Here is a 57,671-nt window from a genome sequence, read left to right as displayed (position 1 = left end):
GTCATCTGAACATTCATGACTGGCATAAGCCCGGCCGCCTCCCTGGTGGCTCCCTGCCCGCCGCCTGCGGCGTGAGCACTGTGTTCATTAGTTCGCTCATTGTTCTCGTGCCCGTGGTCAGGCTGGCCGCGGCGGGAGTTTGGCGCTGTCATACACAGGGGCTACAGGTCGGGTAGGGCGAGGTCCGCCTGGCTTTAGTGGAGCAATCCCGGCAGTAGTTGGCCGAGAATGTCCGTAAACGGGACAAGGGAGGACGGCAGGTCCTTCCCGTTGTCAGGGGCGACCTGCTGGCCTGCCGGCGCCGAACTTCCGAAGTGGATGAAGTTGTCGGGCCAGGCCGCCGTTCCAGTCTGGATGCGGACGCGGCCAGTCCAGTTGTCCTGGTACACGTCCTCGGTTACCTCGATGTATGACGCGGTGACGACTTCGACGTACGCGACGTGCCCGTTCAGCCCACCGTTCCACTGTGCCACGGATCCAACGCTCGGTGTCTGGTTGACTGAGGTCCCGGCCGAGGCTGCTTGAACTGCCCATAGGTTGGCGTTAGTGTGCCACCCAGGGTCGGGAAAACCGTTCTGGGCGAGCCGGTATGCGACATACAGGGTGCAATTGTGATAACCGTAGGCGTTACTGCTCGCTGCGCCGGCGCCGTATCTCTCTCCCGGCCATCCCGTACTTTTGCCAGCGTATCCGCCGGCTGTGCAGGAATAGTCGGCGGCCGGCCCGCAGAGCTGGGTTACCCCGGGTACACCCTTGACCGGCAGGGTCTTCGCTGTCATCGCTGGCGCGGCCGATGCCGGTAGGGCACCCAGGCCGAATGTCGCGGCGATCGCAGTGGCAACGAACAGCGCGGTCAATACTAGTAGTTGACTCCGACAAAATCGGGACACGGTCATCCCCTGAATTCTGACCTGATGTAATGATCGGCCTGCAACGATGCGGTGCCGAACCCCCGGCGGGAGTGCCTGAAGCCTGCCTCAGGAGATGCAAGAATGCATCCCCGGGCTGGACCAAACGCGGAGGGCTGGTATCCAGCCGGACTCTTGTGGTCAGATGGCGCCAGGGCCCAGGACATCCGGAGTGTTCAGGATCTGTCCATTTTGAGTTCCTAAAGGAAGCCAGTCGACCAGCTGCTTGACGGTGGCGGGACTGTGGCAGCGCGGCGGTCGGCTTCGGTGGTGCGGTGGGCGTAGACGCGCAGCGTGGCGCCGCCGCTGCCATGGCCGAGGAGGCCCGCCGTGGTGCGGAGGTCGACGCCGGCGTACATGTGGCGCGTGGTCGGCTCAATGTCGGCCGTCGCCAAGTACTCGGCGACAAGGTGCTTGACCGTCGCTGCGTTCTCGGGCCGCTTTCCGGCCTCGGCGCTCGCCAGTAGCCGCTGCTTGGCCGGCTCAACGGTCTCCGCGCGCTTGACGGTCTCCTTCAGGTAGACCTCTTTGCCGGTCAGCGGGTCGACTCCGGCGTACGCCCGGATGCGGAACGAGCTACTAGGCAGGCGCTCTACGTAACCCTCTGGGCATGCACGAAGGGTAATGATCCAGAACCGGCCGGTCCGCGAAGCCAGTCCGTGCCGTGCCTGATCGCAGCCAGCGCGACGCTTGCTGCCTCGCCACAACACCTGCTAGCCAGGCTGTGTGCGGGAGGGGGGACTTGAACCCCCACGCCCTAGGGCGGCAGATCCTAAGTCTGCTGCGTCTGCCATTCCGCCACTCCCGCGTCCCTCTAGCGTATCGATCGGCGGGAGGCCGGCGGGTGGGTCCGGTAGGCGCGGTGGCGCGCGACGCTCCTGGCCACTCGATGGTGGACGAATCGGTTGCGTTGGGTGTTTCTATGTATGCGTAGAGCGAGATTGGTGGCTTCGCAGTAGTCCCAACGTGACGCGACACGCTGCAGGATGCAACGAGACTGGCAACGTGCGCGTCAGATGGCGTCAGAAGGGATGGGAGCGCCCGCCCGGCGGGACGTCGAAGGACCGCACGACTGGTAACACCGCGCCGGCGACCGCCGGCGCGGCGAACGGCGGCAGGCATCAACCGTGGTTCCTGCCGGACCGGTGGCAGGGGCCCTGCCGATCGGCGACAGGGTTCCTCCGGATCGGCGACAGGGTTCCGACCGGATCGGCGAAGCTGATCTGGTAGATCGCCGGTCTGGCGGGTCGGCGATCCGGCGATCCGGGATGCCCGCGGTCCGGCAGGTTCGCGGCGCCGGAGGCGTGACAGGCTCACCCCCGCTTCCGGCGTTTCCTGCCGCGGCGGACCCCAGAGGGGAGGCATCCGGTGAGGCGAGCTGGCGGGCTTGTCGACGGCGAGCTGATTGACATCCTTTTCCCGGGGCGCTGGGTGGTCGGGGCCGAACTCGACGGCCGGGCCGTGGACGCGGTGTTCCGCCTGGACGCCGCCGAGCACGAGCGGCGCGTCCGGTTCGGACTGGGCGCCATGAGTTACCCGCGACTACTGCGCCGGCTCGCCGGGATGCCCGCGGGGGTGCTCGTCGAGGACCCGGGCGTGCTGGCCGAGACCAGCCTGCTGCCGGACGGCGTGGTCGCGTGGTCGTCGGACGGGGTCAGCCGGCTCGTCGAGCCTCCGCTGACCCTGGATGCGGTCGTCGTGCCCGCCCCCGGGATGGCACAGACCCGGCACGTCCGGGTTGCCGAGCGCTTCGCGCCGTATGCCAGGCGCTGGGTGGTCGGCGGCGATTCGCGGTTCGATCCCGCGGTGTTCGTCGCCGCGTCGGTCCATGGTGTCGGCCTGGCTGGCCGCCGGCCCGACGTGGATGTCGTCGCTGTGGCGGCGCCGCCGGCCGGGCGGGCCAGGCCGGGGCACGCGTGGCTGCTCGCCGAGCAGGTCTACGGCGCCTGGCTGGCCGCCGGTGCGCGCGCCGGACGTGCGCGCACCCCGGACGTCGCCACGGACGTGGGCGAGACGCCCGCCGGGCTGATCTCGGCCGGCTGATCCGTCGATCGCCGAGGGCTGGTGCCACCTCAGGCAAGGTTGGCCCGGTGGCATCGCCGCGCCGTGAGCTTGATCAGCGGTTCTGTACTCGGATCCGAATGGGCCCGAGGGCGGAGTTCGGATCCGAGTACAGTCCTGGCGATCTTCCGCGCCGAGGCGGGCGAACGTTGCCGGGGGCGGCACCAGGCATGGGCCGGCCGGATGCGACCCCGTCGAAATCGCCGAATTGATAGCACGACGTGCCCATGTGGCCCATTCGGGCGGTGGAAGCGTTCCCGTCACGGGCGAGCGCCGGCCGATGGGCGTCGCGTCGCCTGAGCGCCAGCGTCACGCCATCGGGCGACAAGGCACCGAAGAGGGCCGGACTGGGATGAACCAGGATGGAGGGATGCGACTGGGGTGCCACGGTCCGGGGACGGATGGATCGGCCCGGACACCTCAGTCGCGTCCTCAACCTACCTGCTCGATAGCTGATAGTCACTGATCGATTACAGGTTGTTTCCAGGTTACACCCTGAGGTCGGTCGTTGCCGGACGACACACTGTTTGGTCGTCATATCGCCGCTGAAGCGCCCATCCGTGCTGTTCTTGCCCCATGGGCCGTGGGTGCGGGACGTCACCCGAGCGGGCCTGGAGCCCATGTGGTGTGCCGCACATGGCGACCTGTGCGCCGATGTCGCGGCGAACCGCGGCCGAGCCGGCTCGCGCCCCCCGCGAGCCGGCCTGAACGGTGGCCTTGGCGGAGCGACCCTGACAGGACGGCCCTGGCAGAGCGGCCCTGACAGAGTGGGTCTCGTATGCGGCGTGCGCACCATCACGGGCGGTGCATAGCGGGCAAGATCGGGACACTTCTGGACGTCCCACCCGGAGATCCACGGTCCGCCAATGCTCGGGTGATGACACCCACAGAGTGATCCCCAGTTTTCCGGCTTAGTCTTTGCCTTCATGAGCGACGCGCCGATAGGGGTGTTCGACAGCGGCGTAGGCGGTCTGACGGTGGCCCGGGCCATCCTCGACCAGTTGCCGCATGAGTCGCTCCTGTATCTCGGCGACACCGCGCACGCCCCGTATGAGCCGCGGCCGGTTACGGACATCCGGGACCTCGCGCTCGACGCGATGGACGCGCTCGTCGCCGAGGGCGTGAAACTCCTCGTGATCGCGTGTGCCACGGCCAGCGCGGCCTGCCTGCGCGACGCTCGCGAGCGCTACGACGTGCCGGTGGTGGAGGTTGTCCTACCGGCCGCCAGGCGCGCGGTCGCGGCGACTCGCACCGGGCGCGTCGGGGTGATCGGCACCGTCGCGAGCATCACCAGCCGCGCCTATGACGCCGCCGTCGCCGCGACCGCGACCGCGACCGCGACGGCGAGCGTGACGCTCACGAGCGTGGCGTGCCCGGTGTTCGTTGACTTCGCCGAACGCGGTACGACGACCGGCCGGCAGTTGTTCGGCTTCACCGAGGCATACCTGGCGCCGTTGCAGGATGTCGACGTCGACGCCCTAATCCTCGGATGTACCCATTATCCGTTGCTGACCGGGGTTATCGGCCTCGTGATGGGGGAAGGGGTGACGCTGGTGAGCAGTGCTGAGGAGACCGCGAAGGACACCTACCGGGTTCTGGCCCGGGGCGGGCTGTTCCGCGATCCTGATCTGCCCCCACCCGTCCATCGGTTCTTGGCCACTGGCGATCCGCGCTCCTTCACCCGGGTCGGCCGCCGATTCCTCGGCCCCGAACTCGCCGCCGTCCTGCCTGCGTATCCGGCTGGTAACCCTCAGGTCGTGCCCGCCGGTGGTATTCCGGCTCCGCGCGCCAGTAGTGCCAGCACCGCTGGCGCGCGGGCCCCCTTGCCCCTGAGCATGGCGGGGAGCGCGGAGGAACCGGACGGGAGCGGCGACATGACGACGGCGGTCCTCGCGACGGCGGAGGCGGTGCGCCGGTGAAACTGACCATCCTCGGCTGCTCTGGTACCTATCCGGGCCCGACCTCCGCATGCTCGTCCTACCTTGTCGAGTCCGACGGGTTCCGCCTGGTTCTCGACGCGGGCAACGGGTCACTCGGAGAGCTCCAGCGGCACTGTGACCTGCGCGACGTCGATGCCGTCCTGCTCAGCCACCTGCATGGCGACCACTGCCTCGACCTCGTCGTGCAGAGCTACGCGCGCCGCTACCACCCGCAGGGCATGCCGCCCAAGCTGCCGGTCTACGGGCCGATCAACACCCGGGAGCGGCTGTGCGGCGCCTTCGAGCGATGGCCAGAGGACTCCCTGGCCGATATCTACGACTTCCAGACGATCGGCCCGGGCCGGGTGCACATCGGACCGTTCCTCGTCGATCTGGCCCGCGTCGCCCACCCCGTGGAGGCCTACGGCGTGCGGATCAGCGCGGACGACAAGGTGCTGACCTACTCCGGCGACACCGGCCCGTGCGAGAAGCTGGTCCGTCTCGCCAGGGACAGCGACCTGTTCCTGTGTGAGGCCGCCTTCCTCGACCATGAGGACAACCCGCCCGACCTGCACCTGACCGGCCGCGAGGCCGGCCTGCACGCCGAAGCGGCCGGCGTCGGCCAGCTGGTCGTCACCCACCTGGTTCCCTGGGGCGACGCCGCCCGCAGCGAGGCGGAGGCCACCGCCGCCTACAGCGGCAAGACCACCGTGGCCGCCCCCGGCGCCTCGTACGAGATCTGACGGCGGCCCGACGGGCGCCGGGTCCCCGGCTGGCCAGTCCGTGGGGAAGGGCTGGATAAGGTCCGGGACGTGACCAGACATGACGGCAGAGCCGCCGACCAGCTCCGGGACGTGACGATTCTTCGCGGTTGGCAGGAGCACGCGGAGGGATCCGCGCTTATCTCGGCGGGCAGGACGCGGGTGCTGTGCGCCGCCTCGGTGACCGAGGGGGTGCCGCGCTGGCGCAAGGGCAGCGGCCTGGGCTGGGTGACGGCCGAGTACTCGATGCTGCCGCGGGCGACGAACACCCGCAACGACCGCGAGTCGGTCCGCGGCAGGATCGGCGGGCGCACCCACGAGATCTCGCGGCTCATCGGTCGCAGCCTGCGCGCCTGCATCGACCTCAAGCAGCTCGGCGAGAACACGATCGCGATCGACTGCGACGTGCTGCTCGCCGACGGCGGTACCCGCACCGCCGCGATCACCGGTGCGTACGTCGCGCTCGTCGACGCCTGCGGCTGGCTCGGCCGGTCGAAGGCGATCATCGACGGAGTGAGCGCGATCAGCGTCGGCGTCGTCGGCGGTGTCCCCATGCTTGACCTGGCCTACGTCGAGGACTCGGCCGCCGACACGGACATGAACGTCGTCTGCACCCACGGCGGCGCGTTCGTCGAGGTCCAGGGCACCGCCGAGGGCGCCGTCTTCGACCGTGCCGCCCTCGACGCACTGCTCGACCTCGCCGTCGCCGGCTGTACGCGGCTCGCGCAGCGGCAGAACGACGTGCTCGCCGGCCCGCTCCCCGCCGGCCCGCCGCCGCGCTCCGCGAGCCTCGGGGGTGGCCGGTGAGTCGAACCTCCCGGATCGGCTCCCGGACCTCCCAGATCGGCTCCGCAAGCTCCGCCGATCCGGCAGGAACCCCGAGCTCCGCCGATCCGGCAGGAACCCCGGATCCGGCAGGAACCCCGGCCCCGGGCATACCCGCGCGAGTCGTGCTCGCCAGCCGCAACGACGCGAAGCTCGCCGAGCTGGACCGGATCCTCGCCGCGAGCGAGGTGCCCGTCGAGCTGGTACCGCTGCCGCCGGGGCCGGAGGTCCCCGAGACCGGCCGGACGTTCGCCGAGAACGCGTTGATCAAGGCCAGGGACGCCGTGGCGACGACGGGGCTGCCGGCCGTCGCCGACGACTCGGGGCTCGCTGTCGACGAACTGAACGGCATGCCCGGCGTCCGCTCCGCCCGCTGGGCGGGCAGCCCGCCCGGCACCGGCCGGCTCGCGCGCGACGAGGCGAACAACGCGTTGCTGCTCGCCCAGCTCGACGACGTCCCGGGAGAGCGGCGCGGCGCCGCGTTCGTCTGCGCCGCCGCGTTCGTGAGCCCCGACGGCCGCGAGCACGTCGTCCACGGCGAGCTGCGCGGCCGGCTGCTCACCGCCGGGCGTGGTGAGAACGGCTTCGGCTACGACCCGCTGTTCATCCCCGATGGTGAGACCCGGACCAGCGCCGAGCTCACCGCCGCCGAGAAGGACGCGATCAGTCACCGCGGCCAGGCTTTCCGCGCCCTCGCCGCCGCTCTGCCGTCGCTTCTCGGAATTCAGGGTGCCCGCCCGGACTGAAGTCGTTCGATGGCGCTCCCGCGTCGCCAGGCAAAGGCGGCGGGATGCGGAGTGGTAGGCGGGTGGTAACATTGTGCGACGAAACAGGCGTCGACGTCGCTGGGCGGCGCTGTTTTCACCGGGTGGCTTCACGTCGCCGGGTTGGTGGGCCGGGTAGTGGAAAGGTGCGGCAGAACTGGTGACTGCCGAGAAGATCAAGGTAATTTTTGGCGCGGATGACACCAACGAGTGCGTGACGACCGTGACGGACTATCTCGAGGCGAACTTCGAGACGAGGATCGTCGACCTGACGAGCTGGCCGGAGCTTTCCGAGGCCGTCGCCAGGGGCGTCGCTGACGGTGAGTACCGCTTCGGCGTCCTCATGTGCTGGACGGGCACGGGCACCGCGATCTCGGCGAACAAGGTCCCCGGGGTCCGTGCCGCGCAGGCGTGGGAGCCCTGGATCGCCAGGAACGCCCGCCTCTGGAACGACGCCAACGTGCTCACGATGAGCCTGAAGAGAACCGCGCCGGACGTCGCCGTCGACTGCCTGAAGGCGTTCTTCGCCGTGGACGGCCCGGACCCCGAAGAGATCCCTCAGATAGACAAGATCCGCGACCGGTAACCCGCGCCCCGTGTGCGCTCGACGAGCCCCTGTGCGGCAGGCAAGGCCCGCCCGGGAAATCTCGCCGCGAGCCCGGCGAGGAGTGCCGCTTCAGACCTGCTTCCCCGCCCCTGTCCTACCGCATGACGCGGCGTCGGCGTCGGCGTGTGCGGGCATCGGCGTTCTGCGCCATGCGGTAGGACGCGGCTAGAAGATGTCGGTGGTCACCAGGCGCTGGCGCAGGAAGGCGAGCGACTCCTCCGGGACGCCGGCGTGGAGCGCCCATGCCTCGGCGCTGCCCCAGTGGGAGTCGACGCCGTCGAGGAAGCCGGCCATCACCTCGGCGCGGACGCGGAGCTGGTCGGCCTCCGACCTCGTCTGGATACCGCGTTTGTAGGACGGCAGCTGGGAGAGCCGGGTTTCGATCAGATGAATGCGCTCGTTGGTGGCGACATAGTCGGCGATGATCGCGTCGCGTTCGACGCCGGCGATGGTGAGCACGAGGGCGGCCAGCACACCGGTGCGGTCCTTGCCCGCGGCGCAGTGGAACAACGTCGGGCCGCTGGTCGCGTCGCAGATCAGGCGGACCGCGGCCGCGACCGCGTCGCCGGCCAGGCGAACATAGTCGAGGTAGTGCGCGACCCGGTCGTCGCTGGTGCGGGTGCGCACGAGCGCGTCGTAGGTGGGGTCGTCCGGCATTACCCAGCGCGTGGTGAGAAACGACAGGTTGTGATATCCGACCGGCTCGAACTCGAGCAGGCCGCGGCCCTCGCGCGCGGCCTCCTCGACGGCGCGCAGGTCGAGGATCGTGCCCAGGCCGAACTCGTCGCGCAGCCGGGCGACGCCCACGGCGGTCAGGTGCTGGAGGGTGTCGCTGCGCAGCAGGACACCGTAGCGGGTCTGGCCGCCATCCACGGTGGGCAGCCCACCCAGATCGCGGACATTGTCGCAACCATCGAGCTCGTACCAGCGATCCACTCGTTCGATGCTAGTCGGCCGCCCGTGCCCGGCGCCCGGATTGCTCCGCCCGCGCGATCCCGTGCGCCCGTGTGCACATCTGACCGTTCCTTGCCGGTTTAGGGCCGGTTTAGGCGATCTCGACCTGCTCGGTTAGGCCGGTGCGGTGCTCATCGGCCGGCAGACGTCGAGGCGGTGGCCAGGCCGGGGTGCGCAGGTCATCCGGCGGCAGGCCCGCGAGGGCGGCGGCGTCCGCGGCCTCGGTGCAGCCGGCGCCGAGCGCGGCCGGCCCGGTGGCGGCGATCGGCCGGGCGGGTACGCCCGCGACGACGAGGTCGGGCAGGACGTCGTCGACGACGACGGCCCCCGCGCCGACGACCGCGCCGGCACCGACGCGGCGCATCCGTACGACCGTCGCCTGGCTGCCGATCCACGCCTGGGCGCCGATCTCGACCTCACCGGAGACGCGGGCCCCGGGGGCTAGCGTCGCGTAGTCACGCAGCCGGCAGTCGTATGCGACGCTCGCGGCGACGTCGAGCAGCACGTGCCGGCCGGTCGCGACGTTCGTCGTGATGCTGACGAGCGCGCAGACCACCGTGCCGGGGCCGAGCTTCACATCGCCGCCGACCGCGGCCCGCGGGTGCACCAGCGTCGCGGGCCGGCGGCCCAGGGCGCTCGCGTAGCGGTCGATCCGGGCGCGCGCGCCCGGAGAGGCGACGCCGATGAGGTAGTCGGCGTCGAGATCCGCCAGCAGGTCCAGCCCGCCGAGCAGGCGCGTGCCGCGCCGGGCCAGCAGGTCCTCGTCCGTCCGTCGCCGCCGCTGGCCACCCCCGCGGTCCGCGGGCGGGAGCGGCTCGCCGGGTGCCAGCCGCTCGTCGAGCGAGACGGACGCCTCGAGGTTGGCGAACGGGCCGGTGGCGCCCGGGCCGGTGGTTGCCAGCGGGTCGGCGGGACGGTCGCCGGTCGGCACGGTGGCGTCGCCCGAACCGCGACCGCGCGGCTCCTCGGCCAGGAAACCCAGGAACTGGTAGGCGGGCTGGTCGGGCGAGGCGGCGTTGACGGCTTCGACCACGTCGAGGAGCTCGCGGCCGTAACCGCCGGTCCCCACGATGACTAGTTGCCGACGGTGGCGGCTTGTTGGCACAAGGTGACCGTAGAGCGCCTCGCTAGCGAGTTCAACGGGGCGCCGCGCTCCTGCCGGCTCCGTGGGCACGGAACTGGCCGCCCAGGTGGGCGGATCGCCCTGTCGACGTCTGGTGTCGGGGCGGCGCACGCCCCGGCCGGAGCGGTCGTCGCTAATTGTGTCGTGTCAACTCTCGATGGTGATCGTAGATTGGGAGGGTGGCAAGCATACTACCGATGGCATCTACCTGACTCCGAAGGGTGATGAACGATGAAGGTCGTGGTGACCGGCGGAGCCGGGTTTCTCGGATCGCATCTGACCAGGGCGTTGCTCTCGGCTGGCTGCGATGTGCTCGTCGTCGACGACCTGAGCACCGGAGCGGTGTCCAACCTCTCCGGGCTGCCGGTGAAGCTCGTCGTCGGCAGTGTCACCGATCGGGCCATGCTCGAGGAGGCGGCCGCCGGCGCGGACAGCATCGTCCACCTGGCCGCCAGGCCTTCCGTCGAGCGCTCGCTGCTCGACCCGCTGGCCAGCCACGACGTGAACGTCACCGGCACGCTCACCGTGCTCGACGTCGCCCAGCGGGCGGAGGCGCACGTCATCGTCACCTCGTCGGGCTCCGTCTACGGCGACGCCGGGCCGCTGCCCTGCCGGGAGGACGGAGCCGTCGCCCCGCGCAGCCCGTACGCGGCGAGCAAGCTCGCCGCCGAGGCCTACGCGCTCGGTTACCAGTCGAGTTTCGGGCTGCCGGTGCTGGTGGCACGCCTGTTCACAGTCTTCGGACCGTTTCAGTCGGTCGGGCACGCCTACTCCGCGGTCATCCCGTCGTTCATCGACGCGGCGCTGTCCGGCCGTCCGCTGACCGTGTTCGGCGACGGGCGCCAGACCCGCGACATCGGCTACGTCGAGCCGATCGCGGCGATGCTCGCCGACGCGACCACCCGCCGGCTCGCCCACCCGCGGCCGGTGAACCTCGCGTTCGGCAACCGGGTGGACCTGCTCACCATGGTCGCCCAGCTGGAGGAGATCGTCGGCTACACGCTGCCAGTCGCCTTCGGACCGGCGCGTGCCGGCGACGTCCGCGACCTTCAGGCCGACGTGGCGACCGCCAGGGCGCTGTTCCCGCACGCGGCCGGCGTCGACCTCGCGACCGCGCTGGACGCCACCGTGGCCTGGTACGCCGCCCGCGGCGGCCATCGCGTCGCCCCCCAGGCCCCCCCGCCCGTCCGAGGCAGGGCCTGAGGCGTGCGGGCGCTGGACGCGCCGCCCTGCCTGTCGGACGCTGAGCGGCGTGCGGGCGCTGGACGCGCCGCCCTGCCTGTCGGACGCTGAGCGTCCTCTCTGCGTGGTGCTGGGTACAGGTGTATGGCCGTGGCTGGTGTGGTGTCGGGCTGAGGACGTGGCTGGTTTGGCGCTGCGCTAGTGGCGCCGTCACGTTCGGTGGCTGATATGCGTGTGTTGCTCCCGTGTGACCGGGGCTTACGGCGCGGGGTGGCGGATCGGACGCTGAGCGTTCTCCCTGTGTGGTGCTGGGTACAGGCGGCTGGTTGGCGCTGCGCTAGTGGCGCCGTCACTTTCTGTGGCTGATATGCGTGTGTTGCACCCGCGTGACCGGGATTTACCGGGTTACCGGCGCGGGGTGGCGGAGTCGGGGCTGGTGGGCTGGTGGGGGATGCGGGTGAGGCCGGCGGTGACGGCCGCGAGGTCGCCATCGCGGCCGAGCTCCCGCAGGGCGTCGCGGACCTTCTCGTCGTCGGCCCACGGGTCCAGCTCGACGGCGAGGCCCGGATCCAGCGGCGGCACCGGGACCTCGGAGATCAGCGGATGGCGCGGACGGTCGTCGGTCTCGCTGATGCCGAACAGTGCCTCATGCAGCTTCTCGCCGACGCCGAGCCCGGTGTAGACGATATCGATCTTCTGGCTGCCTGGCCTGTCCTCGGCGCGGGCGGCGAGCCGGTGTGCCACGTCGTCGATCCGTACCGGCTCACCCATGTCGAGCACCAGCACGTCACCGCTGGAACCGAGCGCGCCCGCCTGCAGGACCAGCTCCACGGCCTCCTGCACGGTCATGAAGTATCTGGTGACATCGGGGTCGGTGACGGTGAGCGGTCCGCCGGCGGCCAGCTGGCTGGCGAAGATGGTCAGTACCGAGCCATTGCTGCCCAGGACGTTGCCGAACCGCACGCTCACGTAGGGAACGCCGCGCTCGGCGGCGACGTGCGCGGTGAGCCGCTCGGTGATCCGCTTCGAATAGCCGAGCACGCTGCTCGGGTCGGCCGCCTTGTCGGTGGAGATGTTGACGAGCCGCTCGACCCCGCTGGCGACCGCCGCCTCCAGGATCGACAGCGTGCCCCAGACGTTGGTCTTCACCGACTCGCCGGGGAAGCGCTCCAGCAGCGGCAGGTGCTTGAGCGCCGCCGCGTGGAAGACGACCTCTGGGCGCCGCTCGGTGAACAGCGTGGTGATCATGTCGACGTCGCGGATGTCGCCGAGCACGACGCAGTCGTCATCCAGGCCGGTGTGGCCATAGATCGAGAGCTGGACGGCGCGCAGCGCCGACTCGTCGCGGTCCAGCATGATTATCTCGGCCGGCCGGTAGGCGTGCAGCTGGCGGCACAGTTCCGAGCCGATCGACCCGCCGGCTCCGGTGACCAGCACCCGCCGGCCGGTCAGGTAGCCGGCGGCGACGGCGATGTCGGTGTGGATCTGGCGGCGGCCCAGCAGGTCGGCGATGTCGATCTCGCGGATGTCGCCGACGCCGACGTTGCCGCCGAGCAGGTCGGCGACCCGCGGGAGCACCTTGACCGCGAGCCCCGCCTCCTCCGCGAGCCCGGTGACCTCCCGCAGCAGCGCGGCATCGGCGCTGGGGATCGCCACGAGCAGCGTCGCGGCGCCGGTCGCCCTCGCGACGGCCTCGATCTGGTCCCGGCCGCCGCGGACGCGCACTCCGTGTAGCTGCAGGTTCCAGCAGCGTGGGTCGTCGTCGAGCAGTGCCACCGGGTAGTAGGGGCTGTCGGGAGTACGCAGCATCGCGGCCAGCACCTGCTCGGCGCCCTCACCCGCGCCGAAGACGATCAGCGCCTGCGCGCCCTCGGGAGCGGGGCGCAGCAGCCGCTCCTCGGTCAGCCGGCAGAGATAGCGCACGCCGAACATGATCGAGAGGGTGACCGTGCCGCCGAGCGGCGGCACCGACAGTGGCAGCGGCCTGGGCTGCCCGAACGCGAACACCGCGATCTCGATACCGATGACGGTCAGGGTCACCGAAGTGAGGATGCTCAGCACCTCCTCGAACCCGCCGAACCGGTAGCGGCCGAGATAGAGATGCAGCGCGGTGCCGAGGAAGTGCAGCAGGCAGACGGCCAGCAGCACGATCACCCAGAACCCGGGATCGCGCAGCGTGTCGACGTCGAAGTTGAACCGCCCGGTCTGCGCGGCGGCGAGTCCCGCGACCAGCGCGAGGCTGTCGAAGGTGATCTGGAGACCGACCCGCTGGCGTAGCTCGAGGCGCGACACGAGGCGCGACACGCGGCGCCCGACGGCCGCCGTCCACAACCGGCCACGCACGCCTTCTACTCTACGTCTCCACATGACGCCATAGAGTAAGCGCATCCGAAGGTCGATTCGGTGCTACGGATCGGCGGCATGCGTGGGCGTGGCGAGTCGTACAGAGGTCCCGCCTGGTAGCGCGACGAGGCGGGGCGCCGCGGCCGGCGTGTCCTGGGCGCCAGTCCTGGTCTGGCCCCGGCGGAACAACGAGACGGCGCGGGAAGGTGAGCGGACGCGTGGAACTACCGGATCTGGGACCGCGGAACTCCAAGCTCCGGGCCTCGCAACCACGGGACCTGGAACCACGGGACCTGGAAGCACGGGACCTGGAAGCACGGGCCGCGAAGCCGCGAGGCTTGGAAGCTGGGGTTCCGGAACCGCGGAGCCTGAATCGGCTGCCCGCGGACCCACGGCCCGCGGACCCGCGGAGTCTGGACCCGCGAATCCAGGGTCCGCGAATCCAGGGGCCGCGGATCCCGCGGCTGCTGGAATGGGCGTGCGCCGGGCAGCGCGGCTGGCTCCTCGCTCTCGGCTGTGCGGCGTTGGGTGGGCTGCTCTCCGCGGCGGCCGTCTGGCGGCCGGTGCGTGTCGTCGCGTTCGGCGTCCTGATCGGCCTCGTGGCCGGCGGCGCGGTGGCGCTGGGACGCCGGCTGCGCGACATCCCGCGCGATCGGGCACGCGCCGGTGAGCGAGACGTCGTCCGGATCACCGGCGCGCCGGTGCTGGGGTCCGTCGCTCATGAGCCCGACGCGGCCAGGCGCCCGCTGGTCGTGTACGGGAGCCCGCGGTCGCCGCGCGCCGAGGCGTTCCGCCGGCTGCGCGCCACCCTGCCCTTCCTGCACGTGGACGGCCCGCCGCGTGCGGTCGTCGTCACCAGCGCCGTCGCGGCCGAGGGCAGGTCCACCACCTGCTGCAACCTGGCGATCACGGCGGCGTATGGCGGAGCGCGGGTCTGCCTGGTCGAGGCCGACCTGTGTCAGCCCTCGTTCGCCGGCTACCTCGGCGTCGAGTCGTCGCCAGGGCTCACCTCCGTGCTCATCGGCGCCGCCGAGCTGGATGCCGCGGCCCGGCCATGGGGCGCGGGCCGGGTCGGCGACGGCTGGCTCGACGTGCTGCCGAGCGGGCCGATACCGCCGAACCCGAGCGGGCTGCTGGCCTCGCGCGGTATGGCGGACCTCCTGGAGAGGCTGACCAGCCGCTACGACCTCGTGGTCGTCGACGCGCCGCCGCTGCTGTCGGAGGCCGGCGCGGCGGTTCTCGCCAGCAGAGCCGGCGGCGCGCTGCTGGTCGCCCGGGCCGGGCACACTCGGGGTGCCCAGCTGCGAGGCGCCACGGCGGCGTTGGCGGCAGCTGGCGGCCAGGTGCTCGGGACGGTGCTGACCATGGTCCCGGCCGCCGGGCCGGCAGGCGTTGGCGCGTCCCGGCGCCTCGGTCTCTCTCGCGGTGACGCGGCTGGCCGCCGCCGGTGGCCCCATGTCGCGCTGCCCGCGCGTCCGGTGCGCCCAGCCGCCGATCCCTCCAGCCGGGGCGAACCCGCCACCGCGCTGGCCGGACGTCCGGCTGGCGCGGCGCGGGCGGGCGACGAGCCGGTCAGCCTCACCGCGATCGCCGAGCAGCGGGCAGCCGTGCCCGACCAGCTCGTGCCCGACCGGCTCGCGCCCGCAGTCGACGCATGACCGCCGACGAGGAGCGAGCCGCTCCAGGCACCTCGGCGCCGACGGCCGACGAGGGCGCGGTAGCGGGCGAGGGCGTGGTGGCTGGCGAGGTCACCGTACCGGCTCAGGTCTCGCGGGCCGACGTGACGTCGCGGCGCGGCTCGTCCCAGGCACGGAAGGTGTCCTCGGAGCCCACCGCGACGCGGGCCGGCGCACCCGGCGTACCCCAAGCCGTGCCCACCGAGTCGGCCGCGATCGAAGCCACCACGCCGGTCGGCACCGACGACGCGACCGCATCCGTACCGGAGAACGCGGCGGTCAACCCGGTCCCAGGGCCCGAGCCGGCCGCCGGGACCGAACCGGCCGGCGGGACCGAAGCGGCTCGGGCCGAGGGCGCCGGAGCGGAGGAGGGGGCGGGTGAGTCCGGCCGGCGTGGTGGCGTGCCACTGGCCGTGGTCGGCCGGGTGGCACGGTGGCCGCGGCGGTTCGTGCGCCGGCCGAGCCGGCGGGCGCTGCTGGTCGGTGCCTGTGTCCTCGGGCCGGTGCTCGCGCTGGTCGGCTGGATCGGTGTGCGCGGCCTGCTCGCCCACTCGGAGCTGAACGGCGCACGGGCCGACATCACCCGGCTGCAACAGCGGCTGCTCGCCGGCGACGTGCCCGCGCCCGCCGACCTCGCGGCCGAGATACGTCGGATCAGCGACCGGACCCACTCGGCGGCCGGCCTCACCGGGGACCCGGTGTGGTCCGCCGCCACGCACCTCCCCGGTGTCGGCTGTTCGCTGCGGTCGGCCCACTCCCTGACCGTCGCGGTCGACGGCGTGGCGGGCGGCGGGCTGCCCGCCATCGCCCAGGCCGCCGACACGCTCAACCCTGCGTCGCTGCGGTCGGGCCTGACGATCAATCTGGCGGCGCTCGCCCGTGGCAAGGAGCCGGTCGCCGCGGCCGCGGTGGCCGTCGAGAGGTTCCGCGGGGCGCTCGCCGCCGTCCCGGACTGCGGCTGGCTCGGCCGGCGGTTGGGGCTCGCGCCCGCCCGCGCCACCGCGGCCAGCCAGGCCACCCGGCTTGCAGGCTCGCTCGCCGGCCTGAAGCTTGCCACCGAGATCGGGCCGCCGATGCTGGGCGCGGGCGGTGAGACGCGCCACTACCTGCTGATCGTGCAGAACCCCGCCGAGTCCCGGGCCAATGGCGGCATCATCGGCGGGTTCGGTGTGCTGACCGCGCGCAACGGCGAACTCAGCCTCGATGACATATCGGGGAACGGGAAGCTGCCGCAGCTGCCCCCCGACTCGAAGCCGCGGGCCGATCCGCGGCTGCCGGCCGACCTTGCCGCCAGATATGGGCCTTACCAGCCGACCGATATCTGGGCGAACGCCAACCTCACGCCCGACTACCCGACGGCCGGCCGTTTCTACTCCGACCTCTACAAGAGGACCACGGGTATCGACGTCGACGGCACCGTCAGCATCGATCCCACGGCCCTGTCCTACCTGCTCGCGGCGACCACGCCGGCCGTCATGCCGGACGGACGGGTGATCAAGGCGAGCGACCTGGTCAGGCTGGTGGAGTCGGACGCCTACGCGCTCATCAGCGACACCAACGAGCGCGACCAGTTTTTCGCCGATGTTGGCAAGTCCGTCTACCGCGCGGTGACGTCGGGCGTCGGTAGCACGCCGAAGCTGCTCGACGCGCTCGGCCGAGCTGCCGGCGAAGGCCGGCTGCTGGTGTCAACCAACCACGCCGATGAACAGAGCATTCTTTCCACCACTCCGCTCGGCGGAGCGCTGCCGAGCGCGCCCGGGCCTTTCCTGGCGGTGGTCACCCAGAATGCGGCGGCCAGCAAGCTGGACTACTGGATGCGCCGCGCCGTCGGTTACCGGATGGACCCGGCGCCGGGCGGCGGCGGGGTCGCGACGATCGCCGTGCAGCTGCTGAACGATGCCCCGGACGGCCTGCCCGAGTACGTACGCTACCGCCTCGATCTCGGCGGGCCCGGCGGAAACCAGGACGCGCAGAACCAGGTCTGGCTGTCGGTCTACACGGGCGTCGGCAGCCGCCTGATCGGCGCCACGCTGGATGGCAAGCAGGCCGTACTCACCAACGAGACCGAGCGTGGCCACTCCATCGTGTCGGTGTTCCTGCCGCTGGACCGGGGCCGACCGCGGACGCTCCTGCTACAGGTCTGGGAGCCGGTTGCCGGCCCCGCGCTCACTGTGCGTACCCAGCCGCTGGTGACGCCGGCGGCTCTCGCCGTGGTCGGACTACCCGTTCACGCGCCATGGTCGCTCACTGTAGGGAAGTGACTCCTTAGGGTTCTGGACACTGACGGTCACGCTAAGTAGCCTCCGCGTAGTCAATCGTCTGGCTTCTTGCACTGATCACCCCTTGGGGAGTGCCTCGATGAAACTCCGCTCGCTAGGCGTCGCGCTGCTCGCAAGCTGCGGGCTCGCGTTCGTCGCACTACCGGCGACCGCCGTCCTGGCGGTCGACGACGCTCCACCGCTCAGCGGCCCGGCCACCAACGACCCTTCGGTCACCCCCTTGGCGGTCGATGACCGGCCGCTGTTCGACGACAAGCAAGGCCTGTTCGACGACAAGCAAGGCCTGTTCGACGACAAGCGGGACCTGTTCGACGACAAGCGGCACAACGACCCGTACCCCCCGTCCAAAAAGTGCGGCGGCATCTCCGGCTCGCTTCAGGTGAGCCAGACCGTGATCGAAAGGGGCGAGCAGCTCTTCTTCGCGGGCTGTGGCTTCGTGACCGGAGCGCAGATCAGCATCAGCATCAACGGGGTTTCCGCGGTCCCGCCGACGGTGGTCGCGGACGGCGGTGGCTACATCAGCGGCCAGCTGACCCTGAGCACTCCCGGCAGGAGCACGATCGCCGCGACCGGGCCTGGCTTCCCGGCGGCCGGCATCCTCGGTGACGAGGAGCTCGACCCGCTGCTCAAGGACCAGCTTGCCGCGGAGGACAAGACCCCGCTGTCCGCCGCGCCGATCAACCGGACCCTGACGGCCACGGTCCTCGTGATCGGTCCTGGCGGTCCTGGCGGTCCTCATGGTCCTGGCGGTCCTGGCGGTCCCGGCGGCCCCGGCGGCCCCGATGGCTCCTGGGATCCCTGGGGCCCTGGTGACTTCGACGGCGCGTCAGGCGTGAGCGATGACGGGATCGGCGGCACCTTCAGGGACGACAAGGGCAACGTCACCACGATCAACGGCATCCCCTTCCCGATTCCGATCCCGATCGGCGGTTTCGACGACAAGAGGGACTGCTTCAGGGACGGCAAGGACGGCAAGGACGGCATCAACAAGGACGGCAGGACCACGCTGGCGGACGGCGTCGACAACAAGGACCGCAGGGACAACGGCCTGTTCGACGATAAGAACAGGAACTGCGGTGTCGGCGGTGTCGGCGGCGTCGGCGGCGTCGGCGGTGTCGGCGGTGTCGGCGGTGTCGGCGGTGTCGGCGGCGTCGGCGGCGTCGGAGGTGGCGGCGCCGGCGGCGCGACCCCGGCCGGCGGTGCACTGCCGTTCACCGGTGTCGAGACCGGGGCCATGGCCTCCATCGCCTTCGCCCTCCTCGGCGGCGGTCTGCTGCTGCGGGTCGCGGCCCGGCGGCGGCGCAACACCCTCGGCGCGAACACCGAGAGCTGACAGCACCACCAGTAACACCAACTGGTAACAAGCCAACGGTGGAAGCGGTGCCGCCTCAGCCTCGCTGAGGCGGCATCTCACCGGCCCAAAGCGGCTGGTGGCGAGCTGGTCGAAGGACCAGTCGGCGATACCGGAGGCACACCAGGCACAGAACGGGCCGCTCCCAGCACCAGGGAGCGGCCCGTTCCTTGTTCCCATGAACTGGTCCCGTTCAGACGGGCCAACAGCTCTACCTACCAAGCAGCGCCGTCGGGCTCACCTCGCCCCGGCGACCCGTCGGCGCAACCCGGCCACCGAAGGCGACAGCGCATCGGCGCAGCGTCAACATAACCGGCACCCGAAGCCAGAACAGACCAGTCCCGGCCGAGTACACCAACCCCGAAACCAGCCCCGGGAGGGCCCCCTAGGGCTCGACCAGGCCGGGCCCGGCCGGGGTCCCTGCCGGATCGACGGACGGGGTCCCTGCCGGATCGGCGGACGGGGTCCCTGCCGGATCGGCGGACGGGGTCCCTGCCGGATCGGCGGACGGGGTCCCTGCCGGATCGGCGGAGCCGATCTGGGAGGTCGTGATCTGGGAGGTCGTGATCTGGGAGGTTCGGGGCGCGGAGCGTCCGGCGCGGGACGGCCGCAGGCGACGGCCGAGTGCGGCGATCGGGTCGAAGGAGGCGTCCGCCACCCGCTCCTTGAGTGGGATGATCCCGTTGTCGGTGATCTTGATGTGTTCCGGGCAGACGTCGGTGCAGCACTTGGTGATGTTGCAGTAGCCGATGCCGGCCTCCGCGCGCAGCAGGTCACGCCGGTCGTTCGTGTCCAGCGGGTGCATCTCCAGCTCCGCGTAGCGGATCATCAGTCGCGGCCCGGCGAACACCCTCTTCTTGTCCTCGTGGTCGCGGATCACGTGGCAGACGTTCTGGCACATGAAGCACTCGATGCATTTGCGGAACTCCTGGACGCGGTCCACGTCCACCTGCTGCATGCGGTGGTGCCCGTCCTCGCCGGTTGGCCGGCCCGGCGCGAAGGTGGGCACCTCCTCGGCCTTCTCGTAGTTGAAGGCCACGTCGGTGACGAGGTCGCGCACCACCGGGAACGTACGCAACGGGGTGATGGTGATCGTCTCGCTGGGGGCGAAGAGGTTCAGGCGGGTCATGCACATCAGCCGAGGCTTCCCGTTCACCTCCGCCGAGCAGGAGCCGCACTTGCCGGCCTTGCAGTTCCACCGGACGGCCAGGTCGTTCGCCTGGGTGGCCTGCAGCCGGTGCACGGCGTCGAGGACGACCATGCCCTCCTCGACCTCGACGGTGAAGTCCCGTAGTTCGCCGCCCTCGGCGTCGCCGCGCCACACCCGCATAGCCAGGTCGTAGCCCATCGTCAGGCGTTCCTCTCGTTGTTCGTCCCGGCGACCGGGGGCGTCTCGGGTGGGGTCTGGGTCTTCTCCGCGTCGGCCGGCTGCGGGGGCACATCGGATGGCGGCGGGTCGAACAGTGAGGTGAGCTCGGGCGGCATCTCGGGCAGCGGCTCGGCGGCGAGATCGACGGCGCCGTCGCGTAGCCGGACCACGTGGTTGATCCTGGCGAACACCGGGTCGGTGCCCGGGTAGTCGTCGCGGGTGTGGCCGCCGCGGCTCTCTCGGCGGGCGAGCGCCGCGGTGGCTACGCACTCGGCGACCAGCAGCATCGAGCGCAGGTCGAGCGCCAGGTGCCAGCCGGGGTTGTACTGCCGGTGCCCCTCGACGGCGACCCGCTCGGCGCGCTGGCGCAGCTCCCCGATCTCCTTGAGGGCCTGGGTCAGCTCGCGCTCGGTCCGGATGATCCCCACCAGCGACTGCATCACGGCCTGCAGGTCGGACTGCAGCTGGTAGGGGTTCTCGGTGTCGCCGCCGGTCGCGGCCCGCTCGAACGGGGCGAGCGCCCGCGCCGTGGTCTCGGCGATCTGGGTCTCGTCGGGCGCCGGGCGGTCGGTCGCGGCGAGCGCTGTCGCATAGGCGGCGGCGCCGGCACCCGCGCGCCGGCCGAAAACCACCAGGTCCGACAGCGAGTTGCCACCGAGCCGGTTCGACCCGTGCAGCCCGGCGGCGCACTCGCCGGCCGCGTACAGCCCCGGCAGCGTCGTCGCCTGGCTCTCCGGGTCGACCTTGATCCCGCCCATCACGTAGTGGCAGGTCGGGCCGACCTCCATCGGCTCCTTGGTGATGTCGACGTCGGCCAGCTCCTTGAACTGGTGGTACATCGACGGCAGCCGGCGCCGGATCGTCTCCGGGTCGCGGCGGCTGGCGATGTCGAGGTAGACGCCGCCATGCGGCGTGCCGCGGCCGGCCTTCACCTCGGAGTTGATGGCGCGGGCGACCTCGTCACGCGGAAGCAGCTCCGGTGGGCGCCGCGCCGTCTTCTTGTCGGTGTACCAGCGGTCGGCCTCCTCCTCGGTGTCGGCCGTGTCCGCGGCGAACACCTCGGGGATGTAGTCGAACATGAACCGGCGGCCCTCGGTGTTGCGCAGCACGCCGCCGTCACCGCGCACGCCCTCGGTGACGAGAATGCCGCGCACCGACGGCGGCCAGACCATTCCCGTCGGGTGGAACTGGACGAACTCCATGTCCATCAGCGCGGCGCCGGCGCGCAGCGCGAGCGCCTGGCCGTCGCCGGTGTACTCCCAGGAGTTCGACGTCACCTGCCAGGACTTCCCGATACCGCCGGTGGCGAGCACCACGGCCGGCGCGTCGAACCGGACGAACGTGCCGGTCTCGCGCCAGTAGGCGAAGACGCCGGCGACCCGCTCGCCGCCGGTCGCCGGGTCCGGCGCGGTCAGCAGCCGCTGCACGGTGCATTCCATGAAAACGTCGAGCTTCTTCGCGACGACCCGGTTCTGCAGGGTCCGGATGAGCTCGAGGCCGGTGCGGTCGCCGACATGGGCGAGGCGCGCGTAGCGGTGGCCGCCGAAGTCGCGCTGGAGGATCTTCCCGTCGGGGGTGCGGTCGAAGACGGCGCCCCATTCCTCCAGCTCCCAGACCCGGTCCGGGGCCTCCTGGGCGTGGATCTGCGCCATCCGCCACTGGTTGAGCATCTTCCCGCCGCGCATGGTGTCGCGGAAGTGCACGCGCCAGTTGTCCTCGGGCCACACGTTGGCCATCGCGGCGGCCATGCCGCCCTCGGCCATCACGGTGTGCGCCTTGCCCAGCAGGCTCTTGCACACGATGGCGACCCGCGCGCCCTGCTCGTGCGCCTCGATCGCGGCCCGCAGGCCCGCTCCGCCGGCGCCGACCACCACGACGTCGTAGGTGTGTGTCTCGGCTGTCACAGGTGTTTCCTTCTCTCGTTCCTGGCGTCTGGCTGGCGAGCTCGGGCGGCCTCGGCCGGAGCCGCGCGAAAATGGCGAAGCCTCGCGCCGGGGTTCCTGCCGGATCGACGGAGCTTGCGGAGTCGGTCTGGGAGGTCCGGGAGGCCGCTCACGAGACCTCCAGCCGGAGCGCGACAGTGGCGGAGCCTCATGTGGCCCAGGCCGCTCACGCGATCTCCGGCCGGAGCCGCGCGACGATGGCGAAGCCCGCGCGGCGGAGGCCGTTCATGAGACCCAGTGCGCGTCGGTGAGATGGCCGGACGCGACCAGCCAGATGTAGAAGTCGGCTACCATGATCCACAGCAGGCTCGCCCAGGCGAAGAACATGTGGTGCCGGTTGAGCACCGAAAGCCTGGCCCAGACCCGGCGGCGCAGCGGGGCCGCGGACAGCTGCTTCAGGCCGCCGCCGCACAGGTGCCGGCACGAATGGCAGGAAAGCGAGTACAGCCAGATCAGCGCCGCGTTGACCACCAGCACGCCGGTCCCCACGCCGATGCCGAAGTGGCCGTCATAGATGAACGCGAGCACGGCGTCGTATGTCAGCAGCCCGGCGAAGATGACCGCGAAGTACCAGAAGTACCGGTGGATGTTCTGCAGGATCAGCGGGAAGCGGGTTTCGCCCTGGTAGCCGCGGCGGAAGTCCGGCACCGAGCAGGCCGGCGGCGCCCACCAGAACGAGCGGTAGTAGGCCTTCCGGTAGTAGTAGCAGGTGAGCCGGAAGCCGAGTGGGAACACCAGGATGATAAGCGCCGGCGACACCGGCGATATATCGCCGAAGATATGCGGGGTCGCGTTGTCCAGACAATTATCCGTCAGGCACGGCGAGTAGAACGGCGAAAGGTACGGGTCGTGGAAGTAGTTCCCGTTCCGTAGCGCGGCCCACATTCCGTAGACGACGAATCCCGCGAGCACGACGACGGTCACCAGCGGTTCCACCCACCAGTTGTCCTTGCGCAGGGTGCGCGCGCCGACGGCCGCGCGGGGCGCGGGTACTGGGCGTGGGGTGACGGCCGGGTCCGCGGTCGGCGCGGGTCTGGTCCGAACGGGCATACATGTCTCCTCGGCTCCTGGCGCCGCGGTTTCGCCTCCCTCGCCGGATCGCGCGCGCGCCGACGGGCGTCCCGCGGCGGACGCGGGTTCCACGCGGGCCCGCGCAGGTGCGGCGCCGCGCGGCCCGTGGCGCGCGGCGGCGCGGACCCTCCGCCCGGACGCCGGTACACCATGGCCGAGGCATAGAGGGTCCGTGTGCTGCACATCACGGCCCACGGCGCAGTCTGGCCGAACTCGGATCAGATGGCCAGAGTCTTTGCGGAACGTGTTCTCATCCGCCGCGGACGAATCGGCCCGCGCCGGGCACTGTCTCCCCTCATCGCCCCGGCCCGCGGCCCTGGCGGGCCGCCGCGCGGTCGCCGCCGGTTCGGCCGGGTGGCCGCCCGCCGGGTGCGTTCTACACCGTTGTAGAAATATGTCGGTGCCCGGTGCCGCCGCCTTCGGGTTCGCGCCGCCGGGCCGCCGCCCGGTTTCCGCCGACGCCGACTCCGTCGGCGCGACGGCCAACCGCCGTCCCGACGGATGGCCGTTCCGGCTGGAAGACGTCACTCCTCGCCCGCGGAGACCGTCACCTCGCCCCGCGCCACCCTCCGCGCGGGGCGAGGTGACACCGGGAAACCGGTCGCGCCGCGTGGGCCACCCGGTGTGACCCGTCACGCGCCGGTCGACTGTGCTACCTCGGTCCTTCCGCCTACCGTCGTCGACTGGACACCTGGGGCTGGAAGCCTTACCGCCGGCCGAAGGAGGTTCCACATGTCTGTCAATCGTCGTCACGTGCTCGGCACCGGCGCTGCTGGTCTGGGCATCGTTCTCACGGGTTCAGTCGGTTCCGTGTTCGGTGGTACCGCGTACGCGGGCGGCCCGCAGGGCGGCCAGGGCCACGGCCCGGTCTTCAAGGGCTATGGTGACCTCGTCGCCGACCCGAACGGCGTCATCGACCTGCCCAAGGGCTTCAGTTACACCAAAATCTCCGTCCGGGGCACGCCGCTGGCCGGCGGCGGTGTCAGCCCGACCCTCCAGGACGGCATGCACACGTTCCCGGCCGGCCGCTACACCGCGATCGTCCGCAACCACGAGCTGGGCCACGAGGCGAACTACCCGGTCCCGCATGTCAAGGGCCTCACCTACGACGAGGGCGCCGACGGCGGCAACACCGTCCTCGTCGTCGACGGCGGCAAGCTGATCTCGGAGAAGGTGGGCCTCGCGGGCACCGTCCGCAACTGCGCCGGCGGCCCGACCCCGTGGGGCACGTGGCTGACCTGCGAGGAGACCGAGCTCGTCCCCGTCGGCGACCCGTTCGACCCGGCCAACGCCGGCAACCACGACGCGAAGCTGACCAAGCGGCACGGCTACGTCTTCGAGGTCGACCCGTTCGGCCGGCTGCACGACGCGGCGCCGGTGCCGCTCGCCGCGCTCGGCCGCTACGCCCACGAGGCCGTCGCCGTCGACCCGAAGACCGGCATCCTCTACCTGACCGAGGACGCGAGCGGCCCGTACGGCCTCGTCTACCGGTTCCTGCCGAAGCGGCCGATGGGCGGCCCCGGCAGCCTGCGCGCCGGCGGCAAACTGCAGGCCATGTTCGCGGGCGGCCTGGCCGACCTGTCCGGCGTCACCAAGATCGGCACCAAGCTGGCGGTGACGTGGGTCGATGTCCCGGACCCGGACGCCACCACCACGTCGGTGCGTAAGCAGTTCACCGCGGGCACGGTCTCCCAGGTGCCGAAGGCCGAGGGCATCTACTTCCGGGACGGCTCGGTGTACGTCGTCTCCAGCTACGCCAAGGCGGCGCCCGCCGCCGGCCTCCACGAGGGCCAGGTCTGGAGGTTCGACCCGAAGAGGAGCACCATCGAGCTGGTAGTGCGCTTCGCGCCCGGCGGCGCCTTCGACGGGCCGGACAACATCCACATCTCCGCCTGGGGCGAGATGATCCTCTGCGAGGACGGCGACGGCGACAACCATCTCGTCGTCATCGGCGACGACGGCAACCCCTACCCGCTGGCCCGCTCGGTGAGCCAGACGGAGTTCGCGGGCGCCACCTTCTCGCCGGACGGCAAGTACCTCTACGCCAACCTCCAGGGGGATGGCATCACGGTCGCCATCAAGGGCCCGTGGCAGTCCGACCGTCACTAACGGTCTCGTAGCGCGGATGGCCCGGCTTGGGCGGACATCTCCGTCCCGGCCGGGTCCTTCTCGTCCGTGACACTCGCGTGGAGCCATCCTGTGGCGCCCGTGGAGCCATCCTGTGGCGCCCGTCGCGGCCATCCTGTGGCACATGCGCGCGGCCGCCCACGGTTCGGCGTGGCCGAGTAGGCAGTCGTCCACGACCGGGTGCGATAAGCATTGTCCCGTGGCGAACTCATCGCGGTCACCCTCCCGGGAAGTCCTGCGGCTGGCCGGCCCCGTGCTGGCCGGGCCCGAGGACGTCCGCGACGAGCTGTGGGTCGTCGGTGGGAGGATCACCTTCTCCCGGCCCGCCGCGCCGGCGGAGACGGTACGTGGCTGGGTGCTGCCGGGCCTCGTGGACGCGCACTGCCACGTGGGCCTCGACGCGCATGGCGCGGTCGACGAGGAGACCACGCTCGCGCAGGCGCTCGCGGACCGCGACACTGGCGCGTTGCTGCTGCGCGACGCGGGCTCCCCGGCCGACACCCGTTGGATCGACGACCGTGAGGACCTGCCCCGCCTGGTGCGGGCCGGGAGGCACATCGCGCGGACCCGCCGCTATATCCGCAACTACGCCGAGGAGATCGAGCCGGAGGGGCTCGTCGCCGAGGTCGCGCGGCAGGCGGAGCGCGGCGACGGCTGGGTGAAGCTCGTCGGCGACTGGATCGACCGGTCCCTCGGAGACCTCGCCCCCTGCTGGCCGGCGGACGCCGTCGCCGAGGCAATCGTGGCGGCACACGCCGCCGGCGCCCGGGTGACGGCGCACTGCTTCGCCGAGGACGCGCTGGCCGACCTCGCCACCGCGGGCATCGACTGCGTCGAGCACGCCACCGGCCTCACCTACGACACCATCGCGCTCTTCGCCGCCCGCGGGATCGCGATCGTGCCGACGCTGGTCAACATCGCCACGTTCCCCGGAATCGCCGCCGATGCCGAGGGCAAGTTCCCGCGCTACGCCCAGCACATGCGCGCCCTGCATGCCCGCCGGTTCGAGACCGTCGGCGCCGCCTACGACGCCGGCATCCCGATCTACGTCGGCACCGACGCCGGCGGCTCGCTGCCGCACGGCCTGGCCGCCGCCGAGGTCGCCGAGCTTGTCAGGGCCGGTCTGCCGCCGGAGGCCGCCCTCGGCGCCGCGGTCTGGTCGGCCCGTGCCTGGCTCGGCTACCCCGGCCTGGAGGAGGGCGCCTCCGCCGACCTCGTCGTCTACCCGGACGACCCCCGGGCTGACGTCGCCGTCCTCGCCGCCCCCGACCTGGTCCTCCTGCGCGGCCACCCCGTCGCCGGCGCGGGCGCCGGCGCCACCGTGCCGGCCGCCTGAGCCGCCTGGCGCCCGAGCCGGCCGCGAGAGCCGACCTCATCCGCGGCCGGGTGAGGCTGGGCCGTGTCTGACGGCCTCCGGCCACGCGAGGCTCCGCCGTCATCGCCGCAGGGGTCCCCGAAAGATCGGCGCCAGCCGGTCTTTCGGGGGAGCGACTTTGGCCTAGCCGCCGGAGGTGAGGAGGGGGGAGGCGATGCGCTCGCCGGTGGTGCCGTCGATGAGGCCTAGGTCGGTGACGTGCGGGCCGGGCAGGCAGGCGAGCGAGGCGACCATGACGGTGAACAGCGGCTGGGTGAGGATCCGGAGTGTGAGGCCGACCGCGGCGGCCGCGTCCTGGACGGCCCGCTGGGCCTCGGCCACCTCGGCCGCCGGCAACGGCGACAGCAGCCCGGCGATCGGGAGCGCGACCCGGGCCACCACCTTGCCGCCGGACGCGACCGCGACGCCGCCGCCGTCCGCGATCACCTGGTTCGCCGCGGCCGCCATGTCGACCGGGTCGCGGCCGAAGACGACCAGGTTGTGGGTGTCGTGCGAGACCGACGTGGCGACGGCGCCCGTCCACTCTCCCCAGCCGGAGACCAGCGCGGCCTGCGGGCGCGGGGCGATCCGGCCGTGCCGGTGCACCGCGACCTGCAGCATGTGCCCGTCGGGCGGCACCACCACGCCGTCGCGGACCTTGGCATCGACCTCGCCCCAGGTGGTGAAGACCGGGCCCGCGAGCACCCGCAGCCTCGTCGTGCCGTTGTAGACCCCGCCAGGCAGGTGGCCGACCCGCAGCACGAAGTGGTCCGGGGTGAGCGGGTCGATCTTCATGGTGTCCAGTGGCGGCACGCTCGGCCCCTCGACCACCGGGACGACCATCTCGCCGCCGGAGGCCACGTGCTGGCCGGCGGCGAAGACCTCGTCGACGGCGACCGTCGCCAGGTCGGACAGGATGATCAGGTCAGCCTGCCGGCCGGCGGCGACCAGGCCCAGGTCGGTTCGCCGCAGCCGGTAGGCCGCGTGGTAGGTGGCGATCCGCAGCGCGCGCACCGGGGCGAGGCCGTAGCCGACCAGGCGGCGCAGCAGGTGGTCGATGCCGCCGTCGGTGAGCAGCGTCAGCGCGAACAGGTCGTCGGTCGCGGCGCACAGGTGCGTCGGCAGCTCCGGCAGCGCGTTCAACTCGGCGACCAGGCCGGGCAGGAGATGCTCGAACGCGCCACGCAGCTCGACGGTCAGGCCGGCGCGCAGCTTCTCCATGGCGTCGTCCTGCGTCACGATCTCGTGGTCCGAGGTGATCCCGGCCGCGAGGTATGCCTGCAGCTCGGCGCCGGTGAGGCCGGCGGCGTGCCCGCTGACCAGCTTCCCGCTGGCCAGGCCCGCGGCCACGACGTCGACCATCCGCCCGTCGCTGGTCAGTACGCCGAGCATGTCCATGACCTCGGCGAGCCCGCCGACCTCCGGCCAAGCGAGCATCTCGGCGACCTCGGGCCCGTGCAGGTCCGCCCCGGACAGCTCCAGGCCCGGCATCGGCGGCACGCACGACGGCGCCTGGACGATGAAACGCACCGGCAGCCCGCGGCTGGCCTCCACGGCGTAGCGCACCCCGGCGACGCCGGCGACGTTCGCCAGCTCGTGCGGGTCGCCGAAGATCGTGGTCGTGCCGCGCGGGCAGACGGCCGACGCGTATGCGCCGGGCGTGAGCATCGAGCTCTCGAAGTGGACGTGCATGTCGATGAGGCCCGGGGCGATGAACCGCCCGGTCGCGTCGAACGCGTCCAGCGCGTCCGTCCGGCTGCCGCTCGGGTGGACCGAGGCGATCAGCGGGCCGACCAGCCCGACGTCCGCCGGCCGCACCTCGCAGGTGCCGACGTCGACGACACTGCCGCCGGTGATGAGCAGGTCGAACGGCCCGACGCCGCGAGCGGCGTCGACGGCGCGGCGGCGAAGGGCCGGGTCGACAGCGTCGTTCATGGGGTCAAGCTAGGCCGCGGCTATTACAACTGTCCGCCGATTCCGCTCACCGTTGTTACGGGACGCTGGCGACCGAGACCGCCGCGGACCGTCACCGGTCCTCGTCTGGTGACGGCGCATCGGCGCGGTGCCACCCCGGCCACCTCGTCAGCCCGGAACCGGCCCGGCCACCGTCAACTGCCTAAGCACGGAACCCCGCGGGAGGGCAACTTGGCGCCCGCCAAGCCACCGGAGCGTCATGGGACAAACATGCCTACTTACCCCCGTATTGGCCGTGGGCGTGACAGCCATAGGCTCATTGCATCACGGCTGGTCGGGAGGGAGCGGGCTGGTGGACGGCTTCGGGACGGGCCCGTCGGTGGTGCGCGACGGTTCCCCCTTGACGGTCCGTCGCGGCAAGGATGCGTCGGCCGATCGCATACCTCCTCCCGGGCTCGAGCGCCGCAATTCCGGTCTCGGCCCGGGGCAGTCGGGGCGGCGCCGGCCGCTGATCGTCGGCATCGGCGGATCGGCGCGGAGCGACTCGCCGACCATGCGGGCGCTGGGCGCCGCGACCCGGATGCTCGCCCAGGCCGGCGCCGAGACGGTCATGCTCAGCGTCGCCGAGCTGGATCTGCCGCCCTACCAGCCGGACGGCAAGGAGCGCTCCCCGGCGGTCCGCCGGCTCGTCAGCGAGGTCCGCCGCGCGGAGGGCCTGGTCATCGCGGCCCCGGACTACCACGGTGGCACGTCCGGCGGGCTCAAGAACGCTCTCGACTACCTGTGGGACCTGGGCGAAACGGCCCGCCCGGGCCTGGATGCCCGCCCCGTCGGGCTGCTGGCGTGCGACGAGGGGCCGGGCGCTGGTGGCGCGCTGGCCACGCTGCGGGCGACGGTGCACGCCCTCGGCGGCTGGCCCACGCCGCTCGGGGTCAGCCTGGGCAGGCAGGAGTGCGCCACGATCGACCAGTACGGCGCCATCTCGAGCCCGGCCATCGCCGGCCGGTTCGACACACTGACGGATCAGATCATGGGCTTCGCCTACGCCTGGTCGCATCTGATCTGAGGGCGATCCCTGATCTGACGATGATCTGGGTGCCTTCCGCCGGGCGTTCGCGCCCACCCTCACGTAACGGGCAAACCGGCGCCAGCTAACGTGTCGTTGCCCTGACCGCCGCGCCAGGAACACCCGCGAGTCCAACGGATGCGCGCGGTTGTGGCGCGCTGGCCGCTCCCCGCGGCCAGGCGGCGCGCGGTCGAGAGCTCACAGTCGACGAGATCTCCGTCGATGAGGATTGAGGAGGGTCCCTGGTGGGACGACGGCACATGCTTCGCCTGGCCGCCGCGGCGCTCGGCTCCGCCCTGGCGCTGGCGGCCTGCAGCGAGTCCGGCGGCGACGGCGGCGGCGGAGGAGGAGGCAGCACCCCGGTCGCGGCCGGGGCCTCGGTGAAGCTGATGGCGATCCTGCCCACCGGGACGGCCGGCTCCAACTACCCCGACATCCTCGCGGCCTCCAACGCCGCGGTGCGCGGGCTCAACGCCCGTGGCGGGATCAAGGGGCACAAGGTCGAGCTGGTCTACTGCAACGAGAAGAACGACGCCGGCACCGCCAAGTCCTGCGCCCAGCGGGCGGTGGACGAACATGTGCTCGCCGTTGTCAACGAGGTCAGCGCGACCGGCGGGATCATGCCGATCCTCGAGGCCGCCAAGATCCCGTCGATCGGCTCCGGGGGCATCTCGATCGACCAGTCGGAGCTCTCCTCGCCGGTCAGCTTCATGCTCAGCCCGCTGACCGACTATCCGGCGGTGTGCCCGGCTCTGCTGAAGAAGGCGGGCGCGACGAAGCTCGGCGCGGTCGGCTACAGCCTGCCCCAGGCGGACCGGCTGATGAAGATGGCGGAGATCGGGGCGAAGGACGCCGGTTCGCCGCTCGCGCTCGAGCCGCGGGTCCCGATCGACACCAGCGACTTCACGCCGACCGCGACCCAGCTCAGCCGGGCCGGCGTGAACGGTACGGTCCTCGTCGTCGTCGACCAGGGCGCCTACGCGGTGATCAAGGGCGGCGGCGCCGGTGGCGGCAAGTACTGCCACGCGCTGGGTGTCCTCTCCCGGAACTGGCTCATCGAGGAGGGCGCGGCGGCCGACTCGATCGTCTTCGCGAGCGCCTTCCCGGAGCTCAGCCAGACCGGCCAGTTCCCCGAGCTCGCCAGGGCGGTCCAGGAACTCGACGCGGAGGCCGCGGCCGGTGACGCCGACGCGGCGACGGACAAGCGGATCAGCTCGACGAACACCGTCGGCTCGTGGCTGTCCGTGCAGGTCGTCGAGAAGGTCGCGAACGCGATCCCGGGTGACGAGCTGACGTCGGCGGCGCTGCTCGACCAGCTCAACAAGACCTCTGGCCTCGACCTCGGCCTGCTGCCGCCGCTGGACTTCTCCAAGCCGTCGCCGATCCCCGGCGCGCAGCGGCTGTTCAACACCACCATGCGCGGCGTGCGCTGGGACTCGGCGACCAAGACCTACGTACCGCTCGGCACCGAGGCCTACGACGCCCTGAAGATCCTCACCCAGACCGGCACTTAAGCGCTCTGACAACAGTCCGTGCTCGGATGGTGAAACGGTGGGAAGGGCGCAAGCGCCCTTCCCACCGTTTTGCTTTACCAGGTGCGGGGGGTGCCGAAGACCTGGGTCCAGTAGCAGCCGTAGACGTCGTCGCTGACGGCGTAGCCGACGCCGATCTCGGTGATCTCGGGCAGGAGGATGTTGCGGCGGTGGCCCGGGCTGTTCATCCAGCCCGTGACGACCTCGGCCGGGGTCCGCTGACCGGCGGCGATGTTCTCGGCCACCGTCGCGTACTGGTACCCGGCCGCCTCGACCCGGTCGGAGACCTGCCTGCCCTCCGGGCTGCTGTGGTCGAAGAACCGGCGGCGGGCCATGTCGGCGCTGTGCGCCGCGGCCGCGATGGCGAGCCTGGGCTCGGGCGCGAGCGGACGCAGGCCGTGGCGCTCGCGCTGCTGGTTCGTCAGCATGATGACCTCGGCGAGGCGGTCGGCGTCGCGCGGTGAGACCGGTGCCCATGGCGGACCTGGTTCGGCCCGTTGGCCGGGCGGGCTGGGCGGCATGGGCATGGGCATGGGCGGCGGGCCGGCGGCGGGCGGCGACGGTGGCCGCGCGGGCCAGGGCGGCGGCGCGGGCGCGGGGCTTCTCCGCGGCCCGGGCCGCGGCGGGCCGGCAGGCGTCGTCGCGGGTGCCCTGGGTGCCCGTCGATCAGGCGGGGCCGACGGGACGGGACGTCCCGGTGCCCGCGGCTCGCGGGCGGTGGGCACCGGCGGGGCCGGCTCGGGCTCCACATCGACGCCGAAGTCGCGCGCGAGCCCGGCCAGCCCGTCCGCGTACCCCTGCCCGATCGACCGGATCCGCCACCCGCCGGCCCCGCCACCGCCGGCGGCGGCCCTCCCGGCGGCGGGGCCAGCGGATCCGCGCTGGTAGAGCTCGCCGACGAGCAGGGCGGTCTGCGGCCCAAGCGGCGGCGGCAGCAGCCGGACAACGGTGATGCCGGAGGTGCCATGCACGGTCGTCACCGGAGCTGGCAGCCGGCCGAACGGGGTGACGCGGTCCGCGGGACTCGCCACCAGCACCACCCGTGCCGCGCCAGGGCGCAGCCGCCGCGGGTCGACGGTCAGCTCGTCGCCACCGCCACCAGAGGCGGCGGGTGTGAGCCGGAGGCCCGCCGCCGTCGGCTGGTTGTAGAAGACGAAGTCCTCGTCGCCGCCGACCCGGCCGCCGTCGCCGATGACGAGCGCCGACAGGTCGAACGGTCCGCCCAGCCGGACGCGGATGGCGCCCGCGGGCAGCGGCGCGTTGGCCCCCGCCACCAGTTCGAGCATGCGCACCCCCTTGGACTGTTCAACGATCGACGCCGGCCCGGGTTCCGCCGGGGCGCCACCCAGCTGTTTCGGACGGTCGCGCGGCCGAGGGCTGTGACGACTCCCGCCGACGGATGGTCACTCGGTCGTTTCATTCCGTCGCATGGTCGGATCTCGCTTCCGAACCCTGCCCTCGAACCGCGCCAAATGGGTAGCGCGACCGCGTTCTCCGGTCACGCCGGCGGCGGTTATCCAGCGTGTGGTCCAAGGTGCGTGAGCATGTCATTCCCGCCGGCGACCGGAGGCTGTGGGAGATCTTGGCCGAGTGTTGCGCGAGCATGTCGTTCCCGCGCGCGGCGGCGGCTGCCGGAGGCCATTGAGGATCTTGGCTGAAGGTCGTGGGACCATGTTGTTCTCGTGCAACCGGACACCGATGGAGACCCGGTCGAAGGTTGTGCGACCATGTCGTACTCGCGGGACCGGGCGCCGCAAGAGGCGCGGTCGTGCGGGGCATTGTGGGAGCCGTGGGCTTCTCGACACAGAAATGCGGCGGAGGCGCTGGTTTGCTGGCCATGACGCGTCGTCGGTTCCCGGCGTGCCGGTACCGCGTTTCCGGTAGTGAAGGTGGGCCACGGTGAACGACGCGATCGGCTACGCACTGCTCGGCCTGGGCACCGGCGGCCTGTACGCGCTGATGACGGCCGGGATCGTGGTGGTCCAGCGCGGCGCGGGCGTGCTTAACCTCGCTCACGGCGCGCTGCTGGCCTGGGCGGCATACTCGTTCCACGGCGTCGCCGAGGTGTGGGGCCTGCCTGTCTGGCTCGCCGCGTTCGCCGCCGTCGTCTCGACGGCGCTCATCGGCCTGATTTTCCACCTTCTGGTGATGCGCCCGATGCGCGACGGCTCGGCGCTGACCAGGGTGATGGCCACGCTCGGGCTGCTGATCATCCTGCAGTCGGCGCTCACGCTGATGTACGGCACGCCGGTCCGTACCGCGCCGACCGTGCTGCCGACAGGCAAGGTGACGCTCGCCGGCATGCCGGTCGGCTGGGACGTCTTCGTCCGGCTCGGTGTCGTCGCGGCGGTCCTCGTGGCGCTGTGGGCGCTGTTCCGGCATACCACGATCGGGCTCGCGGCCACGGCCGTCACCGAGAACCCGCGGGCGGCCGCGACGTTCGGCTGGTCGCCCGACCTGGTCGCCGCCGGGGCCTGGACGCTCGGGGCCGCGCTCGCGGGTCTCGCCGGTGTGCTGCTCGCCCCGCTGCAGATGCCGCTGTCGGCGCCGAACCTGATGCTGCTGATCGTGCCGGTGCTCGCGATCGGCCTGCTGGCCGGGTTCCGCTCGTTGCCGGCCGTGTTCGTCGCCTCGCTCGTGCTCGCGGTCGTCGAGGTGGAGACGCAGGTTCAGCTGATCACCCGGCATCCGGCCTGGCGCGGTGTCGACCGGGCGATCCCACTGATCGTGATCGTCTTCTACCTGGCGATCCGAGGCCGGCACATCCCCGACCGGGGGCACGTGAGCGAGCGGCTCCCGGCGCTGGGCAGCGGCCGAATCCACTGGCCGGCGCTCGTGCTGACCGTCACCGCCGCGATCTGCCTGGTCTGGTACGCCCTGCCGGTGGACTGGGTGAACGCGCTGAACGCCAACGCGCTGTGGGCGATCCTCATCCTCTCGGTCGTCGTGCTGGTCGGCTTCACCGGTCAGCTCTCGCTTGCCCAGCTCGCCTTCGCCGGGGTGGCCGCGCTGATCGCCGGCCGGCTCGTGGCGGTCCACGGCTGGCCGCTGGAGGCGGCGCTCGCGCTCGGCATCCTCGGGACGTCGGCGCTCGGGGTGCTGTTCGCGCTGCCCGCGCTGCGCACCCGTGGCCTGCAGCTCGCCGTCGTCACCCTCGGCCTTGGCGCGGCCGCGGACGCGATCCTCTTCCAGCGCGGCTACCACACGCCGCCGCCGCCCGGCTCGGTCGCGGCGGCGCTCGGCGAGCTCGGCCAGACGGAGGGCACCGCCGTCGGGCACGCGCGGCTGTTCGGTGTCCGCCTGGACACGGTCGTGGCGCCGCGAGCGTTCGCGACGCTCGTCGTCATCTCGTTCGTCGTCCTCGCGGTCGCGGTGGCGAACCTGCGCCGCGGGCGAGCGGGCCGGCGGCTTATCGCGGTGCGGACCAACGAGCGCGCCGCGGCGGCGCTCGGGATCAGCGTCGTCGGCGCGAAGCTCTACGCGTTCGCGCTGTCGGCCGCGATCGCCGGGTTCGGCGGCGTGCTCTATGCCTTCTATCTCTATGGCTCGCGCGGCAACATCGACTACGGCGGCATAACGTTCTCGCCGTTCAGCTCGATCCTGCTGATCGCGTTCGCGGTGCTCGGCGGTGTCGGCTGGGTCAGCGGCGCGTTCGCCGGCGCCGCCTGGGCGGCGGGCACGCTCGGTACCCGGTTCGGGGCGTGGCTCGGGAAGCTGCTGACCGATGTGGCGGCGTTCGCCAGGACGATGATCGTCCTGCTGGGCGCGGTGGTCGGCTTCGGCGTCGGTGCTGGCGCCGGCTCCCGCCGGCCGCGCGGCGCGGCGCCGGACGCGGCTGACGGCGAGGCGGCCGGCGCGGACGAGGCGGCTGGCACGGCTGGCATGGACGACGCGGCCACGCCGGGGGCCGACGGGCGGGCAGGTGCCGGCCGGCCGGCCTCGGCGCGGCCGGCCATCCGGCGGCTCTGGCCGTGGGCGGGCGCGGTGGTGCTCGCGGCTGTCGCGCTCGGGGTCAGCGGCTGGGTGCTCGACTGGCTGACCCAGCTCGACCGGTACGTGCCGCTGATCGGCGGCGTCGTCCTCGTCGCCATCCTGGCCACCTCCGGCGGCGGGATGGCGCCGGGCAACGCGGCCCTGGCCAGCGCCGTGGCCGCCCGCTGCACGCCGCCGTCGAGGAGGGCGGCGCGCGCGGCGCGCGAGCGCCGCCGGCTCGCCCAGCTGCTGGCCGGCCCGGCGGGTGTCGAGCCAGCCGTGGCACCGGGTGTGCCGGACGCCGCCACTGTCGTGGCGCCCGCCGAGCCGCCCGCCGCCACCACAACCACCACCACCGGCGGCGCGGCCGGCGCGGCCGCGGGCGCGCGCGCCGCGAGGCTTGCCGCGCTCGCGGGCGGCGTGGGGGTGATCCGGCCGGCGACGCTGTCGATCTGGGGGCTGACGGTCCGATTCGGCGCCGTCACCGCCGTGGACGACGTGAGCCTGCGGGTCACGCCCGGCCAGATCGTCGGCCTGATCGGCCCGAACGGCGCCGGCAAGACCACCGTGATCGACGCGATCACCGGCTACACCCCAGCCAGAGCACGGCAGCTGACGCTCGGCGAGCACCGGCTCGACCGGCTGCCCGCGCACCGGCGGGCGCGGCGCGGCGTCCAGCGCTCGTTCCAGAACCTCGAGCTCTTCGAGGACCTGACCGTGCTGGAGAACATCGAAGCCGCGAGTGACCCGCGAGACCTGCGCGCTTACCTGACGAACCTGTTCTGGCCGCGCACGAGCGTGCTGCCGCCGGCGGCGCGCGCGGCCATCGAGGCATTCGGGCTGGCCGGCGACCTCACCCGCACCGTCACCGAGCTGCCCTACGGCCGGCGCCGGCTGCTCGCGATCGCGCGGGCGGTCGCCGCCCGCCCATCGGTGCTGCTGCTCGACGAGCCCTGCGCCGGGCTGGACGAGCACGAGAGCGCCGAGGTCGCGGCCCTGCTGCGCCGGCTCGCCGACGAGTGGGGCCTGGGCATCCTGCTGAACGAGCACGACATGGACGTCGTCATGTCCGTCTGCGACCGGGTCGTCGTCCTCGACGCCGGCAAGACCATCGCCGAGGGCACCCCCGCGCAGGTCCGTGACGACCCGATGGTGCAGCTGGCCTACCTCGGGGAGAAGGTCACCGTCCCGCCCAGGCGGCGCGCTCCCGCCCAGCGGCCGCTGGCCGAGCGCGCCAGCGAGCCGGGCCTGGCCGGCGAGCCGGTGGCGCCGGGGGCCGCCCGATGAGCGCGAAGGCAGGTGTGGTCAGGCAGCTGGCCGGGCGTGGCCGCCGGGCGCGGCCGATGCTCGTCAGGCCTCCGGTGCTCGCGGCACACGGGCTGTCGGCCGGCTACGGCGGGGCGCCCGTCGTCCGTGGGCTCGACATCCAGGTGCGCGCGGGCGAGGTCGTCGTCCTGCTCGGGCCGAACGGCGCGGGGAAGACGACGACGCTGCTCACGCTCGCCGGGGCGCTCGCGCCGCACGCGGGCGAGGTGCACTGGGCGGGCAGCCCGACGACGGCGCCGCTGCACCGGCGCGCCCGCTCCGGGCTGAGCCTCGTCCCCGAGGACCGCTCTGTGATCATGAGTCTGACCGTGCGCGAGAACCTGCGCGTCGGTCGCTGCGACCCCGCGCTGGCGCTCGCGACGTTCCCCGAACTGGAGCAGCACCTCGACCGCAAGGCCGGCCTGCTCTCCGGCGGTCAGCAGCAGATGGTGACCCTCGCCAGGGCGTTGGCTCGCCGACCGACCGCGCTGCTCGCCGACGAGCTCTCGCTGGGGCTCGCCCCCCAGATCGTCACCCGGCTGCTGACCGCGGTGCGCGCCGCCGCCGACGAGGGCCTGGCCGTGCTGCTCGTCGAGCAGCACGTCCGCAGCGCCCTGACGATCGCTGACCAGGTCCACGTCCTGCGCCACGGCCGGCTCGCCTGGTCGGGCACGGCGGCCGAGGCCGAGGCCAACCGCGACGCCGTCGCCAGCGCCTACCTGCCGCTGGCCTGACCAGACCAGATCATGGCTGCCTGACCCGCCGACGGCGCCAGCGAGAATGCCGTACGGCGTTGCCTTGTCGGACACCAGGACCGCCTCGGACGGTTGTGCCAGTGTCGAGGCGTGACCGATGGGGGACGACGCCGCGCGGGACGGCGGGGCATGAGGAACGCCTCGCCGCCGAGGCGGCGGCGCTGGTCGCCGAGGCGGCGCGGTTCGCCGGGCTCGGCTGGATGCGCGCGACCTCCGGGAACCTGTCCGTCGTGCTCGGCCGGGAACCGCTGCGGCTCGCCGTCACCGGCTCCGGTGGCGACAAGGGCGAGCTGACCGTGCGGGACATCGTCGAGGCCGTCGACTGGCTCTGCGCCCTGGTCTCGAGGGTCTGACCCTTCGGTCACCTGACCCTCCGGTCGCCTGCCGTGCCGAGACTCGCGGCTGGTCACCGGGCTTCCGGGTGGGATGACGCGGAGGCGTGGCCGTGCTAGGTGGTCAACGTGGTGATTCCGACCTCGGCGGGCGGCAGTGTGCGTTGTTCCGCGTGGGTGTCGCCGGAGGCGACCATCCGCAGGGCGCTCGCCGCGATGCCGGGCACCGGGCTGCGCACGGCCGCGTACGCGTGCCGCCGCGCGCCCGGTGGCGCCGGGTCGTCGTCGAACCCGACGATCGCCACGTCGTCGCCGAGGCGCAGCCCACACTCGCGGCACACCTCGACGACCGCCGTGGCCAGCCCGTCGTGGGCGGCGAAGATCGCGTCCGGTGCGCCGGCGGACTCGAACGCGGCACCGAGCGCCGCGGCGGCGTCCGGCACTCCGAGCCGGGAACGTACCAGCCTGCGCGGCTGACCGAGTGCGGCCTGGTGGCTGAGGTAGGCCTCGGTCCGTTCCCGTACGCACGGCAGGTCGTCCGGGCCCGCGACCAGCGTGATGCGCCGCCGGCCGAGCCCGGTCAGGTGCGTGAGCGCGGCCCGCGACGCGCGCGGGTTGTCGACGTCGACCGCCGCGACGTCCGGCGAGCAGACCCCGAGCGTGACAGTGCGGCGCAGTACCTGGCGCGGCAGCGCCGCGAGTGCCCCACGGCTGGGGTTGATGACGATGAGGCCGGCGAGCGCGCGGTCGGCGGCGAGGTCCCGCAACCCGGCGCCGTCCCCATGCTCCAGCCTGTGCAGGAAGACACCGAGGCCCGCCGTGCCGGCCTCCTGCGCGGCGGCGTAGGCGACGGTGCCGAAGAACCGGTCCTCCTCCGGGCACCAGGGATGCGAGATCGCCACGATGGCGACCCGGTCGCCCCGCCCACCGGCGAGCGCGCGAGCGGCCAGGCTCGGCACGAAGCCGAGCTCGTCGGCCGCGGCGAGCACCCGGCTCCTGGTCGCCGGGATGACGTGGGTGCTGCCGTTGAGGACACGGGAGACGGTCGCGCGCGACACCCCCGCGAGCGCGGCGACGTCCTCGATGGTGTGGCGTCGTACCGAACCGTCGGCTCGCGGCGTGCCGTCACCGGCCGACTGGTCAGCGACCCGGCCGACGGCGGATCCGGACCGCCCGTCGACCGCCCGTTCGGTATGCCTCATGACCACCAGTGTCGGACGATCGCGCGGACTGGTCCAGCACGGTCAGTGCCGGTGGACCGGGCCGTGCTCGGTGACGAGGGCGCTGACCAGGGTCGCGGGGGTGACGTCGAAAGCCGGGTTGTGGGCGCGGGCGCCGGGCGGGGCGACGCGGCGGGCGGCCCAGGCCAGCACCTCGTCGTCGCCGCGCTGCTCGATCGGGATGCCGGCGCCGCTGGGCAGGTCCTCGTCCACGGTCGACGCCGAGGCGGCGACGACGAACGGGATGCCGGCGTGCGCGCAGGCCAGCGCCACGCCGAGGGTGCCGACCTTGTTCGCGACATCGCCGTTCACCGCGATGCGGTCGGCGCCGACGATGGCCACGTCGACGAGGCCGCCGACGATCGTGCCGGCCGCCGCGCCGTCCACCTGCACCCGGTAGTCGATGCCGGCCTGGGCCAGCTCCCAGGCGGTGAGCCGGCTGCCCTGCAGCAACGGCCGGGTCTCGTCGACGTAGACCAGCTCGACCCGGCCGCGGGCGTGCAGCTCGCGGATGATCCCGAGGGCGGTGCCCCAGGCGGCGGTGGCCAGCGCGCCGGTGTTGCAGTGGGTGAGAACGCGCAGCGGACGGTCGCCAAGGCGGCCGATGATCCAGTCGGCGCCGTGGCGGCCGATCGCCCGGTTCACCCGCTCGTCGGCCTCGGCGAGCGCACGCCCGACCGCGACGACGGCGTCCAGGCCGTCGTCGACGACGGCATAGGCGGCGTCGACGCCCTGCGCGAGCGCGAGCGCCGTCGGCTTGGCGGCGTGCAGTCGGCCGACGGCGGCGGTGAACGTGGAGCCGTCCCAGCCTTCACGCGCCGCCTGCACGATCGCGAGGGCGACGCCGTAGGCACCAGCGATCCCGAGCGCGGGCGCGCCGCGGACGGCGAGCCGGCGGATGGCGGCCACCAGGTCGTCGACCCGGTGGATATCGACGTCCGCGAGACGGTCCGGCAACAGGGTCTGATCCAGCAGGCGGACGGATGCGCCCGTCCAGGCGACCGGGCGCGGGCTCGCCTCCCGCGCCGCCGCGGCGGCCGCCTCCGGCGGTGTCGTCGACTGCCGCGCCGGCCGCGGCCGCGGCGCGGATGGCCGCGGCAAGGGCTGGACAGACCGCGACGATGGGGATGGCGCGTGCGACAGTGCGGAGAGGTCGGGAGACGGCGGTGGCCAACGGTGCGGTGGCCGGGGGGCTGGCCGCGGCGGAGGCCAGCTGGAGCCGGCCAGCGGTGCGGACCCGCTCGGGTCTGGGTCTGGCGGCTCCGACATGCCGGCACTATGCGGATCGTGCCCGGCCCCGGTCAAGCGGGTAGTGCCGATGCCACGGCGTTGTCACCGGGACGTCACGATGGTGCCCGCTCCTTGACTCGGGTTTTCCGTCGGTCGGACGATCAGCGGGTCCCGTCTGGGGGACGGTGGCTCGGATCGAGGAGGCACGGATGACCGCTCTGACGACCTGGCCGGCGGACGACCCGACGACGGTGGCCCTGGCGACCACCAACGCGGCGCTGATCGGTTCCTTCCTCGGCGGGCGCGAAGAGCGACCCCGCCTCCTACGCGCGGATAGCCGCCACACTCGGAGTCGAGCCGGCCCGCCTCCTCTTCCTCACCGACCGCCCCAGCGAGCTGGACGCGGCCGGCGCCGCGGGCTGGACCACGATCGGCGTCGCCCGTCCCGGGGAGCCGTACGCGCACGCGCTCGGCGCCTATCCGCATGTCGACTCGTTTGCCGCCGTGGAGCTCACCGTGGCCTGAGAGCGGGCGGCACTGACCAAGGAGTTGCCGGCCGCTCGAACCGCGCGCCGAGGTCAATACGGCCGGGAACGCCGCGGCGCGGTTCGAGGTGGTAGCGGCGCCGTAGGAGAGGGCGCGGTAGCCGTTCTGGGTGGCCCGCTCTCGGCCGCGGGCAGTCGCTGTGTCAGGAGGCCGCTCAGGGATCGGCGCGTCCGTAGAGTCGCCACTGACCCCGACAGACCCGGACGCCGTGCGCGCCGGACCTCCTTGTAGATAGACGGAGACAACGATGACTCTGACGATTGGTGACACCGCGCCCGACTTCGTGGCCGCGACCACGGAGGGCCCGATCTCCTTCCACGACTGGATCGGCGACTCCTGGGCCGTGCTCTTCTCGCACCCCAAGAACTTCACGCCCATCTGCACGACCGAGCTCGGCTACGTCGCCTCGATCAAGCCCGAGTTCGACCGCCGCGGCGTGAAGATCATCGGCCTGTCGGTCGACCCGGTCGAGCTGCACGAGGGCTGGGCCAAGGACATCGAGGAGACGCAGGGCACCGCGCCCAACTACCCGCTGATCGGGGACGCCGACTTCACGATCTCGAAGGCTTACGGCATGTTGGGCGCGGACGTCAGCGGCGACCCATCCGACCGCACGGCCGCGGACAACCAGACCGTGCGCAACGTGTTCGTCGTCGGGCCGGACAAGAAGATCAAGCTCATCCTGGTGTACCCGATGACGACCGGCCGCAACTTCGACGAGGTCCTGCGGGTGATCGATTCGCTGCAGCTCACGGCGAAGCACAAGGTGGCCACGCCGGTGAACTGGAAGCAGGGCGAGGACGTCGTGATCGCCGGCTCGGTCAACAACGACCAGGCCAAGGAGCTCTTCGGCAGCTGGGAGGCGCCGAAGCCCTACCTGCGCATCGTCCCGCAGCCGGGCGCCTGACCGGCGGCACCCGGTCGCGCTCGGCGTCCGGCGTCGGTCGACCTGGCACCCGGGGGCGCCGGGTCGACCGACGCGGGAGCCGCGGCGCCACCCGGTGGCGCCGCGGGCGCGGCCATGCCGTCGAGAGGCAGCCCGGCCGGGCGGCTTTGACCTGGCCGTTCCCATTGCCTTCCGGCCCTCGTCCCGCGCGGGCGATGGCCAGGGGCGGCCCGGCGGCCGAAGGCGTCGGCGAAGCCTGGCCGACGTGTGCGCCGCGGAATAGACGTTGTCTGGTTCTGCTTGGAAAGAGAGTAATTGCGGCGGTTTCTCCGGCGACTGGCGGCCACCGGTGGGTGGCGGGTCGGCGAGGTGATCGGGACCGTTCGGAGGTCGTGATACGGCCGACATTCCCCCGGGTGTGATTTCTGCTACAGGGTCGCCTGGCGTATGCGAGCGGCCCGCGGGTTGAAGCTCACTCCGGTGCGGCTGCCACTCTTCGGCGTTCTTGTGAGATGGTCTTGTGGAACGGAGGAAACCGCGCTCGCCCGAGTGGATGAGTGGATGAGTGGAGAGGAATTGTGACCGCGAACACTGTTACCACCAGTGGTACCGATGTCGGCGCGACCGAGGGTGGTGTCTACCGGCACCGCGTCCTGGTCATTGGCTCCGGGTTCGGTGGACTGTTCGCCGCCCAGGCGCTTCGCAGCGCGTGGGCTGACGTCACGATAGTCGCGAAGACATCCCACCACCTCTTCCAGCCGCTGCTCTACCAGGTCGCGACCGGGATCCTCTCGGAGGGGGAGATCGCCCCGTCGACCCGTGAGGTGCTGCGCCGTCAGCGCAACGCCCGGGTCGTGCTCGGTGAGGTCACCAACATCGACCTCGAGGCGAGGACCGTCACGTCGGAACTGGTCGGCCGCACGGCCGTGCACCACTACGACAGCCTGATTGTCGCCGCCGGCGCCGGGCAGTCGTATTTCGGTAACGACCAGTTCGCCGAGCACGCGCCCGGGATGAAGAGCATCGACGACGCCCTCGAGCTGCGCGGCCGCATTCTCGGCATGTTCGAGCTGGCGGAGGCGTCCACCGACGAGGCGGATATTGAGCGGCTGCTCACCTTCGTCGTTGTCGGCGCCGGCCCGACCGGTGTGGAGATGGCCGGCCAGATCGCCGAGCTCGCGCACCGGACCCTCCGTAAGGATTTCCGCCACATCGACCCGCGCAAGGCGCGGATTGTGCTTCTCGATGCGGCTCCCGTCGTGCTTCCCGCCTTCGGTGACAAGCTCGGCGGTTACGCCGCCGAGCGGCTGGAGAAGCTGGGCGTCGAGGTTCAGCTCGGCGCGATGGTGACCGACGTCGACGGGACTGGTATCGAGGTCAAGGAGGCCGACGGCACCAGGCGGCGCATCGAGTCGGTCTGCAAGGTGTGGGCGGCCGGAGTGCAGGCGAGCCCGCTGGGCAGGCAGCTCGCCGAGCAGAGTGGCGCGGGACTTGACCGCGCCGGCCGGGTCGAGGTCGAACCGGACCTGACCCTGCCCGGCCACCCGGAGGTGTATGTCATCGGCGACATGATGTCGCTGAACCGGCTGCCGGGAGTGGCCCAGGTCGCCATCCAGGGCGGCCGGCACGCGGCGCGGGACATCCGGGCCCGGATCGAGGGCCGGCAGTCCGGCAAGCTGTTCAAGTACCACGACAAGGGCAGCATGGCGACGATCTCGCGGTTCAGCGCCGTTGCCAGCATCGGCAGGCTGAAGCTCACCGGCTTCCTGGCATGGCTGATGTGGCTGGCTGTGCACCTCGTCTACATCATCGGCTTCAAGCACCGCGTGACGACGCTGCTGCACTGGGCCGTCAGCTTCGTCGGCCGGGGCCGCTCGGAGCGGACCGTGACACATCAGCAGATCTTTGCCAGGACGGCGATCAGCCGCCTCGGGGACGACTTCTCGCCGTCGCTGCCACCGGACCCCGACGCCCGGCCGTCCTGGCGGGGGAACGGCGCGGCGCCTCTCGTGCCCAGCCCGGTCGCCAGGCCGGCGACGGTTACCGAGGCGACGGCCGCTGAGATGAGGCTGGAGCCTGCCGCCTCCGGCGTTGCCTGACCGGCGTCGCGTGACCGGCGTCGCGTGACCGGCGTGGCCGGGCGCTGGGGCGCCCGGCCGTCGGGCGCCGAGCGCGCCTCCCAGTCCGCGGGGGCTCGATATTGGCTTGCGGCGGCGGCGCGGCGGGAATATCCATGGTGGACGCATGCGTCTGACATGCGGGGCGGGGGCGCCGCATGATGCGTCGCGAGTCGCCCGCCGTGACCGCCTTGGCGTAGCCGGGCTGTGAGACCCTCGATTGCCGCTGTAAACCCTGCTCAGGAAACATGGACTCCGCTCGCGCCGTGACGTTGCCGCACGCCCAGCAGCCGGTCGAATCGCTGACCGGCAGTGCCGTCGACCCCGCCGCCGCCCAGACGGACCGGCCGGCCGCTTCGGCGGCTTCGGCCACGGGCGGCCGTGGAGGGCCGGAGCGGGCTGGTCGTCCGGGCCGGAGGCGCCGGCCGGGAGCGTCGGGTCGCTCGGGCGGTGACGCGGCCGGTGGCGGCCGTGGCGATGGTGGGGCGTCGGGACGCGGGCCGGTGGGGAAGCAGCGCGACGGCGGCCGGCCCGTTGACCTCGGGCCGGCCGAGCGGGCGGAGCTCGCGCGGCTGTCGGCGCGGCTGCCGGCGCTGATGCCGCGCGACGGGCACCGGCTGGCGCGGCGCCTCGACGCCGTCCGCCACGATCTGGACGCCGAGGCGCGGGCCCGCGCGGTCGGTGAGATCGCCGGCGAGGTCGAGACGGCGGAGATTCGCGTCGCGTTGCGCCGCGACGCCGTGCCGGCGCTGAAGTACCCGGACGAACTGCCGGTCAGCCAGCGCAGGGGCGAGATCCTCGCGGCGATCCGCGACAACCAGGTCGTCATCGTGGCCGGCGAGACCGGCTCGGGCAAGACGACGCAGATCCCGAAGATCTGCCTTGAGCTCGGCCGCGGTGTCACCGGGATGATCGGGCACACCCAGCCGCGGCGGCTGGCCGCCCGCACCGTCGCCGACCGGATCGCCGAGGAGACGGGCGCCCAGGGGCCGGGTACAGAGCGCCTGGGCGGGATCATCGGTTACCAGGTGCGGTTCACCGAAAAGGTCGGCGAGGACACGCTGGTCAAGCTGATGACCGACGGCATCCTGCTCGCCGAGCTGACCACGGACCGACTGCTGCGCCAGTACGACACGCTCATCATCGACGAGGCGCACGAGCGCAGCCTCAACATCGACTTCATCCTCGGCTACCTGCACCGGATCCTGCCGCGCCGGCCGGACCTGAAGGTCGTCATCACCTCGGCGACGATCGAGACGGAGCGGTTCTCCCGGCACTTCGGCGACGCGCCGATCATCGAGGTGTCCGGCCGGACCTATCCGGTCGAGGTCCGCTACCGGCCCGTCATCGACCCGGACGACCCGGACGCCGATCCCGACCGGGACGTAGTCACCGCGATCTGCGACGCCGTCGACGAACTGTCGGACGAAGGGCCCGGCGACATCCTCGTCTTCCTCTCCGGGGAGCGGGAGATCCGTGACACCGCGGACGCGCTGGGCCGCCGGCCGAGCAGGGAGCTACTGCCCCGGGAGATCCTGCCGCTGTACGCGCGGCTGTCCGCCGCCGAGCAGCACCGGGTGTTCCAGTCGCATCAGGGCCGGCGGATCGTGCTCGCGACGAATGTCGCCGAGACGTCGTTGACCGTCCCGGGAATCAAGTACGTCATCGACGCCGGCACGGCCCGGATCTCCCGGTACAGCCACCGGCTGAAGGTGCAGCGGCTGCCGATCGAGCCGGTGTCGCGGGCGTCGGCGAACCAGCGGGCCGGACGCTGCGGACGGACGTCCGCCGGCATCTGCGTCCGCCTCTACTCGGAGGAGGACTTCGAGACCCGGCCGGAATACACCGACCCGGAGATCCTGCGCACCAACCTCGCGTCGGTGATTCTGTCGATGTCGTCGCTGGGGCTTGGCGAGGTCGCGGACTTCCCGTTCCTCGACCCGCCCGACCCTCGCCAGGTCACCGACGGCATGGCGCTGCTCCATGAACTTGGCGCGTTCGAGTCGCCGCGACGGCTGCCCACTCCGGCGAAACCGGCCGCCGACGCCGAGACCGGCGCGCCCGACGCCGGCGACGCCGGCCGTGGGGCCGCCTCAGGTGGCGGACCGGACGGCGGACCGGGTGGCGGGGACGAGGCGCGCGGCGGTGGTGAGCGCACGCCGAGGCTGACGCCGCTCGGACGCCGGCTCGCCCGGCTGCCGATCGACCCGCGGCTGGCCCGCATGATCGTCGCGGCGGAGGAGCAGGGCGCGCTCGCCGAGGTGCTCATCATCGCCGCGGCCCTGGCCGTCGGGGACGTGCGCGAGCGCCCGCCCGACGCCCAGCAGGCGGCGGCGGAGAAACACGCCCGGTTCACCGAGCCGACGTCGGACTTCCTCGGCTACCTGAACCTGTGGAACTACCTGCGGGAGAAAGCCGCGGAACTGTCGTCCAACCAGTTCCGCAAGCTGTGCCGTACCGAGTTCCTGCACTACCTGCGGGTACGGGAATGGCAGGACGTCCACGGCCAGCTGCGCCAGTCGGCCCGCTCACTGGGCCTGTCGACGAACGCCACCCCGGCGAGCCCCCAGCAGGTGCACGCCGCGCTGCTCACCGGCCTGCTGTCGCACGTCGGCCTGTTCGACCCGGAGAAGCGGGACTACTTGGGCGCGCGCGGCGCCCGGTTCGCCGTCTTCCCCGGCTCGGCGCTCTTCAAGAAGCCGCCGCGCTGGGTGGTCGCCGCCGAGCTGGTCGAGACGTCGCGGCTGTGGGGCCGGGTCGCGGCCAAGATCGAGCCTGAGTGGGTCGAGCCGCTCGCGGGGCACCTGGTCCGCCGTTCCCACAGCGAGCCGCGCTGGTCGCGCCGGGCCGCCGCCGTCGTCGCCACCGAGAAGGTGACGTTGTACGGCGTGCCGATCGTGGCCGCGCGGACGGTCAACTACGGCGCGATCGATCCCGTTCTCTGCCGGGAGCTGTTCATCCGGCACGCCCTCGTCGAGGGCGACTGGGAGACGCGGCACGCGTTCTTCACCGAGAACCGGCGGCTGCTCGCGGACGCCGAGGAGCTCGAGCACCGCGCCCGCCGTCGCGACATCGTCGTCGACGACCAGACGATCTTCGACTTCTACGACGCGCGCATACCCGCGGACGTCGTCTCGGGCCGCCATTTCGACGCCTGGTGGAAGAAGACCCGTCCGCGTACGCCCGACCTGCTCGTCCTGGACCCGGAGATGCTCGTCAACCCGGGCGCGACGGGCGTGAGCGCCGCGGACTTCCCGGATTTCTGGCCCGGCCGGCCCGGGGACGAGCACCGGATCGCGCTGACCTACCAGTTCGAGCCCGGCTCGGCCGCCGACGGCGTGACGGCGCACATCCCACTCGCGATCCTCAACCAGATCGAGCCGGATGGTTTCGACTGGCAAGTGCCCGGGCTGCGCGAGGACCTCGTCACCGAGCTGATCCGCTCGTTGCCGAAGGCGCTGCGGCGCAGCTTCGTCCCCGCGCCCAACTACGCGCGCGCGGTGCTGGACCGCGTCGGCCCGGCCGACGGCCCGCTGCTCGCCGTCGTCGAACGCGAGCTGAACCGGATCGGCGGCGGCACGACCGTCTCCCGCACGGACTGGGACCTGAGCCGGCTGCCGCCGCACCTGAGGATCACGTTCCGCGTCTACGACGGCCAGAAGCAGCGTGACGGGCGTGACGGGCGTGATGGGCACGCCGAGCGGCCGTCCGGGGCGCTCGCCGAGGGCAAGGACCTCGACGAGCTCAAGCGCCAGCTGGCGCCGAAGCTGACGGCGGCGGTGTCGGCCGCCGGCGGAAGCCTGGAACGGAACGGCCTGACCGGCTGGGGCGACCTGGGCACGATCCCGCGCACCGTCGAGCGCAGGTCCGGGCGTCACGTGGTCCGCGGCTACCCCACGCTGGTGGCCGAGCCTTCCGGGGGTGCCGCGCTGCGAGTGCTGGCGACCGAGGCCGAGCAGAGCCGGGCCCATCCCGTCGGTACCAGGGCCCTGCTTCTCGCGTCGGTGGCGTCACCGGTGCGGTATATCAACACCCAGCTCTCGAACGCGTCGAAGCTGGCCCTGCGCCATCATCCGCACGCGAGCGTCGGCGAGCTGCTCGACGACGCGGTCGCCGCGGCCGCCGACGCGCTGATCGCCGAGGCGGGCGGCCCGGTGTGGGACGAGGCCGGGTTCGAACGGCTACGAGACGCGGTCCGCGCCGACCTGCCCGAGCGCTCCCTTGACGTCGTCCGGTCCGTCGAACGGGTTCTCATCCTCGCCAACGACGTGAAGACGAGGACGGAGGCGCTGGCGGGCGGTTCGCCAGCGGGCGGTTCGTCAATGGGTCGCCCAGCGGGCCGCCCCGTCCAGGTCAAGGACCTGCGGTCGCTGTCCTCGGCGTTCGCCGCCGCCCAGGGCGGCGTCGGTACGCGGACCGCCGTCAAGCTCACCCCGGCGCTCACCGCGAGCCTCGACGACCTGCGCCGCCAGCTCGCCGCGCTCGTCTACCCGGGCTTCGTCACGGCCACCGGCGCCGACCGTCTCGACGACCTGGCGCGCTACCTGACCGGCGCCCTGCGCCGCCTGGACCGTCTCCCCGCCGACGTGGCCAGCGAGCAGCCCAAGCTGGCCACGATCGCCCGTGTCCACGCCGCCTACGACGAACTGGCGGTGGACCTCCTCCCGCCGGGCACCCCGCCCGGCCCCGACCTGCGGCGCATCCGCTGGATGATCGAGGAGCTCCGCGTCAGCCTCTTCGCCCAGACGCTGCGCACCCCCTATCCGGTCTCCGAAGAGCGTCTCTACCGCGCTATGGACGACCTCGCCCCCTGACTCACACCTGCTGATGTCAGCCCGCCACGCCGGCAGACCGACCGCGTCCCCTGCGGCAAACTGACCGTGATCATGACGGCAGATTGACCGTGTAGGATGCGGCAGACTGACCGTGATCATGACGGCAGATTGACCGTGTCAGGTCTGGTGGCCGGCCATGCCAATGCCGACGGCCACCTGTCGATCAGGTGATGATCGCTGCGGGGGCTTCCGGTGCGGTGGGCCTCTTGGCGAGGGGAGCGCGCAGTGGTGCCAGGGCAGCGGAGTCTTGACCTCTTTCCGAGACATGCGACGGCGATGGTGTCGGAGGCACTCGCTGACACGCGTGTGGTCGTCATCAACGGGGCGCGGCAGGTCGGTAAGAGCACGCTTGCCGAGATCGTGGTCGACGCCCGCGACGACACGCGGACCTACTACCTGGATGACGACCTGGCAAGGACCGCCGCCGCCGCCGACCCAGCCAGCTTCGTCGACTTCGCGGGCCTGCTGGTCATCGACGAGATCCAGCGGGCGCCGGACCTCCTGCTGGCGATCAAGCACAAGGTCGACCGGGACCCACGTCCCGGCCGTTTCCTGCTCACCGGTTCGGCGCGGCTGTGGGGACTGAAGGGGATCCCGGACATTCTTCCCGGCCGGTCGGAGACCGTGGCGCTCTGGCCACTGGCCCAGGGCGAGATCGACGGCGGCTTCGATGGATTCGTCGATGCCGTGTTCGAGTCGGACGAGCCGGTTCTGGCGCGCGGCACGCTGGGCCGCACCGACTACATAGCGTTGGCGCTGCGAGGCGGGTTTCCCGAGGCCGTGCATCGCGTGGACACCCGCCGGCGGGCGAGGTTCTTCGACTCCTACATCTCTGATCTCATCGAGCGCGACATCCGGCAGATATCCGAGATCGAACGCACGGAGGAGCTGCGCCAGCTTGTCAAGGCCCTGGCGGCGACCGCTGGCGGACTCCTGGTCCCAGCCCGGCTGAGCAGTGACCTATCCCTGCCCGCGACCACGGTGCGGCGGCATCTGGCGGCGCTGGAGCTGGCCTGTGTGATCGAGCGGATACCGGCCTGGTCCAACAACCTGACGACGCGAGCTGTCGGAACGCCGAAGGTCATATTCGTGGACTCCGGCCTGGCGGGGCACCTGATGTCCATGTCGTTGCGGCGCGCGTCGTACCCGACAGCCAACGTAGGGCCGCTGATCGAGAACTTCGTGCTCGGCGAGCTGGCGCGGCAGCTGACCTGGGCGCAGGCGCGGGTCTCGCTGTTCCACTATCGCGACCGTGACCGCAACGAGGTCGACGCCGTGTTGGAACGAGGCTCCGGGGAGGTCGTCGGTGTCGAGGTTAAGGCGGCGGCGACGGTGCGCGCCGAGGACTTCCGCGGGCTGCGCCGACTGCAGGAGCAGATCGGTGACCGTTTCCAGGCCGGCTACGTGCTGTACGCCGGCCCCGAGGTCTTCCATTTTGGCCCTCGCCTGCGGGCGGCGCCGATCTCGTCTCTCTGGACGACGCCGGCACCGGAGGCCTGAGGGCGACCGGTCTCACCGCCGACGCACCACTCGGGCGCGCGGCGCAGTGTCAGATACTGCGGCGCGCGCCCGTGGGCAGGCTGGCTACGCCACAGCGGGGACGGCGGCCGAGAGGATGGGCGAGGGCCTGAAGCCTCTGACAATCATCCAGACGCCGACCGCGAGCTCCCACGCCGCCACGGGGACGGTCGCGAGGCCCGACCAGACCGAGTCGACCGCGGTCAGGCCGAACAGGGTCGCGAGGTGGGCGGCGAGGAGCAACGGAGCTCCGATGAGCCCGATCGTCGGGATGGCGCGCGGCACGAGCCTGGACTGGTAGAGGAGCGAGCCGAGCAGCAGGGCGTTCAGGCTCGGGACGATGCCGGGGCCGAGCAGGAACGTCCAGTCCCGCACCGCGACGAGGGATCGGTCGGCGGTCACGAGGGTGGCTGTGTCGGCATTCGCGGTGCCGGCCAGGTCCTGCCGCAGGGTGACGACGGCCAGGAGGCAGACGACGCCGATCATGATGATGGCGGCCTCGAGCACCCGAGTGGTCACGAACCCCAGCGACAGGGTCTCGTTCTGTCGCCTGACCACGGGGAACAACGCGACGGCCGTGCCGACGCAGGCGGCGGCGCTGATCATGTCCAGGAGACAGCCCAGGATCACGCGGGTGTCCTCGCCGGCGCCGATGATGTAGTCCGGGTTGTCCAGCACCGGCTGAATCAGGAACAACGCGGGGATCGAGGCGATGAAGGTGATGAGGTAGAAGGCGCCCGCGACGAACGCGGTTTTCCTCGCCCGGCTCATCGGGACGCGCGCCGTGGGACGGTCCTGGACGGTGGTCGTCATGTCATTCTCCAGCATGCGGATCATCGGGGATCGGTGGCGGAGGCGTCGGCGGAGCCAAGCCGACCTGGGTGACGCAGAGCAGCGGCAGTCCGGCGTCGCGCACCTTGCGCAGCAGGCCGTGCAGCGCGGCCTGGTCCACGGCCGGGCCGCGCAGCACGGTGGTGCCGTCGCTCATCGCCGTCAGCGTCAGGTCGCCGAACCAGGCGGCCCAACGGGGGCTGAGATGTCCGTCGACGCGGATCTCGTACCGGTGGGGGCCGTGGCCCGGCCGGTCGGGTGGTGGGTCGCTCATGGTGCTCCTCCTGCCCTGCCCGCCCGGTGGGTCCGCCGGTGTGCGGACCTTCGGGATGACGGCAAGGGCAAGGTAGGAAGCGATGTGGTGAGCGGACATCACCACAAGTGGTGAGCGGCCTGGTGATCCGCCTACGGCAGGCCGAGCTCTCCGGCCCGGCGTACCGCCTCGCGCCGGCTGCTGACGCCGAGCTTGGCGTAGATGTTCTTTGTGTGCGTCCGCAGCGTGTTCAGGGATACGAACAGCTGGCGCGCGATGGCCGGCCCGTCGAGGTCGGTCCCGAGCATCCGGAGCACGTCCCGCTCGCGCTCGCTCAGCGGTTCGAGGAGGCCCTGCACGCGGTGTGTGGCCTGATTGGCGGAGGTATTCCCGCGGTCGCCGACGGAGCTGGTTCCGTCGGCGCGCTCGCGGGCGGCCAGGAGGCGACGAACGTACGTCGATGAAGCCCGCGACGGTGCGATGGCCCTCAGCAGAGTGGTCATGGATGGTCCCTCGTCGGTGAACACGCGCACGTAGCCCGCTGGTTCGGCGAGGGAAAGCGCGTGTCCCAGCGTCTCGAGCGCGGCGGGGGTGTTGCCGCGTGCATGGTGGGCGAGTGCCTGAAGGACCAGGATCTCGATGGCGCTTCCGCCTCTCCCGCCCTCTTGGGCCGCCGTCAGCAGGCGTTCCAGGAGCCGGGTCGCCCCGTCAAGGGAAACCTCTGAACGGTCGGCCGCATACTGCGCCAGCAGCACCCTGGCCAGCGTGATGTGCTCGTACTCGCGCAGGTAGGACAGGTCGTCGTCGGCGGAAAGGTGCTGATCGCGCGTCCAGCTGAGAGCCTCGCCCACCTGGCCGTGGGCGGCGAGCATGCGCGCATGCAAGGCCGGGATGGGCCGCACGTTCGGGGAGAGGTCGCCCGTGTACACACGCTGTGCCTCGTCGAGCAGCTGGAGCGCGCCGCCCAGGTCTCCGCGGGCCTCCCGGATCCGGGCCATCGCGACTCGCCACCGGTAGGCGTTCTGCGGCAGCCCGGCGTGCTCTCCAATCTCGCGGCTGCGCGAAAGGTGCGCGGCGGCCGTGTCCAGGTCGTCGCGCTCGTGGGCGATCTGGCTCATCCCCACGTACATGTCCGCCGTTCCTCGCGGCTCTGGGCCGGCATCGGCGGCGGCGAGCCGCAGTGCCTCCTGGTAGGTGCGCAGCGCCTCGTCGAGGCGACCCTGCGCGATTCGGATGTCCGCCAACGTGATCGAACAGCCGAGCACGTCGGAGACGTGTCCGACCCGCCGCAACCCCTGGATGGACGCGGAGTAGGCCGCGTGCGCGGCGCCCAGGTCGCCGCCGCCCCAGAACGTGAGTCCCGAGAGAGCCGACGCCGCGGACCGGGTCAGATGGTCGTCGTCGGCCGACCGCTCGATCGCCGACTGGGCGTGCCTGACGGTGGCGACCGCGTCGCCCCGCGCCAGTTCCAGCGCCGCACGGTACAGCTGGATCGTCCCCGGAAGGCGGGCAAGCTCCTGCTCGTCGAGGACGACCATCCCTGCTGCCGGGGCTGGCGCAGGGGCTCCGCTGAGGTCGGTGGTGGGTTCCTCCAGCCATTGCTCGGCGTCCCGGAGTCGTTCTTCGACGCCTTCGAACTCGCCTGTCATCATTAGCGCCCCGGCGAAACCGGCGGCGAGCACCGGCCTGACGCGAACCACCGCGTCGGGGACGGCGTCGATCCAGCCACGAATCGCGCCCTCCTGCCTGTTCCGGCGGAGAGCGGGAATGGCCAGCTCGATCAGACCCGCCGCGTGTTCGACGTCGCCGGCGGCCAGGGAGTGGCGGACCGCCGGCAACGGCTCCCCGTTCTGGTCGTACCACCGGCTCGCGCGCAGATGCAGGTCAGGAAGGTCGTCGCGTCGTTCATCCCTTAGATGGGTCCGCAGGACGTCCGCGAAGAGGTGGTGGTAGCGATACCACTGCCGGTTGTCGTCGAGCGGGATCACGAAAAGGTTGGCGCGCTCCAGCGACTCGAGCATGGCTCTGCCGTCGTTCCGCGCGGTGACGGCGTCGCACAGTGGCCCGGTCAGCCGGTCCAGCACGGAGGTTTGGAGCAGGAATTCCCGGATATGGTCCGGCTGGCGCCGCAGGACCTCCTCGACGAGGTAGTCGACGATGTACCGGTTGTCGCCCGTGAAACCAGCGATGAAGCCGGCGACGTCGGCTCGTCCCCGCAGCGAGAGCGCGGCCAGCTGGAGTGCGGCAGCCCATCCCTCGGTGCGACCCTCCAGGGCCGCGAGGTCCTTCTTGGCGAGATTCAGCCCGCTGGCCTCGTTGAAGTAGGCCGCGACCTCGTCCAGGGTGAAGCGCAGGTTGGCGGCGCGTATCTCGACCAGCTCGCCGCGTGCGCGTAACCGGGCCAGGGGCAGTGCGGGGTCGGCCCGGGTGCTGATCAGCAGGTGCACCTGGGGTGGGAGGTGCTCCAGCAGGAACGTCATGCCGGCCTGGATGCCGGGCCCGTCGACCAGGTGGTAGTCGTCCAGGACGACGTGAATGTCGTCCGGCACGGCGCTCAGCTCGTTGATCACGGTGGACAGGACTGCCTCGACCGGCGGCTGGGCCGTCTGCATGAGCGGGAGCACGCCGGCGCCGAGGCCCGGTACGGCCCTCTGCAGGGCGGTGAGCACGTAGGTCCAGAACGGGGTGGGCTGGCCGTCGCTCTCGTCGAGGGACAGCCACGCCACAGGCCGCCGGTCCGCCGCCGCGTCCGCCAGCCACTGGGCCAGCAGCGTCGTCTTTCCGAAGCCGGCGGGGGCGGACAGGAGCGTCAGCCTCGTCTGGGCCCCACGGTTCAGGCGCTCGCTCAGCCGGTGGCGGACCACGGTGCCGCGCCGGGGCCTGGGGATGAAGAGCTTGGTCTCGACCAGCGGGCCCGCCATGGCAGCGCTCTCCTCGTGGGGCACGCGGTGGGGACGTGCGCGACAGCGGGGCACGCGGCCGTACCCCATCGCATTCTCGTCCCGTGTGCTCCCGCGAGGGCGCGCGGTGGCCACTTTCACGATCGGCGGGACGAAGGCAGTCGACCGAGGGGCCGTCCCTGTCGAGGCAGGAAGTAGCGCCGAGCCACCTACCGCGACAGCGGCTGGTCGAGGCGGCGGGTTCCATCCGTGGCGCCCGGCTCGTCACGGTCCCGGTGGGCCACCGGGTGCACAGCCGTGGCCCGGAGCAGTTCCTGGCCGAGGTCGTGCCCTTCCTGACTCAGCGCCCTCGTCTCAGCGGATGTGGAGGCGCTTGAGGGCGGTGAGGGTGTGGGTGAGGACCGTGGCGTAGCGGTCGGGGCCGAGGAAACGGGGCGGGTCGAAACCGAGGAGATGCTGGCTCGCGACGGTCTGAGGCTCGGTGAGTTTGAGCAGGCCCTCGTCGCCGTGGCGCCGGCCGAGACCGGAGGCCTTCATGCCGCCCATGGGCGCCCCCTGCGACCCGTAGGCCGACGCGTAGCCCTCGTTGATGTTGACCGTGCCGGCGTCGATGCGCGCCGCGACCGCTCGGGCGCGGCCGGCGTCGCGGCTCCACACGCTGGCGTTCAGGCCGTACTCGGTGTCGTTGGCCGCGGCGACCGCGGCGTCGTCACCGTCCACCGGGTAGATCGCCACGACCGGCCCGAACGTCTCGTCGCGGTAGAGGGCCATGTCGGGGGTGACGTCGGTGAGCACCGTCGGTTCGTGGAACAGCGGACCCAGGTCGGGGCGCGGCTTGCCGCCGGCGAGCACCGTCGCTCCCCTGGAGACCGCGTCGTCGACGTGCGCGCGGACGGCGTCGAGCTGGCGCTGGTAGGTGAGCGAGCCCATGTCGGTCGTGTAGTCGAGGGTGGCGCCGAGCCGGAGCCGGTTGACCTCACCCGCGAACGCCCGCACGAACGCGTCGTGGACCGAACGGTCGACGTAGATCCGTTCGATGGAGACGCACAGCTGCCCCGCGTTGTTGAAGCAGGCCCGGACGGCCCCTCTGGCCGCCTTGTCGACGTCGGCGTCAGCGAGCACGACCATCGGGTTCTTCCCGCCGAGCTCGAGGGAGCACCCGATCAGCCGCTGGCCGGCGCGCGCGGCGATCGTCCGGCCGGCGGTGGTCGAACCGGTGAACGCGATGAAGTTCGCGCCGTCGACCAGCGGGTCGCCGATGGCGTCCCGGCCGCCCAGCACCACCTGCCACAGGTCGGACGGCAGGCCGGCCTCGATCGCCAGCTCGCGCAGCCAGAGCGCGGACAGCGCCGTCTGCGTGTCCGGCTTCTGCACGACCGCGTTGCCCGCGACCAGGGCCGGCAGGACGTCGTCGGACAGCGCCAGCGGGTAGTTCCACGGGGTGATCACGCAGACGACGCCCTTCGGGCGGCGTGACTCTACGGCCCGCGTCAGCACAGGGAAGGCGCCGGATCGGCGGTGCGGCGCGAGCAGCCTGGGGGCCCGGCGGCTGAAGTGCTGGGCACAGGCGGCGACCTCGAGTACCTCCTCGAACGCGTGCCCACGCGCCTTGCCGGTCTCCCACTGCAGGATGTCGAGCACCTCGTCCCGCCGGCTCAGGACCAGATCGTGCAGCTGGGCGAGGACGGCGGACCGGTCGCGGACAGGCGTGGCGGCCCATGCGGCCTGCGCCGCCCGCGCCGCGGCGTAGGCGGCCTGGACGTCGTCGGCGGTCGACCGCGGCAACGAGACCAGTGGTTCGCCGGTGAACGGCGCGGTGACCGTCGTTGGCTCGCCGGTGGCGGTCACGCCTGAGACCAGCCGCGCCAGCAGCGCCGCGTCGAGCCGGCGCCCCGGCCCGGTGGCCGCGCCGGGGGCGGCGGGCGTGGGCGTCGCGGTGGGGGAGGCGCCTACGGGCGTCGTCGCGGTCATCGCGTTCCTCCTGGCACGGACTGCGGGCGGCCGAGGGTTGGCCCGGCCGGCCGGGCCTTCGACCGGTAAACCCAGCTTTGTCCTGGCCACGCCGGCCGTCGCTCTACCGAACGGTAGCCACGCTACGCCGCCGCCGTCGCCCGGATGCCCGATCAGCGGGCTTGCGCGCCGGTCCGCACCCAGTAACCAGCAGAGGCGGCCGGCGCCTGGCGGCGGCCGGTCAGTCGGCCAGGCGGACGACACCGTCCGTCGCGAGGCGGGCCACCTCGTCGTGCCCATAGCCGAGCTCGGCCAGCACCTCGCCCGAGTGCTCGCCGATTCCCGGCGCCGGGCGGCGGATGGCGGGCTGGGCGTCGTCGAACTGGACGGGGGCGGCGGCCAGGCGCAGGCCGGGAACCGTCGGATGCGGCATCAGGTAGCCGTTGGCGGCGACCGCCGGGTCGGCCACGGCCTCGGGCGGGTCGGCGAAGACGGAGAAGATGCAGCCCTCGGCGCGCAGCCGGTCGGAGAGCTCGGCGCGGGCGAAACCGGCGACCGCGGCACGGAACCGTTCCCGCAGCGCCGGCCAGGCCGGGCGGCGGGCGGCGTCGTCGGGGTAGTCGTCGATCAGCTCCGGCAGGCCGACCGCCCGACATGCCTGCGCCCAGTAGCGGTCGTCGTCCAGCATGATCAGCTGGAGGTAGCGGCCGTCGCGGGTCCGGTAGGCAAAGGTCAGCGGGCTGCGCGGGCGGTCCTTGCCGGAGTCCATCATCCGGCCGGTGACCGACGCGTAGGCCAGGTCGGGTCCGAGCGCCCAGGCGGCGGCGCCGAGCAGCGAGGTGTCGACGACGACACCCTGCCCGGTCCGCAGGGTGTGCACGAGCGCCGCGCAGATGCCGCCGGCGAGGAACATCCCCGACGGGATGTCGCCGAGCGCGGGCCGCTGGTCGATGGGCTCCTGCGCGCCGTCCGGGGTCAGCGTGTGGGCCACCGCGCCGCGGGCCCAGTAGGAGACGCCGTCGAAGCCCCCCGACTCGGCGTCCGGTCCCGCCTGGCCGTAGCCGTGGCCCTTCGCGAAGACCAGCCGCGGGTTGACGGCGAACAGGTCGGCGGGCTCGGTGCGCAGCTTGCGGCGTACCCGGGGCAGCTGGTTGGTGATGTAGACGTCGGCCCACTGGACCAGCCGTTCGAGCACCTCGCGGCCGGCCGGCACCGTCACGTCCAACGCGATGCTGCGCTTGTTGCGGTTGACCAGGTCGTACATGTACTCGACGCCGTCCGCGGACGGCACCAGCTGGTTCGGATGCACCAGCCGCATCGGGTCGCCGGTCGGCCGTTCGATCTTGATGACGTCGGCGCCGAAGTCCGCGAGCGCGGCGGCGGCCGACGGCACGAACCCGTGCTCGGAGAAGTCCAGCACCTTGATGCCCGCCAGCGGGAACGTCACCAGCCCACCTTCCATGCCTCGCCGGCGGAGCGCGGCGCCACCGGCGGGCGACAGTGCACGGATGACAGTGCACGGATGACAGATAGATGCTTTATCTGTCGTTGATGCCCGTAGGCAATCAGAGTTGGTGACGACCGGCAACCAGCGCACTGGACTGGCTGGCTGGCCGGGCGCACCGGGCTGGCCGGGCTGACGGGCCACCGACCGACATCCCATGGGCTCGGATGTCCAGCCGCGCGGCGGCCCGCGACGCCGTCCCAGCGACCAGTAAGCGCACCTCGGCCACACCTGGTAACAGCGCATCGGCGCACCGCCAACCCAGCCACCTCGTCAGCCCGGTCCAAGCCCCACCACCGCCATATGCCAGGACCCGGAACCACCTAGGGAGGGCGCTCAGCGCCCGACACGGGGCGAGCGCGCCCAGCGCCTCGCCCCGACACGGGGG

The 57,671-nt window shown here is 72.1% G+C and carries 39 protein-coding genes, 1 tRNA gene and 1 pseudogene (1 of these 41 running past the window's edge); 23 read left to right on the top strand and 18 right to left on the bottom strand.

Features of this window, described 5'->3' with window-relative positions:
- Positions 1-19: the 3' portion of a hypothetical protein gene (locus BCD48_RS52990; protein ID WP_241841399.1), read on the top strand. The gene continues 788 nt to the left of window position 1, outside the view; 19 of the gene's 807 nt are visible here — the last part of the coding sequence; its start codon lies beyond the left edge, outside the window; the stop codon is at positions 17-19.
- Between the two features lie 175 nt (positions 20-194).
- Here BCD48_RS52990 and BCD48_RS45150 read toward each other — a convergent pair whose 3' ends face one another.
- The 3 genes from BCD48_RS45150 to BCD48_RS00195 all read right to left on the bottom strand — a co-directional run bounded on the left by BCD48_RS45150 (position 195) and on the right by BCD48_RS00195 (position 1,716).
- Positions 195-779 (bottom strand): CHAP domain-containing protein, encoded by a 585-nt coding sequence (locus BCD48_RS45150; RefSeq protein WP_241841407.1) that lies wholly within the window; start codon positions 777-779, stop codon positions 195-197.
- Positions 780-1,108: 329 nt separating this feature from the next.
- Complete coding sequence (locus tag BCD48_RS00200) at positions 1,109-1,618, bottom strand: site-specific integrase (protein WP_071046159.1); 510 nt, start codon at positions 1,616-1,618, stop codon at positions 1,109-1,111.
- Positions 1,619-1,635: 17 nt separating this feature from the next.
- Positions 1,636-1,716: transfer RNA gene (locus BCD48_RS00195), tRNA-Leu, on the bottom strand.
- A gap of 560 nt (positions 1,717-2,276) precedes the next feature.
- Between BCD48_RS00195 and BCD48_RS00185 the strand changes: the two genes are divergently transcribed.
- The 6 genes from BCD48_RS00185 to BCD48_RS00160 all read left to right on the top strand — a co-directional run bounded on the left by BCD48_RS00185 (position 2,277) and on the right by BCD48_RS00160 (position 7,824).
- Positions 2,277-2,951 (top strand): hypothetical protein, encoded by a 675-nt coding sequence (locus BCD48_RS00185; RefSeq protein WP_071046157.1) that lies wholly within the window; start codon positions 2,277-2,279, stop codon positions 2,949-2,951.
- A gap of 944 nt (positions 2,952-3,895) precedes the next feature.
- Positions 3,896-4,888, top strand: a complete 993-nt coding sequence (gene murI, locus BCD48_RS00180; protein ID WP_071046156.1) for a glutamate racemase — start codon at positions 3,896-3,898, stop codon at positions 4,886-4,888.
- Positions 4,885-5,631 carry an MBL fold metallo-hydrolase gene (locus tag BCD48_RS00175; RefSeq protein ID WP_071046155.1) on the top strand — a complete coding sequence of 249 codons (747 nt, stop codon included), beginning with the start codon at positions 4,885-4,887 and terminating at the stop codon, positions 5,629-5,631. Before murI ends, BCD48_RS00175 begins: the two co-directional genes overlap by 4 nt.
- A gap of 69 nt (positions 5,632-5,700) precedes the next feature.
- Positions 5,701-6,456, top strand: coding sequence for a ribonuclease PH (rph, locus tag BCD48_RS00170; protein WP_071046154.1), 756 nt, complete (start codon positions 5,701-5,703; stop codon positions 6,454-6,456).
- Positions 6,457-6,584: 128 nt separating this feature from the next.
- Positions 6,585-7,220: an RdgB/HAM1 family non-canonical purine NTP pyrophosphatase gene (gene rdgB / locus BCD48_RS00165; RefSeq protein ID WP_071046202.1), complete on the top strand. Its 636-nt coding sequence runs from the start codon at positions 6,585-6,587 to the stop codon at positions 7,218-7,220.
- 178 nt (positions 7,221-7,398) lie between these two features.
- The gene (locus tag BCD48_RS00160; protein WP_116271376.1) at positions 7,399-7,824 is read left to right on the top strand and encodes an RpiB/LacA/LacB family sugar-phosphate isomerase; all 426 of its coding nucleotides are present in this window, start codon (positions 7,399-7,401) and stop codon (positions 7,822-7,824) included.
- A gap of 186 nt (positions 7,825-8,010) precedes the next feature.
- On the opposite strand, the gene BCD48_RS00155 is transcribed toward BCD48_RS00160, so the two are convergent.
- Together BCD48_RS00155 and BCD48_RS00150 are read right to left on the bottom strand one after the other, a co-directional pair.
- On the bottom strand, positions 8,011-8,781 hold the full coding sequence (locus tag BCD48_RS00155; RefSeq protein WP_071046153.1) for a tyrosine-protein phosphatase: 771 nt from the start codon (positions 8,779-8,781) through the stop codon (positions 8,011-8,013).
- Between the two features lie 109 nt (positions 8,782-8,890).
- The gene (locus BCD48_RS00150) at positions 8,891-9,868 is read right to left on the bottom strand and encodes an LbetaH domain-containing protein (protein WP_116271375.1); all 978 of its coding nucleotides are present in this window, start codon (positions 9,866-9,868) and stop codon (positions 8,891-8,893) included.
- Positions 9,869-10,153: 285 nt separating this feature from the next.
- Here BCD48_RS00150 and BCD48_RS00145 point away from each other — a divergent pair, with 285 nt between their 5' ends.
- Positions 10,154-11,125 carry an NAD-dependent epimerase/dehydratase family protein gene (locus tag BCD48_RS00145; RefSeq protein ID WP_071046152.1) on the top strand — a complete coding sequence of 324 codons (972 nt, stop codon included), beginning with the start codon at positions 10,154-10,156 and terminating at the stop codon, positions 11,123-11,125.
- A gap of 384 nt (positions 11,126-11,509) precedes the next feature.
- On the opposite strand, the gene BCD48_RS00140 is transcribed toward BCD48_RS00145, so the two are convergent.
- Complete coding sequence (locus BCD48_RS00140; RefSeq protein WP_071046200.1) at positions 11,510-13,471, bottom strand: nucleoside-diphosphate sugar epimerase/dehydratase; 1,962 nt, start codon at positions 13,469-13,471, stop codon at positions 11,510-11,512.
- 500 nt (positions 13,472-13,971) lie between these two features.
- Between BCD48_RS00140 and BCD48_RS00135 the strand changes: the two genes are divergently transcribed.
- The 3 genes from BCD48_RS00135 (at position 13,972) to BCD48_RS50970 (ending at position 18,735) form a co-directional block, all read left to right on the top strand.
- Positions 13,972-15,105, top strand: coding sequence for a CpsD/CapB family tyrosine-protein kinase (locus tag BCD48_RS00135; protein WP_157910399.1), 1,134 nt, complete (start codon positions 13,972-13,974; stop codon positions 15,103-15,105).
- The gene (locus tag BCD48_RS00130) at positions 15,102-17,384 is read left to right on the top strand and encodes a DUF4012 domain-containing protein (RefSeq protein WP_116271374.1); all 2,283 of its coding nucleotides are present in this window, start codon (positions 15,102-15,104) and stop codon (positions 17,382-17,384) included. The genes BCD48_RS00135 and BCD48_RS00130 overlap by 4 nt, the downstream gene beginning before the upstream one ends.
- A 97-nt stretch (positions 17,385-17,481) precedes the next feature.
- On the top strand, positions 17,482-18,735 hold the full coding sequence (locus BCD48_RS50970) for a hypothetical protein (RefSeq protein WP_071046150.1): 1,254 nt from the start codon (positions 17,482-17,484) through the stop codon (positions 18,733-18,735).
- Between the two features lie 403 nt (positions 18,736-19,138).
- Here the strand turns inward: BCD48_RS50970 and BCD48_RS00120 are convergent, their stop codons facing one another.
- From BCD48_RS00120 to sdhC, 3 genes are all read right to left on the bottom strand, one after another.
- Entirely contained in the window at positions 19,139-20,101 is a 963-nt protein-coding gene (locus tag BCD48_RS00120; RefSeq protein WP_241841398.1) for a succinate dehydrogenase/fumarate reductase iron-sulfur subunit, read from the bottom strand.
- 2 nt (positions 20,102-20,103) lie between these two features.
- Positions 20,104-22,026, bottom strand: a complete 1,923-nt coding sequence (locus BCD48_RS00115) for a fumarate reductase/succinate dehydrogenase flavoprotein subunit (RefSeq protein WP_071046149.1) — start codon at positions 22,024-22,026, stop codon at positions 20,104-20,106.
- Between the two features lie 264 nt (positions 22,027-22,290).
- Positions 22,291-23,115: a succinate dehydrogenase subunit SdhC gene (gene sdhC, locus BCD48_RS00110; protein WP_071046148.1), complete on the bottom strand. Its 825-nt coding sequence runs from the start codon at positions 23,113-23,115 to the stop codon at positions 22,291-22,293.
- A gap of 753 nt (positions 23,116-23,868) precedes the next feature.
- Between sdhC and BCD48_RS00105 the strand changes: the two genes are divergently transcribed.
- Together BCD48_RS00105 and BCD48_RS00100 are read left to right on the top strand one after the other, a co-directional pair.
- A complete protein-coding gene (locus tag BCD48_RS00105; RefSeq protein WP_071046147.1) occupies positions 23,869-25,245 on the top strand; it encodes an alkaline phosphatase PhoX in 1,377 nt (458 codons plus the stop codon).
- Between the two features lie 217 nt (positions 25,246-25,462).
- A complete protein-coding gene (locus BCD48_RS00100; protein ID WP_071046146.1) occupies positions 25,463-26,599 on the top strand; it encodes an amidohydrolase family protein in 1,137 nt (378 codons plus the stop codon).
- A gap of 162 nt (positions 26,600-26,761) precedes the next feature.
- Here BCD48_RS00100 and BCD48_RS00095 read toward each other — a convergent pair whose 3' ends face one another.
- Positions 26,762-28,552: an adenine deaminase gene (locus BCD48_RS00095; protein ID WP_071046145.1), complete on the bottom strand. Its 1,791-nt coding sequence runs from the start codon at positions 28,550-28,552 to the stop codon at positions 26,762-26,764.
- Positions 28,553-28,883: 331 nt separating this feature from the next.
- Between BCD48_RS00095 and BCD48_RS00090 the strand changes: the two genes are divergently transcribed.
- Together BCD48_RS00090 and BCD48_RS00085 are read left to right on the top strand one after the other, a co-directional pair.
- Positions 28,884-29,597: an NADPH-dependent FMN reductase gene (locus BCD48_RS00090; protein ID WP_241841397.1), complete on the top strand. Its 714-nt coding sequence runs from the start codon at positions 28,884-28,886 to the stop codon at positions 29,595-29,597.
- A gap of 245 nt (positions 29,598-29,842) precedes the next feature.
- Complete coding sequence (locus BCD48_RS00085; RefSeq protein ID WP_071046144.1) at positions 29,843-31,111, top strand: ABC transporter substrate-binding protein; 1,269 nt, start codon at positions 29,843-29,845, stop codon at positions 31,109-31,111.
- Positions 31,112-31,185: 74 nt separating this feature from the next.
- Here BCD48_RS00085 and BCD48_RS00080 read toward each other — a convergent pair whose 3' ends face one another.
- A complete protein-coding gene (locus tag BCD48_RS00080) occupies positions 31,186-32,415 on the bottom strand; it encodes a CAP domain-containing protein (protein WP_071046143.1) in 1,230 nt (409 codons plus the stop codon).
- Positions 32,416-33,028: 613 nt separating this feature from the next.
- Here BCD48_RS00080 and BCD48_RS00075 point away from each other — a divergent pair.
- The 3 genes from BCD48_RS00075 to BCD48_RS56285 all read left to right on the top strand — a co-directional run bounded on the left by BCD48_RS00075 (position 33,029) and on the right by BCD48_RS56285 (position 37,514).
- Positions 33,029-36,388: an ABC transporter permease subunit gene (locus BCD48_RS00075; RefSeq protein WP_071046142.1), complete on the top strand. Its 3,360-nt coding sequence runs from the start codon at positions 33,029-33,031 to the stop codon at positions 36,386-36,388.
- Between the two features lie 56 nt (positions 36,389-36,444).
- The gene (locus tag BCD48_RS00070; RefSeq protein ID WP_071046197.1) at positions 36,445-37,140 is read left to right on the top strand and encodes an ABC transporter ATP-binding protein; all 696 of its coding nucleotides are present in this window, start codon (positions 36,445-36,447) and stop codon (positions 37,138-37,140) included.
- A gap of 101 nt (positions 37,141-37,241) precedes the next feature.
- Positions 37,242-37,514 carry a class II aldolase/adducin family protein gene (locus tag BCD48_RS56285; RefSeq protein WP_071046141.1) on the top strand — a complete coding sequence of 91 codons (273 nt, stop codon included), beginning with the start codon at positions 37,242-37,244 and terminating at the stop codon, positions 37,512-37,514.
- Positions 37,515-37,609: 95 nt separating this feature from the next.
- Here the strand turns inward: BCD48_RS56285 and BCD48_RS00060 are convergent, their stop codons facing one another.
- Together BCD48_RS00060 and mtnA are read right to left on the bottom strand one after the other, a co-directional pair.
- Complete coding sequence (locus BCD48_RS00060) at positions 37,610-38,695, bottom strand: LacI family DNA-binding transcriptional regulator (protein ID WP_083417951.1); 1,086 nt, start codon at positions 38,693-38,695, stop codon at positions 37,610-37,612.
- Between the two features lie 42 nt (positions 38,696-38,737).
- Positions 38,738-39,814, bottom strand: a complete 1,077-nt coding sequence (gene mtnA, locus BCD48_RS00055; protein ID WP_241841396.1) for an S-methyl-5-thioribose-1-phosphate isomerase — start codon at positions 39,812-39,814, stop codon at positions 38,738-38,740.
- A 447-nt stretch (positions 39,815-40,261) separates the two neighbouring features.
- On the opposite strand from mtnA, the pseudogene BCD48_RS45140 reads away from it, so the two are divergent.
- From BCD48_RS45140 to BCD48_RS00030, 5 genes and pseudogenes are all read left to right on the top strand, one after another.
- Positions 40,262-40,468 (top strand): annotated as a pseudogene (locus BCD48_RS45140) (acireductone synthase); the annotation flags it as partial.
- A 268-nt stretch (positions 40,469-40,736) separates the two neighbouring features.
- On the top strand, positions 40,737-41,396 hold the full coding sequence (locus BCD48_RS00050; RefSeq protein ID WP_071046140.1) for a peroxiredoxin: 660 nt from the start codon (positions 40,737-40,739) through the stop codon (positions 41,394-41,396).
- Positions 41,397-41,953: 557 nt separating this feature from the next.
- The gene (locus BCD48_RS00045; RefSeq protein WP_083417950.1) at positions 41,954-43,474 is read left to right on the top strand and encodes an NAD(P)/FAD-dependent oxidoreductase; all 1,521 of its coding nucleotides are present in this window, start codon (positions 41,954-41,956) and stop codon (positions 43,472-43,474) included.
- Between the two features lie 521 nt (positions 43,475-43,995).
- Positions 43,996-48,306: an ATP-dependent RNA helicase HrpA gene (hrpA, locus tag BCD48_RS00035; protein WP_083417948.1), complete on the top strand. Its 4,311-nt coding sequence runs from the start codon at positions 43,996-43,998 to the stop codon at positions 48,304-48,306.
- Between the two features lie 297 nt (positions 48,307-48,603).
- Positions 48,604-49,827, top strand: a complete 1,224-nt coding sequence (locus BCD48_RS00030) for an ATP-binding protein (RefSeq protein ID WP_071046137.1) — start codon at positions 48,604-48,606, stop codon at positions 49,825-49,827.
- An 84-nt stretch (positions 49,828-49,911) separates the two neighbouring features.
- Here the strand turns inward: BCD48_RS00030 and BCD48_RS00025 are convergent, their stop codons facing one another.
- From BCD48_RS00025 to BCD48_RS00005, 5 genes are all read right to left on the bottom strand, one after another.
- Entirely contained in the window at positions 49,912-50,658 is a 747-nt protein-coding gene (locus tag BCD48_RS00025) for a DUF4386 domain-containing protein (protein WP_071046136.1), read from the bottom strand.
- Between the two features lies 1 nt (position 50,659).
- Entirely contained in the window at positions 50,660-50,950 is a 291-nt protein-coding gene (locus BCD48_RS00020) for a DUF8691 family protein (protein WP_071046135.1), read from the bottom strand.
- Positions 50,951-51,081: 131 nt separating this feature from the next.
- A complete protein-coding gene (locus tag BCD48_RS00015) occupies positions 51,082-53,850 on the bottom strand; it encodes a winged helix-turn-helix domain-containing protein (RefSeq protein ID WP_071046134.1) in 2,769 nt (922 codons plus the stop codon).
- A gap of 333 nt (positions 53,851-54,183) precedes the next feature.
- Complete coding sequence (locus BCD48_RS00010; RefSeq protein ID WP_071046133.1) at positions 54,184-55,800, bottom strand: succinic semialdehyde dehydrogenase; 1,617 nt, start codon at positions 55,798-55,800, stop codon at positions 54,184-54,186.
- A 220-nt stretch (positions 55,801-56,020) separates the two neighbouring features.
- Complete coding sequence (locus BCD48_RS00005) at positions 56,021-57,226, bottom strand: CaiB/BaiF CoA transferase family protein (protein ID WP_071046132.1); 1,206 nt, start codon at positions 57,224-57,226, stop codon at positions 56,021-56,023.
- Positions 57,227-57,671 lie beyond the last annotated feature (445 nt).

It is taken from the genome of Pseudofrankia coriaricola (assembly GCF_001854805.1).
In the GTDB taxonomy this organism is placed as follows: Bacteria; Actinomycetota; Actinomycetes; order Frankiales; family Frankiaceae; genus Pseudofrankia.
This window is presented reverse-complemented; position numbering and strand designations above follow the sequence as displayed.

Bases quoted from the DNA above. Each gene is read 5' to 3' on its own strand.
- BCD48_RS45150 (WP_241841407.1), bottom strand. From the start codon at position 779: ATGACAGCGAAGACCCTGCCGGTCAAGGGTGTACCCGGGGTAACCCAG.
- murI (WP_071046156.1), top strand. From the start codon at position 3,896: ATGAGCGACGCGCCGATAGGGGTGTTCGACAGCGGCGTAGGCGGTCTG.
- BCD48_RS00145 (WP_071046152.1), top strand. From the start codon at position 10,154: ATGAAGGTCGTGGTGACCGGCGGAGCCGGGTTTCTCGGATCGCATCTG.
- BCD48_RS00140 (WP_071046200.1), bottom strand. From the start codon at position 13,471: ATGTGGAGACGTAGAGTAGAAGGCGTGCGTGGCCGGTTGTGGACGGCG.
- BCD48_RS00130 (WP_116271374.1), top strand. From the start codon at position 15,102: ATGACCGCCGACGAGGAGCGAGCCGCTCCAGGCACCTCGGCGCCGACG.
- BCD48_RS50970 (WP_071046150.1), top strand. From the start codon at position 17,482: ATGAAACTCCGCTCGCTAGGCGTCGCGCTGCTCGCAAGCTGCGGGCTC.
- BCD48_RS00120 (WP_241841398.1), bottom strand. From the start codon at position 20,101: ATGGGCTACGACCTGGCTATGCGGGTGTGGCGCGGCGACGCCGAGGGC.
- sdhC (WP_071046148.1), bottom strand. From the start codon at position 23,115: ATGCCCGTTCGGACCAGACCCGCGCCGACCGCGGACCCGGCCGTCACC.
- BCD48_RS00105 (WP_071046147.1), top strand. From the start codon at position 23,869: ATGTCTGTCAATCGTCGTCACGTGCTCGGCACCGGCGCTGCTGGTCTG.
- BCD48_RS00095 (WP_071046145.1), bottom strand. From the start codon at position 28,552: ATGAACGACGCTGTCGACCCGGCCCTTCGCCGCCGCGCCGTCGACGCC.
- BCD48_RS00080 (WP_071046143.1), bottom strand. From the start codon at position 32,415: ATGCTCGAACTGGTGGCGGGGGCCAACGCGCCGCTGCCCGCGGGCGCC.
- BCD48_RS00070 (WP_071046197.1), top strand. From the start codon at position 36,445: ATGCTCGTCAGGCCTCCGGTGCTCGCGGCACACGGGCTGTCGGCCGGC.
- BCD48_RS00060 (WP_083417951.1), bottom strand. From the start codon at position 38,695: ATGAGGCATACCGAACGGGCGGTCGACGGGCGGTCCGGATCCGCCGTC.
- BCD48_RS00050 (WP_071046140.1), top strand. From the start codon at position 40,737: ATGACTCTGACGATTGGTGACACCGCGCCCGACTTCGTGGCCGCGACC.
- BCD48_RS00030 (WP_071046137.1), top strand. From the start codon at position 48,604: ATGGTGTCGGAGGCACTCGCTGACACGCGTGTGGTCGTCATCAACGGG.
- BCD48_RS00025 (WP_071046136.1), bottom strand. From the start codon at position 50,658: ATGACGACCACCGTCCAGGACCGTCCCACGGCGCGCGTCCCGATGAGC.
- BCD48_RS00020 (WP_071046135.1), bottom strand. From the start codon at position 50,950: ATGAGCGACCCACCACCCGACCGGCCGGGCCACGGCCCCCACCGGTAC.
- BCD48_RS00015 (WP_071046134.1), bottom strand. From the start codon at position 53,850: ATGGCGGGCCCGCTGGTCGAGACCAAGCTCTTCATCCCCAGGCCCCGG.
- BCD48_RS00010 (WP_071046133.1), bottom strand. From the start codon at position 55,800: ATGACCGCGACGACGCCCGTAGGCGCCTCCCCCACCGCGACGCCCACG.